The following is a 56460-nucleotide window of genomic DNA, read 5'->3' as shown; positions in this document are numbered from 1 at the left end:
AGATCGTACTCCTCCATGATCTCGCGCCTGGGCTTGCCGGCGTCGTGCAGCCCGACGATCTGCCTCTTGAACTCGTCGGTGAAGTGCCTCGGGTGCTTCGGGTCCCTCATGTCCCCCCCGTCCCTCGCGCCCCTCTTCAGATTGTCCAATCTAGTGTAGCCAATCCAACCTCGCTCGCGATGTTCTTCCGGGGCTTCGGCGGCACCGTCTCCTCGGCAGTGGTCGGGACGATGTGCGCCGCGAGCGGCCCGGGCGCACCCGGGGCGATGGGGACCGCGATCGCCGTCTCCGCCCTCGGCGCAGCGGCCTCCATCCTCCTGCCGCGCAAGGTCGATCGGAAGCGGTAGGCAGGGACACGGGCCGGGCGCGACGCAACCAGGCAGCAAAAGCCCTTATCTCTTCACGTTGTCATCATCCTTCGAGCCAGTGTCCGCAAAACGATGGCAGCATAGACCCAACGCCCCTCGGCTCCCACCCAGACGAGCAGCTGAAGGAACCCTCGGAAAAGACTCTTTGACCATCTTCTAAAAAACGGTCGATTGGCCAAGTGTTAACTTACAGCCAGCAGCCATGGGAAGGAACGGCATGGCGGGAGACAACCTGCATGAGGACGCCTTAGGCCGCGAGCGGAAGGATGCAATGCTCGGTGCCGAACGTGGCGTGTTCGAGCGCGGCGACTACAGAGCTGTAACCGGGCCCGATGCCGCGCTAGATTGACGAATTGCCAACCGTTGTTGGTTGCTCCTGCGCCGCTCACGCAGTTCCATGGTCTCGCGCCCAAGCGGCGCGGACCGCGAAAACCGACCGAAAGGAACGGCCATGAACTTCAACGACCGACTCATCGACCTCAGGAGGAAACGGGGCCTCTCGCAGGAGCAGCTAGGGTACGAACTCGGCGTCTCGAGGCAGACAGTGTCGAAATGGGAGCTCGGGCAGTCGTACCCCGACTTCCAGCGGCTCGTCCTGCTATCGGACTACTACGGGATCGGCCTGGACGAGCTCGTGCGGGGAATCGACGTGGGCGATGTGCGCGCCCTCAACGAGTCCGACAAGCAGATCTCCTCAATCTACGCGGACGTGAAGCGGGGCAAGGAGGCGGTGCTTCGGGCCTGGCGGGCTTTCCTCGTTGTCGGGGGTGTCGTCCTGGCGCTCTTCGCCCTGGTTGTGATCTATGGGGTGTCTCAGGGCAGCCTCTTCGCAGGGTAGCCGGGTCGAGGGGCGCGCATGACGACGGCGGGCGCGCTCCCGCCCGCCGCGCTCTTCTCGGCGCTTTGGAGGGCCCAGGGTCCGGCGGCAAGCCGGCCTATCGCACGGAACGCGTACGATTCTTGAAAGCGCCGAAGATTAGTGCCGCACAGACGGCTTCCGCCGCCGCAAAGACGACCACCAGCAGAAACGCCTGCTGGGTGCCCGCGGCCGTCGCGTTGGCCATGTGCGCAGGATCAATCGCCTGCGCGCTGGCGACGATCGTGGAGACGAACACCGTGCCGATCGCGCCCGCCAGCTGCTGCACCGTGTTGACGATCGCGTTTCCATCCGGGTTATGCTCGATGGGCAGGTGCGCCAGGCCGTTTGTCATGTTACCCGGCAGGTTCGCCCCCTTTCCCAACGAGTAGAGCACGAAGAAGAGAACGATGAGCGGCCCGGTAAGCGTGGGCGCGAACGCGAAGAACAGGATTGTGGACGCGAGCGTGACCACGCACCCGCCGATAATCGAAAGCCCTGCGCCAAAGCGATCGTAGACGATGCCCGAAAGCGGCGCCTGAAGGGCGCCCGCGATGCATCCGGGCACCAGCAGGCAGCCCGCGGTAAACGCATCGATGCCAAGCGACAGCTGCGCGTAGTTGGGGATGAGGAACGCAAGCCCCAGTGTGCAGAACTGCACGAGGAGGATACCCGCGACCGAAAGGGCAAACACCGGGTCGCGCAGCACGCGCACATTGAGCAGGGCACCCGGCGTGGCAAGGGAGTGCCGGCAGAACAGCGCGATCGCGGCAGCTGCCACGACGAACAGGCCGAGCACAGACGGGCTCGCCCATCCGGCTGACGAGGCGCTGTTCGCGGCAAAGATGAAGCTGGCAAACCCGACAGCGAGCATGATGAGGCCGCAGACGTCGAGCGACGGGCGCCCCGACGTCGTCGACTGCCGAATGCAGGCGGCGCCCAGGGCAAACGACGCAGCCACCAGCGGCACGAGCACCCAGAACACCGCGCGCCAGCTTAGGACGCTCACGAGAAAGCCGCCGAGCGACGGGCCGATGGCGGGCGCCGTCGAGGTGATGAAGTTGGCGATACCGATCATAAGCCCCATGTTCTTGCGCGGCACCTGCTCCAAGATGATGTTGAACATGAGGGGCAGCGCTACGCCCGTGCCCACGCCCTGCACCAAGCGTCCGGCGAGCAGCACCGGAAAGACGGGAGCCAGCGCCGCCGTCAGCGTTCCCGCCAGAAAGCAGGAGGCTCCCGCCACGAATAGCGCGCGCATGGTAAAGCGCCGACGCAGATACGAAGACATGGGGATGATGACCGACAGCACGAGCAGATAGCCCGTGGTAATCCACTGAACCGTCGCGGTATCGATGCCGAACTCCCGCATGAGAGACGGAAAGGTCACGTTCATAGAGCTCTCGACCACCACGCCCGAAAAAGACATGATGCCCGCCGCAATCACGGACGCGACGACGCGCCGCGGCAGCTTCCGGCTATCATCCACTCCTACTCCTCCGCACTTCCGCACGCCGCGGCCTTACGGCCCAAGCGCTCGTTCTGCCAGCGTGTGAGGTCGGCCTCCCCTACAACCTCAAGCAGCCGCTTGACAGTCCGAACCGTCACCTCGATGTCATGTTCGGTCACGCCCGCCTCGCCAAGAAGCAGGGCGGTGTACTCGTAGACCTCCTCGTACCAAACGCGATGCGTAGCGAGACCGTGTTCGGTCAGCTCAACCAACACCTCGCGGCCGTCCGTGGGGCTGGCAGACTTGTGCAGGTAACCATCCCGCTCGAGGTCGCACACCATGCGCGTCACGCCGGGACGCGTGGCGCCCATATCGTCCGCGATGTCGCTCACGCGCACGGCGCGGCGCCTCGATGCATCTTCCTTGGCGTAGCCGCCCAGCTCATAGAGCGTGTCGAGCACGCGCGTCCTCCCGTTGGTGAGGTCAGGCGGCAGCTGCGGCATCATGCCGTCGATGCGACGCGCGCGCCGCAGCGTATCCATCAGCATCTTGAATGAGCGCCCGTTCATTTCTGTTCCTTCCGTCTCAAAAAATAATTATCTATAGTAATTATCTTGAGTAATTATATACGGACGCACATTGGATGCGCCGACGAAGAAGTCTAGAACGGCAGACAGTTCGATCGGTTCCTATCGGTCGGCCTTGCGACGAGCGATCACTCGCCTCATGTGTTCAAACTGTCGCATGGCGAAGCCGGATTTCCCAACGAGGCCGGCGCAAGCATCCATCACAGATCGCCCTTGGCGCTCATCGCGCCACCTTCGGTCATTGGCTTAACCTTTTCCATGGCGGTTCCCGCGACCACAGAAGCGCACGCCGCTACCGTCAGTCCAAATGCACCTCACTTCGGCAGCCTTGCGCCCCCACAGCCATCGGTGAGGGAGGTTTTTGCAGTGGATTGTTTATAACCCACTTACTTCTGCTCAGTAATCAAATCGTGTATTCCCATGGCCTCTCGTCCACGTGGTGTATCGGTGTCCCCCTATTCGCCGGAATCTGGCAATTTTCGAGCACTCGAGTTGAGCTCAATATGAACTCAACGCCGATGTTCGCTCGACAGCTTCCGAGCGGCTTGCATTCCCGCCGAGGAGGACGGACGCCTCTGGCAAGACCAGATCCTGCTAGATGCGCACAACATAGCCGTCCTTGCGCGGGGCGGCCGCGCCCTCGGGCCCCGCGGCGTATCCCAGGGCGATGGCGCCCACGCCGCGCAGCGTCTCGGGCAGGCCCCACTCCCCGAGGAGCGCCTTGCCCTCCGCGCTGTCGAAGATCTCGCGCTCGCGGTGGATCCAGCAGCTGGAGAGCCCCAGGGCGTGCGCCGCGAGCATGAGGTTCTCCAGCACGCAGGAGCCGTCCTCAACGAAGGTGCCGCGCCCGCCGTCGGCGAGCACGACCACGATGACCGGGGCGCCGTAGTACGGGTCGGCGTCCCTGCCCATGACGGCGGCGTTGAGCCGACGCAGGCGCTCGCGGGTCTCGGGGTTGGTCACCGCCACGATCACCGGAGACTGGTGGCCGCCGCCGGTGGGCGCGAAGGTGCCCGCCTCGAGCACGGCGTCGAGCAGGTCGGCGGGCACGGGATCTGCCTTGTAGGCGCGCACGCTGCGGCGCGTCTTGATGAGGTCGATAAGGTCGTTCGCCATGATGTCATGTCCTTTCTCCCGCTGGTGCTGTCTATATAGAAAGGCCGCCCGTCTGCCAGGGGCAGGCGAGCGGCGAAAAGGTGACGGCATCCAGAAAAATCCGCTGAGATTTTCAAGGCTCATTATGGACCCGTTCCGCGTGATGTCAAGCGCGCTGCAAGCGATGCCGCGAGGCGGCTCGGCCGGTTCTCGCTCAAAGCCCATTCGATGCTGGAACGCCTGCGCGGCAACGTCATGAACACGATCGGGCAGCGCCTCCAGAAGCCCGTCGGCGCCATCGCAACGGCAGCGAGGGAGGGGCTCGGAATCGACCGGGAGCTCGTCGCCCTCACGAGGCGCTCCCCCGTCGTTCACGACTTCACCGCGCTCGTGCTCTGCTTCGACAGAATCGTCAACGATGCGGACGCGAGGTCGGAGAAGGCGGCCGGCCTTCACGCTCTGCGCGAGCGCTTCCTCGAGCATGCCGACTACTTTAAGAAGCAGGTGGAGCTAAGCGAGGGGATCAAGATGCTGAGCGAAGTCATGCGCTCGGGAGCCGAGGCTATCTCCTAAATTCCTCTATGAATCGCCGTTCTGATTTCCGAGAAATCGGGCGCCTGCAGGGCCCGGCGAGATTCCAGGGCCTGCGGGGCCGGGCGGGAAAGAGTAAGTCCGAGTAGTTCCGAGTAGCCCAGCAGCAACCCGGCTACCCGCTGCATGAAAACAGCAGCTCAGACGCATGACATGCCGCCACATGAAGCGGCTAACCCGGGTAAGAGTAAGCCCGAGCGGTCAGAGCAGGGCCCGACTTCCCCTCGGCCGGGCGCCTATCCGATCAGGCAAAATCCAGAGACAACCCGATAGCGGCGAGCCGGGGCCGGCGGATGCCGGTTATTCCTCGTGCGCGCAGCCTGTCACGGGCCCCGCTTTCCCCGCAAGGGCCGCGATGCTTTCCCGGCTTCTTTCGGGCTCGGCCGCCGGCGCTCAGAGCGGTGCCGGCGAAGCTCGCCCGAAACAACCGGTCGGCGGCGCCTCCCTGCCGGAGAACCAGCGGCCGCGCCTTCGCCCCTCCCAGTATCCCCATGCGTGCCTCGCCTTGGCTCTCCCGTGATTCTATTGAGCAATTTCGCCGTATGCGGCATTGTTTTCTCAGTAAGAAGAAGGTGGGCCCCGGCCTATTCAGGACACTTTTCTGGTCATGTCTGCATCGCCGTCCAGATTAATGTCCAGAATCGATCCGCCTGTCAGACAGCAACTCGACTTGAGCGGAAATTTCCGCCCGGACGGCGGCCGCAAGCTCCTCGCACCGCTTCATCTGCTCGACTAGCCTCCCATGCGCATCCCAATACGCTTCCCAGAGACCCCCATCGGCCATGGACTCGAAGTCAATCTGCATCGGAGGAAATCTCCGCTCATACTCGGCTATCCTTTCGGCTCTCTCCTCGACATCTCCCACGCCCCGCGACGCGGGCGACAGCGGCGACGGCCCGAACATCCAATTCCTCCAGGGCTTGTTCCCCTTAGACTGATTGCACTTTCCACATGCGGGGACAAGGTTGTGAATCTCCGTGATGTAGCCCGTTGGGCGCTTGCCCCGTACGATGGCGTTGAGATGGTCCCACTCCGTCGCGGGGTCACCGCAGTAGGCGCAGCGCACATCCGAGGCGTCCATGCCAAGCACCTCGAGCGCAAGGGCGATTTCCTCGTCACCCGGCATGATTGCAGGGATAATCCCGTTCACAAATGAGTTCGTGATACTCGACGTCCGGCCGGTTATCTTTACCGGTGTTGGCATCTTGAATGCATTGGAAAGAGCGCTCTTTGCCATCATCCGCCTCAAAACAAGATGGGGTTACAGCATATCTGTAACCCCAGCTAACTGCCATTATAGTACAAATACAAACGTATGTTCGCTATTCCCACTCTATGAATCGAAAGTGTGGGCATTTCCATGTCGTCTCGTATTTTATACGGAAAACGAACGTGGCGATACACGGCGATACTCAACGGCACAAAAGTGAGACAAAACTGCTCTGATAATCGAAACTCAAATGAAACTCAAGGGTGTTGAGTTTCATTTTTGTCCCAGTAGCAAAAAGGGCAGGGTAGAGCGGCCAAATCCTCCCCTTTTCAGGTGATCTGAAGCGGCATCACATGCAAGCCACCAGCGACAATTGCAAACCTATAGTTAAAAACTCTCTCCAGTTTGCTCCGGCTTGTCGCAGTTTGTTCTAGTTCGCCCAATTTATACCCAGTCTCAAAAATTGCCGAAAATCCATGTGGTCAAATTTGAGTCACGGATATCCATACAATTTTGCTCATTCTTTGGGGTCACGCTGGGTCACGGCCTAACCGGATATCCAATCGGAAAGGACGGCTGCCGTCTCGCGATTGGCGGAGTAGTGCATCCAGCGGCCGTCCTTGCGGCAGCTGACCAGCCCGGCGGCGCAGAGTTGCTTCACATGGTGGGAAATGGTGGGCTGGGTGATGTCCATCTGCTCAAGAATCTTGCACGCGCAGATATCGTCCTTGTCCTTGATGGCCTGGTAGATGCGCAGGCGCGTGGGGTCGCCCAGCGCCTTGAACGCCGCCGCGAGGCTCTCGTTGTCCATGGTTTCCTCCTGTCTGTCTGGCAGCTTCAGTATATCACGCAAATTCATATATTGACATATATCTATGTGACTCCTATATTGTCGTCATGACATAGATATATATCGATACATCAATATGAAAGGAGTCCCAATGGAATCCATCGGAACGTTCATCTTGGACCAGGTGCTGAAGATGCAGTGGCTGAGCGAACTGATCGCCGCCTTGCTGGGCGCGCTAGGCATTGACGCAGCGGGCGAGTGGGGCGGCACGCTCCACTTCTTCATCTATGACACGGTGAAGATCGTCATCCTGCTGTGCGTGCTCATCTTCGCCATCAGCTACATCCAGAGCCACTTCCCGCCCGAGCGCAGCCGCAAGATCATGGGCCGCTTCAAGGGAATCTGGGGAAATGTGGTGGGAGCACTGCTGGGAACGGTGACGCCGTTCTGCAGCTGCAGCTCGATCCCGCTGTTCATCGGGTTCACCCGCGCGGGCCTGCCCCTGGGCGTCACCTTCAGCTTCCTCATCAGCTCGCCCATGGTGGACCTGGGCAGCCTGGTGCTGATCATGAGCATCTTCGGCCCGGGCGTTGCCGTTGCCTACACGATGGTTGGCCTGCTCATCGCCATCGCCGGCGGCACCATCATCCAGCGCATGGGCATGGAGGAGCACCTGGCCGACTTCGTCCGCGGCGACGCGCCGGCCGATGTCGAGCTTCTGTCCATGACGGTGCCCGAGCGCCTGGCCTATGCCCGCAAGGAGACCTGGGGCACGTTCAAGAAGGTGTTCCCGTACATCCTGCTGGGCGTGGGAATCGGCGCCTTCATCCACAACTGGATCCCCGCCGAGTGGATCGAGCTGGTCCTGGGCGACGGCAACCCCTTCGCCGTGGTGCTGGCCACCCTCGTCGGCGCGCCTATCTACGCCGACACATTCGGCGCCATCCCCATCGCCGAGGCCCTGTACTACAAGGGCACGGGCCTGGGCACGGTGCTGGCCTTCATGATGAGCGTCACCACGCTGTCCATCCCCAGCCTGACCATGCTCTCCCGCGTCATCAAGCCGAAGCTGATGGTGACGTTCGTGGGGCTGTGCATCGTCGGCATGTGCATAAGCGGCTACGTGTTCAACTTCCTGCAGCCGCTGTTCTAACCGGTTAGGAGCCCGCACGGTGCGGGCGCGTCGAAAGGAGAAATTGTCATGGGATTGTTCGGATTCGGAAAGAAGAAGGAAGAGAAGGCCGCCGTTCCCTGCGCGTGCAATGATGGCGCTCCGCAGATGAAGGCAGAGCCCTGCGGCTGCGGAGGCGCCCGCCAGGTGAAGGTGCTGGGGACCGGCTGCTGCCACGAGCTGAACGAGAACGCCCAAGCGGCCATCGCCGAGCTGGGGCTCGAGGCGGAGCTTGAGTACATCACCGACATGGACCGCGTCATGGGCTACGGCGCCATGAGCCTGCCTGCGCTGGTCGTTGACGGCAAGGTCGTGTCCGCTGGCATGGTGCTCACGCCGGCGGAAGTCGCAGCGTACTTGAGGTAGGAGGAACCATGGAGATCAGATCGACCCGAGGCAACGCGATACTTTTCTGGAAGGTCGCAGACGGCGATACCGTGGAGGCCGGGCAAGTAGTTGCTTCCCTCGAGCAGGGCAAGGGCACGATGGAGGTCGTGGCACCGTGCGCTGGAAAGATTGGCATTGCCTGCAAGGGCGGCATGGTGTCCGAGGGCCAGCTCCTGGCGACGGTGGGCTGATGCTGAACGTCGTGAAGAGCCCCTACCGCACCGCTTACGAGAACCTCGCCTTCGAGCAGGAGCTTCTTCGCACGGGCACGCCCTTCCTTTTCACCCACCGGGACGCCCCCTGCGTCTCAGTGGGCTTCAACCAAGACATTGAAGCGGAAGTCGACGCCGCACTTGCCAAGGAGCTGGGTGTCGACATCGTCCGGAGGCAAAGCGGCGGCGGGGCGGTCTACCGCGACGAGGGGTGCGTGGCATTCTCGATGGCGGTGCCGCGTGATTTCCTTCCGCGCGCCATGGAGGTTCCCGAGCGGGCCCTGATGGCCCTGGGCGTGCCGGCCGTCCGAAACGACCGCAACGACGTCTACGTCGCCGGTCGCAAGGTATGCGGATGCGCATGGCAAGACGCTGGCGACCTGGTCGTGTTCCACGGCAGCGTGTTGTTCGATGTTGACCTGGACGCGATGGATCGCCTGCTTGCCCCCGGCAAGAGGAAGTACTGCGGCACCGCCATGAGGTCTGTTTTCGCCCGCGTGAGGAACATCAAGGATTTGGTTCCGCAGATGACAGCTGACGAGTTCCAGGGAGCACTCGAGAGAGCGCTCCTCGCCTCCGTTTCCTTGGGTGCGATGTGATTTCCGCCGGTCTCTTTCACGTGCGCCTCCGTCAGCTCCCTGACCGTGAGAAGCCTAGGGGGTGCGATCGTAATAAGAAAACCCCAGTTAAACTGGGGTTTTCTTATTACACAAAGCCTATACGGGCTACTTTCACTCTATAGTTGAAAACTTTCTCCAGTTTGTCCCAGTTTGTCGCAGTTTGTTCTAGTGAATCCTATTTACACCCAGTCTCAAAAATCGACGTTTGGGCATGCGGTCAAATTTAGGTCACGGTTTTTCGGTTAGACCACTTTGGATACTGGGACTTTTCCTATAATCTTTCTTGCTTAAATAGCAGGCGAAAGCGAAGGAGCTCCTATGGTCACCAAGGATGATGCGTGTTGGATAATCGGCCTTTCCGCAGGTGCGGGCATTGGCGTATATCTTGATGGCGGCTGGGGCGTCGATGCGCTTGTCGGGCGTGAGACCAGGGCTCATAACGACATCGACCTGTTCGTTCAGCGCGGGGATTACCAAAGGTTCGTGGATCTAATTGCTGATGAGGGGTTTTCCGAGGTGGCTGCATCTTTCACCACCGAAGATCACACGGTGTGGCAAGACGAGGCGGGGCGCATCGTCGACCTGCATTGCTTCGATTTCGCCGAGAATGGCGATATTCTGTATCAGGGAGATCGTTTTCCCGGGGAGGTCTTTTCGGGGAGGGGGCGCATCGGCGAGGTGGAGGTGTCGTGCATCGACCCCGAAAGCCAGCTGTTGTTTCACTTGGGCTATCAGCATGACGAGCACGACGTCCACGATGTCATGCTCCTATGCCGTGAGTACGGTTTCGACGTTCCCGAAGAATATCGCTAGCTGTTGCTTTTTGCATCGGGTCACGACTTCAGCGCTTGCCGCAGATGCGCTGCGCCAGACCGCCCTGGACATCACGCCACGCCGTATATGGCCCTCCGCGCACGCGAGTCCCATTTCGCCTGCTTGATCCAGTACTCGTAGAACGGATAGGGGGTCACCTTGTACTGGCGCCAGGTCTTCTCGTACGTGCCGCGGGCCGCCTGCCTCACTATGAGCTCGGCGAGCTCGTCCGCGCTCCTGCGGACCTTGAAGCACCACGTCCACTTGAACCAGGCGAGGTAGTTCTCGAGGCGTCTCGTGGAGACGCCCCGGAACCTGCCGATGAAGTGCCTCATCTGGGAGTGGAGGCTGTTCACCCTGTTGATGGCGTGCTCCTCCCTCTTGCTGGCGATGTGCTCGCCGACGCCGAGGGCGGGCAGGACGCGGCGGTACACGTGCGCACGGTCCGTCGAGATTATCGCGCCGACCGCGAGCTTGTCGGCGAGCAGCTCCCTGGCTGCCGCCTCGTCGAGGCCGCCCCTCCCCGCGATCTCGTAGAAGATGTCGCCGGCGTCGTTGATGCCGGTGAGCACGCATATCTTCTCGTGCCCGTCGGTTCCCTGCGACCTTGCGCGGGGCTTCCTGGGCACGCCGGACTCCGACCTGGAGCGGTTTCCCTTGAAGCTCTCCCTGAAGAAGCACTCGTCGAGCTCGGCCCCGCCGCCGGCCTCCACGCGGAAGGCGGGCATGCGCTTGGCCATGGCCTCGAGCAGCCTGTGGCGCATGAAGAACGCCGTCTTGAGGCACACGCCGCACTTTTCCGCCGACTCGCGCAGCGGGAGCATGTCCACGTGGCACTCCGCGAACCTCATCCAGGCCGACCTGTCGAGCTTGGTGGTGGAGAAGATGCGCATGGTGGCGTCGGTGAAGGTCCTGGCGCACCCTCGGCAGAGGAACCGCTGACGGCCGCGCCCGTCTCGCCCCCTCTTCACGTAATGCGGGGAGCCGCACCAGGGGCAGGCTCTGTCGGGATCGTCTTCCGCCCCCTCGCTTGCCGCGAGGTCGAAAAGCTCCGCGTCTATCAGCGCCTTGAGCGATCTCAGGGCCCTGCTCTTCTCGGCAGCCGTCATCTGCGGGAGGAACTGCCTCGTCAGCTGGGTGAGCACGTCTTCCATTGCAACCTCCATCTTTCCTGATGATGGAATTGTCGCAATTGGGGGTCCTGCTGCGTGTACTGTGCATAGGACACTTATCCAAAGCGGTCTAACACAACGCCATGAACGGACACCCTCACTCTCTTTTCAAATCCCATACGCTTTGGTTCTCGACGTCAATCTCAGCGGGTTCTTCTGGCGGTTCGAATCCGGAGAAGATGGTGGACAGAACCTGCAAGGTAGTCTCCATAGAAGCGCTGATTTCGCCTCCTGCGCGGATTCTGAGTAGTTGCATATAGATTTCCGCCATCGTGCCCTTCAGGGCCTTGTAGACCCTCGTAGAGGGCTTTACGACTATCTCGTGGTCCATCAGCTTGGCCATGATGAAATCTTGCTTGTCCATCCCGCTTAGCTTGGCCAGATTGGTGATCCGCTCGTATTCCTCTGGGCTCACCCTGAAGGCGATGGTCTTCGACCTCTTGCGTGCGGAGTTGGGGCAGGGCATGGCTAGCCCTCCTTGGAGCAATCAAGGGCATTGGCTATCTCGGACTGCTTGTTCGGGAAGAGGTGGGCGTATCGGTAGGTGATATCGGTGCTCTCGTGACCGACGCGATCGGCGATCGCCAACGCGGAGAAGCCCATCTCGATGAGCAGGGAAACATGGCTGTGCCTAAGGTCGTGGACCCTGATCCTCTTGACGCCGGACTCCTTGCATCCGCGCTCCATCTCGTGCGTCAGGTAATATTTCGTCACGTCGAAGATGCGGTCGTGGGGACCGAGGTCGTCCCTGAATTCTTCCAGGTACTCCTTCATCTCCTCGGCGAGGAACTTGGGCATGGCGATCCTTCGCACAGAGTTCGGGGTCTTCGGGTCGGTGATGGTGTCGATTCCCTTCAAACGCTGATACGACTTCGTGATGCTCAGCTCCGAGGTCTCGAAGATGAAGTCAGACGGGGTGAGGGCGAGCAGCTCTCCGCAGCGGATACCTGTCCAGTAGAGGATCTCGAAGGCGTAAAAGGATAGAGGCTTGTCCATGATGGCCTCCGAGAACCTCAGATACTCCTGCTTCGTCCAGAAGTTCATCTCTCCGCCTTTCTTCGAGCCCATCTTCGTTACCTTCCTGCACGGGTTGCCCGTCAGGTCGTAGTAGCGCTCGGCATGGTTGAAGATGGCATTTAGCTGGTTGTTGATGGTCCTGAGGTACGTGGCCGAGTACGGCTTCCCGTTGGCATCCTTGTGGTCGATAAGATGGTTCTGCCAGCGGACGACGTCGATGGGCTTGATCTCGGACATCCTCATCTTCCCGAAGAAGGGGATGATCTTGTCCTTGATCATGTACTCCTTGGTCAGCCAGGTGTGCTCCCTGATTCGAGGCTTGATCTCGGTGGCGTACACGTCGACGAAGTCCGCGAAGAGCATGTCCATGGTGCCGTTGTGAACCGCTAGGAAGTCCTTCTCCCACATGAGCGCCTCGAGCTCGGTGGCAAAGCCCCTCTTGACCTTATGGCGCTTCGCGCCCCTGCCATCTCGGTAGAAGCACTGGGAGTAGAACGTCCCGTTCTCGCTTCTATATACGGGCATCTTCATCACCGGCAAAGAACCTTGCCTCGAAGTGGTCGGAGCGGACGCGGCCCTTGACCACCGAGCGACCCTTCTTGATCTGCTCCTCGTTCATCTCCTGGATGATCTTGTAGGCGAACCCTTTCGACATGTTCAGCCTCTGCGCGACCTGCTCTGCGTTGAGCATGGTTGGCTTGCCCTCTTCCTGATTCATTTGTCCTCCTAACATCGTACGATTACGTACGTTATATATGAGAGAATCATAATCGTACGGTTTCGTACTGTCAAGAAATTGCGTACGTTTGCGTACGGTGCTAGAATTACGAGGTTTAGATTTTCAGGAGGGAAGATGACGACTGGCGAGAAGATCAGGTACTACCGCAAGCTGCGCGGGCTCTACCAGGGGGAGCTGGGAGAGAAGATCGGCGTCTCGGAGGGTGCGATCCGTCACTACGAGACGGATTTCAGGACTCCCAAGCAACCTCAGATCGAAGCCATCGCCGAAGCCCTCGACATCTCTCCGCTTGCCCTGAAGGACTTCGGCGTGGAGAACGCCCGAGACCTCCTGGGCCTCCTTCTGCAGTTGGAGGATGAGTTCGGCATCGTGCCTGCCGAGGACGGCTCTGGTCTTTCTATCGATGCGTCTGCCGAGAAGGCACCCAAGACGACTCAGATGCTCAAGGCCTGGGCCGCGAAGCGAAACGAGCTGGAATCCGGAGAGATCACACCGGAGGAATACGCCGACTGGAAGGCCAAGTTCTAGGAGTAAAAATTTACTGAAGCGTGAGCAGGTGGCTTTACCCCCGCAATTGGGAGTGAAACACCTGCTTTTCTTATGCCCGAAATCCACCATTCGAAGCGTGCTGAAGCCGTTGAAATCGCTTGGGGGAGTAAATTTTTACTCCCCATTGTTGACCTGCGGTTTTGCTGAAAAGCCACCATGTTTCTCCCTATTGAGTTTCAGTTGAGTTTTGGGGCGCATTTTGATCAGCTGGGACAGGCAACTGGGACAATTTACTCCCCCAACAAACCTTTTACTCCTCGTCCGTGGGGTACCGCCGCGTCCGCCCTGTACGTCAATTGGGAGTAAATCTGCATAAAACAGCAGGTCAAAAGGATAAAAAACACCCCCGATTTCCACTTGGAATCGGGGGTATCTCGTTCAATTTATTCCCCCAAGTTGCTGGGGGCTTTGCATTTCTCCCGTACGCTGCGACACTCTGCGGTACTCAGCGGACAGGAAATCGACGCCTCGAAATTGCCTTTCGTCTATTCCCACTCAATGGTCGCGGGCGGCTTGGACGTGATGTCATAGCACACGCGGTTGGCGCCGGGAACCTCGGCAACGATGCGGCCGGAAATGCGGGCCAGCACATCGTAGGGCAGCTTGGCCCAGTCGGCGGTCATGGCATCACTGGATTCGACGGCACGCAGGATGATCGGGCGCTGATAGGTGCGCTCGTCGCCCATAACGCCAACGGACTTGATGTCGGGCAGGACCGCGAAATACTGCCAGCAGCTGTGCTCGGAGTTGCGCTCGCCGGTCTGCTCAAACAGGCGCTGGTTGTAGGCATCCAGCTCCTCGCGCACGATAGCGTCGGCGTTTTTGAGGATCTCGAGCTTCTCCTTGTCGACCGCACCGATGATGCGGATGGCCAGACCCGGGCCCGGGAAAGGCTGACGGAACACGATATGACCCGGCAGGCCCAGTGCCAGACCAAGCGCGCGGACCTCGTCCTTAAAGAAGTGATCAAGCGGCTCAATGAGGTCGAAGTGTACGCCCTCGGGGAACGGGATCAGGTTGTGATGGCTCTTGATGGTGGCCGTCTTGCCGCCCGTCTTGCGAGCGCCGGACTCGATGATGTCGGGGTAGATGGTGCCCTGAGCCAGGTACTTGACCGGCTTGCCATCGGTCTCGAGCTGCTGCGCCACGGCGAAGAACTCTTTCCAGAACTGAGTGCCGATGATGCGGCGCTTCTCCTCGGGCTCGGTCACGCCGGCCAGAAGCTCGGCATAACGGTCCTCGGCGTGAACGTGGATAAAGTCGACATCGAACTGCTTGGTGAAGACCTCCTCCACCTGCTCGGGCTCGCCCTTGCGCAGCAGGCCGTGGTTGATGAACACACAGGTCATCTGCTTGCCCACGGCGCGAGCGCCCAGCGCAGCCACGACGGAGGAGTCGACGCCACCGGACAGGGCCAAAATCACGCGGTCGTTACCGACCTTCTCGCGGAACTCGGCCGTCATGGTCTCGACCAGGTTGTCCATGCTCCAGTTGGGCTCCAGACCGCAGATCTCAAACAGGAAGTTGCTCAGCAGCTGCTGACCGTACTCGGAGTGCTTGACCTCGGGGTGGAACTGGGTGGTGAAAATCTTGCGCTCGGGGCACTCCATGGCGGCAACCGGGCACACGTCGGTGCTGGCGGTAACGGTAAAGCCCTCGGGCACCTCGGACACGGCGTCGCGGTGGCTCATCCACACGGTTTGCTGCATGGGCGTGGAGTTAAAGAGCTTGGCGCCGGCAGTGCGCGTAATAGTGGCGCGGCCGTACTCGCCCACCTCGGAGTGACCGACCTTGCCGCCGAGCGTCACGGCCGTGATCTGATGGCCGTAGCAGAAGCCCAGGACGGGAAGGCCCAGGTCAAAGATGGCAGGATCGATGGACGGAGCGTCCTCGGCGTACACAGAGGCCGGGCCGCCGGAAAGGATGAGCGCAGAGGCGTTCATCTCGCGAATCTCATCGGCCGAGATGTCGCAGGGAACAATCTCGGAATACACGTTGAGGTCGCGGACGCGACGGGCAATGAGCTGACCGTACTGCGCACCAAAGTCGAGTACGAGGACCTTTGCGGAAGCCTTTTGATCCATGGTTTCCCCCTCTTGTTGGCGGGGAGCCGATGCCCACCCGCGCGAATAAACGAGAATAACTTTCATAGTGTACACGTTATATGGGGTTTCTCGTCCCTCGCAGCCATCAGCGCACGGCAAACGCACGACCTGGGCCCCTATTTGACGGCAATTGAAGTGTTACCAAACGTTACAGATGATGTAATACGTTTGAACATTGGACACCCTGTGCCACAATACTGCCGAACGACTCCGCCTCTGGGGCGGCAAATACGATAGGAACACCAACATGAAGCGCATCCTTCTCATCGCCACGGGCGGCACCATCGCATCGACCGAGGACGGCAACGGCCTCTCCCCCGCCCTAACCGGTGAGGAACTCGCCCAGAGCGTCCCCGAGATCTCGGGCCTCTGCGAGCTCGACGTCGTGCAGCCCATGAACATCGACAGCACCAATATGCGTCCGAGTGACTGGATGCGTATCCGCGACGTCATCGTCGAGGGCTATGCCGACCACGACGGATTCGTAATTCTGCACGGCACCGACACCATGAGCTACACCGCGGCGGCGCTTTCTTACCTGATTCAGGACAGCCCCAAGCCCATCGTGCTCACCGGCTCGCAAAAGCCCATGGGCAACCCCTTTACCGATGCCAAGCTCAATCTGTACCAGAGCCTGCTCTATGCGCTCGACGAGCATTCGCACGACGTCTCAATCGTGTTTGGCGGTGTGGCCATCGCCGGCACGCGCGCCCGCAAGCAGCGCACCATGAGCTTTAACGCGTTCATTAGCGTCAACTATCCGCCCATTGCCTACATCCGCAACGACCGCATCGTGCGCAACGGGCTCCACGGCACCCACCAGAATGAGAGCCCGGTTCGTTTCTACGACCGTATCGACTCGCGCGTGTTTGTCCTTAAGCTCACGCCCGGCGTGAATCCAGGCATATTGGACGCCCTGACCGATAGCTACGACGCCGTAATTCTGGAGACCTTTGGCATTGGCGGTATTCCCGAGTTTGGCGAGTCCGGCGAGTCATTCCAGGAGGCGATTTTCCGCTGGGTCGATTCGGGTCGCACCGTCGTTATGACCACACAGGTCCCCGAAGAGGGCCTCGATCTGGGTGTTTATGAGGTCGGCCGTGCCTACGCCGACCATCCGGGTATTTTGCGCGGCGACGATATGACCACCGAAACGCTCGTGGCCAAGACCATGTGGGCGCTCGGCCAGTCACGTGATGCGGCCGAAATTCAGCGCCTGTTCTACAGCCAAGTCAACCATGACCGCATCCCGATGGTGTAGCTAAAACAAAATCCGCCTCTTTGGGCCTTGTAGGGCACGTGGTACCTCTCGGAGCGTGCAAAAAGCGGAGTTTTCAGCACCCGCCCCTTCCGGAAACGTTAAAACCGCTAGCTGTAAATCGCTTTTCGGTTCGATAGGCTCGTCCCATGCGTCTATTATTCCTCATAATAATGAATTTTGTGGATAATCCAAAACAGCAAGCATCGTATTTGCGCCTTCGGTTGCTGTCAATTTATTGAGGGATGCTGAATACTCGGGTTTTTGCACGCCGCCGTCGGGGGGACCCGTTCAGCAAACGACAAATCTAGCAAAAACGCCTACTCAATGCCCTCGAGAAGCTCTGACACCGTCATGCCAAGCGCGGGCGCAAGTTTAAATAAAATCTCGAGCGTGCTGTTTGCCGTTCCGCTTTCGATTTGATCGAGATAAGGTCGGCTGATTCCAACCGCCACGCAAAAATCGACCTTGGAGATACCAAGGGCCTTGCGCGTCCGCTCGACTCGCTCGCCAAGAATCTGTTTCGCATGTTCATTCATGCAGACGAGTTTGAAATGGAGCAAAACAAAAACGTAAACTATAGTTTACGTTTTGCCCAATATACAGGAGTTTTCTATGTCGGGTTCTTCGGTCCGCATGTACCGAGCCACGCTTCGCACAAACAGCGCACCGCCCAAGCTCGTCGTCGTTGAAGCAGAATGCCTTTCGCCCGATGAGCGCACAGCATTTGCATTGCTATCAAGTCGCGTCGCCGCCGTTTTGGTCCCTTGCCCGGCGCAAGGTGAACTTGCCATCCAATGCCAAGCGCACGGCTGCTCACTCAATCAGGCTGCCGTAATCGTAACAAGCCAGTGTGGCCTGCCCCTTCTCTTGGAAGCCGGTATCGCGCTCTGCCTTCGCGGTGCCGGATACGAAAACGAGGCCGCCGCCGATGTGGTCTTTCAACCACGATCGAGCGGCGGCCTCGCAGCAGCCATCGAATATGCTTGCAGGCTCGTTGCCTAAAGGCGCAAGCTAAAAGCCCAGGCCAAAGCCTGTGCCGGTAATCGCCGAATACATAAAGTAGACGTTAATTACGTTGAGGAATACGCCCGTGATGCAGCCGTTTCGCAGGTAGCGCTCGCACACGATGCGCGCCATGGCGGCGGAGTCCTCATTGTTCTTTGCCTGGCGTCCCGCCGTAAAGTACGTCGCCACGCTCAGCAGCAGGTTGAGTACCGGCAGCGCCAGCAGCTCGTAGCTCTTGCCCCAGCGCGTCACCTCGCCGGCTGCGTTAAACTTTGTTGCCACCTCGGGACCAATGTTGGGGATTACAAACGCTGCGACCACCAGCGGAAGCACTGCAAGCACCAGCAGCGCGATGCCCATGTAGCCAGCTTTTTTTCCATATTTAAACATGCTCGCCGTCCTTACACGTTAAAGCGGAAGTGCACGACGTCGCCATCGGCCATGACATACTCTTTGCCCTCGATGCGCAGCTTGCCAGCAGCCTTGGCGCCTTGCTCGCCACCGAGCTCGATGTAGTCGTCATAGCCAATGACCTCGGCCTTAATAAAGCCGCGCTCAAAGTCGGTATGGATGACACCGGCGGCCTGCGGGGCGGTCGCGCCCTGACGCACCGTCCAGGCCTTGACCTCCATCTCGCCGGCCGTAAAGAACGACTGCAGACCGAGCAGCTTGTAGGCTGCCTGCGCGAGCACGTCCAGGCCGGGCTGCTCCAGGCCCAGGCTCTCCAGGTAGTCGGCCGCATCCTCGGGATCGAGCTCGGAAAGCTCGGCCTCGATCTTGGCGCAGATCGGCAGCGGCTTGACGCCATCGATGGGCGCCAGGTCCTCGTTGAGCATGTCCTCGTCCACGTTGGCCACATACAAGATGGGCTTCATGGTGAGTAGGAACAGGCCCTTGGCAGCGGCGCGCTCCTCGTCGGTCATCTCCATGGACGCGGCGCGCTTGCCCTCGTTGAGCCAGGCGAGCAGGCGCTTGGCTACCTCAAACTTGGGCATGAGCTCCTTGTCGCGCTTGGCCTCCTTCTCGAGCTTAGGCAGCTGCTTCTCGAGCGTGCCCATGTCGGCCAGGATAAGCTCGGTCATGATGGTGTCGGCATCGCCGGCGGGATCGACGAACTCGCCCGTGCGACCCACCTCACGCATGACGTTGGGATCCTTAAAGTAGCGCACGACCTCGCAGATAGCGTCGGTCTCGCGAATGTTTGCCAAGAACTGGTTGCCCAGGCCCTCGCCCTCGTTGGCACCCTTCACCAGGCCCGCGATGTCGACAAACTCGACCGTAGCCGGCACAATGCGGCCAGGGTTGACAATGTCGGCGAGCTTTTGCAGGCGGCTATCGGGCACATCGACGATACCCACGTTGGGGTCGATCGTGGCGAACGGGTAGTTGGCGGCAAGGCCGGTCTTTTTGGTAAGCGCGGTGAACAGCGTCGACTTGCCCACGTTGGGCAGGCCCACGATACCGATGGAAAGGGACACGACAGCTCCTTTTGGTACAGGTACTTCAAACTGCATAAGTATAGCGCCGCCACAGCATCCGGGCGAATCCGGACACCGCGGCGGCGCAAATGAAGCAGAGATTGGGGTAGCTGGCTAGTCCGCGAGCTTCTCCACCTGGTCGAGCATCTTGTCGAGCTTGGCCTTCGCCTCGGCTTTTACCTTTTGGGCCTCTTCGTGGGCTTTGGCCTTCTGAGCGGCCTTTTCCTCGGCTTCGGGGTCGACGACAACCAAGTTGGACGCATCGTGTTCGACCAGCTTGAGCGCATGTTCGGGACAAACCTTGACACAGGCGCCGCAGCCCAAGCAATATGTGGACTCCAACGCGAAGCGGCCGCTTCCCACCAAATCGCAGGCGAACGTGGGGCATACATTGACGCACTCGCCACACGACGTGCACTTGTCAAAATCGCACTCCGGCGTGCTCACCTGCATGTTCTGGGCAAGCTCGGGATGGTTCTGCAGTGTCGAAAGCACCAGCTGCCGCCCATGCGTGAGCGAACGGCGACGCTTTGCCGTCGTGGTGCCGCACATGGTGTTGAGCGTGCGCTCCAGCTGGGTAATCTGATGGCGATGGGCCTTCAACTTCTGCGTCACCGAGGCCAGCGCCGCCGTCGCCGGGTTGAGCTTGGTCACCGTCAGACCCGTCGTGCGGGCGATCTTTTCCATGTACTCCTTGCGCTCGTACTCGCGGAGCTTATGGCACTTGAGGCTCTTGGGGTCGACCTCCAGGCCCATACCCGTGCCAGACCACTCCTCAGCCTTCGCAATCGCCTCGCCCAGGATATCCTCGCCACCGGTGTTGCGGCATTTATCGCACACGCCCAGGGGCAGGTACACACTCACGTTGGGATAGTCCGCCAGTACCGAGAACCAGGTCTCGGCCGTAATATCGCCCACGCAGGCAACGACGACCTCGTTCTCGCGCGGCATGCGCTTAAGGGCACGCGTGCAGGTAACGTAGGCGGTCTCGTGGCTCGTTGCCGCCGAGACAATGTCGTCATACAGGTTTTTGGGCGCCAGGCGCGGCGAGATGATTGCCTCGGTCGGACAGGCAGCGGCGCACAGGCCGCACTTGCGGCAGGAGTCGAGAATCTCGATGGAGTCTTCCTCGACCTCGATAGCGTTGACCGGGCACACATCCATGCACGCGGAGCAGCCACTCTTTTCGTTTTTGCAGGTCAGGCACGGAATGGTGTTGCCGCGCGGACGCTCCTTGTAGTCGGCAGGATTCCACTGCGGCGCCGACGGATCGAGCGCATCGGTCACACCGCCAAGCGGGTTTTTAAGAAAGTCGAAACCCTTGCTGATCTCGATAATGTCATCAAACAGATCGTGTTCCTGCGCCATGCGCGGCCCCTCCCTGAGCAGTGCAAACAAGCAAGAGATAATGATACGCTATCGGCCCACGCCTCGGGCAAATTACACGCGGCGCATCTTTGAGAAAAATAGCCTATGGCCTATCGCCGCCTCGATTGCACAAGGTCAATCAAGCGCCAAGCTATGCCTCGCACATGAGCTGCACGAGCTTTTGTTTGGTCACCTTGGCCTGTTCGTTAGCCATATTGCGCTCGTTCTTAAAAGTTGCGTCCGCAACGCTCAGCAGGTCATCATCGGAAATCTCACCAAGGCCCAGCTCCTCGAGTGTCGTCGGCAGACCAACGCACTGGCAAAACTCGAGCACCTGATCAAGCTCGGGCGCGCGCTCCAAACGAAGCTGCACCACCAGGCCAAATGCCACGGCCTCACCGTGCATGGCCTTGCACTCGGGCAGAATCGTCAGGCCGTTGGCGATAGCATGGGCAAGCGCTAGGCCACCGCTCTCAAAGCCAACACCCGAGAGCAGAATATTGCACTCGATCAGGCGCTCAACCGCCGGCGATATACGACCCTTTTTAAGATCGCGCTTGGCAGCGACACCACACTCCATGAGCGTGTCGTAGCAGGCACGTGCCGCGACCAGGGCAAAGTGTCCCGGCGCGCCACCGTGCTCGTTGGTGCCGTGCGCCGCGGCGCACGAACGCGCCTCGAAGTACGTTGCCAGTGCGTCGCCCATGCCAGCGACCGTCATACGCAGCGGAGCTGCCGCGACCACGCCGGTATCGACCACAACCAAATCTGGATTCTTTTCGAGCATCAGATAGCGGTCGAACGACCCATCCTCGTGATACAGCACCGAAATCGCGCTGCACGGACCGTCCATCGAAGCCGCCGTGGGGCATACGCACAACGGCAACTCGGCATAAAACGCAACGGCCTTGGCGATATCGAGCATCTTGCCGCCGCCAATACCCACCACCATGTCGCAATACTCAGCCTGGGCTTCCTTGGCCATTTCGACAACGGCATCTTCCGTACACGGACCGTCATAAATCTTAAAGAACGGCTCGCTTAGATCTTCGTCCAGAAATCCATCGACGATCTGCCTGCACAGCCGATCCTCGGTGCCCTGGTCAAACAAGACATAGGCAGCGCAGCCCAACCATGACAAATATCTGCCCTGACGCGAAAGTTCGCCCGGCCCCTGAACATACCGGCCGGGACCGCCATAAACCATAGGAAGCGCCATACGAGAATCCGCCCTTCATCAAACAACGATTGGTGCAAAGCCACCTGTCCCCTTGTGGCAACTTGGCGCATTGAGGACAGGTTAGATTGCACCATAGAAAAAGGGTCCCGCGCACAGAGCGCGAGACCCTTATCAGAACAATGTGTGCCGATTAGAACGTGACCGGGGTGTCGGTGTAGACGCACTCGAGCAGCTGCTCCATCTCCTCCTGAGACGGCTGGCGCGGGTTGGAGCCCGTGCAGGCGTCGAGGATGGCGTTGGCGGCAACGTCGTGCTTCTTAGCCTCGAACTCATCGTAATCGATGATGGACTCGTCGGCCTTCACGCCCTTGGCACCGTAGTTCTTGATGCCCTGCGGAATGTCGAGCTTGTCGTTGAGGTCGCGAATCTCCTGGACCAGAGCCTCGACCAGCTCGTCCTCGGTCTCGCCGGCGAGGTGCAGGATCTCCTTGGCGATGAAGGCGTAGCGACTCTTGGCGCGAGCGTCCTTGGCGTTGAACTGGATGACCTTGCCCAGGTACATGGCGTTGGCGCAACCGTGGATGATGTGGTCGCCCTCAAAGGCGGCACCGGTCTTGTGAGCCATGGAGTGGACAATGCCCAGCAGACCCGAGGAGAAGGCGATGCCGGCGATGCACTGGGCATCGTGCATGTGCTGGCGGGCCTCATGATCGCCCTGATAGGACTTGGGCAGCCACTCGACGATCTCGCGGATAGCATGCAGGGCGTTGGCGTCGGTGTACATGGAACCAGCGGTGGAGACGTAGGCCTCGATGGCGTGAGTCAGAGCGTCCATACCGGTGTGAGCGCACAGCTTGGCGGGCATGGTGTAGGTGAGCTCGGGGTCGACGATGGCGACATCAGGGGTGATGTTGAAGTCGGCCAGCGGGTACTTGATGCCCTTGGCGTAGTCGGTGATGACGGAGAACGCGGTGACCTCGGTAGCGGTGCCGGAGGTAGAGGAGATGGCGCAGAAGTGAGCCTTCTGACGGAGCTCCGGGAAGGAGAACGGGACGACTGCCTCCTCGAAGGTCTCCTCGGGATACTCGTAGAACAGCCACATAGCCTTAGCGGCATCGATGGGCGAGCCACCGCCAATGGCGATAATCCAGTCGGGCTGGAACTCGGTCATGGCCTCGGCGCCCTTCATGACCGTCTCGACGGACGGATCGGACTCGACGCCCTCGAACAGCTTGACCTCGAAACCGGCCTCCTTGAGGTCGGCCTCGACGTCCTGCAAAAAACCGCCGCGGCGCATGGAGCCGCCGCCGGTCACGATGATGGCCTTGCTGCCCTTGAGGTTCTTCACCTCGTGGCGAGCGCCCTCACCAAAGTACAGATCGCGAGGATTGGTAAAACGTCCCATACTGTGCCTCCTAAACAAGCCCCTCTTAGACTTGCGTATATAACGGAGCACCCGATTGGCTCCGTTAGGACCGTTTTGCGCGTTGCCGGCGATGACAATGCGCGATGTCTAAACGTCTCAACGCTCAGACAAATATTATTTTACCGTTCTGGTTGGTCAGTTATTTACCGAAAGTCGACAATGATGAAACGTTTTTTCTATCCCTGAAGACCCTTATGCGGCATTCATACTCCCAAGCTGGGCAAACGTTTTATCAAGGTTGACCACATATCCAGGGCAGGACTGTGCCCCTCCAAAAGACACACCGTTCGCCGCCAAAAATCGACCGTTTGCGGCACCGTGATACCACTCGGTCGTCCAAGGTGCCGACATTTGTGCGACATCCGTCTTCGTGGTGCAAAGGTGCATGTCCAAGTGCGGCACTCCCAATGTGCCTCATGCGGGTAAACTAGAACCTTATATAGAGACATTTGAACCCTAACCGCAGCAAAGGAGGCCCCATGGCATTCGATCCCATTCAAGAAGATTGCCATCGCCTCGTTCTTGAGGCCTTGCGCCGCGACAATATCCCGCTCACCGACGGCCCTGCCGTAGAGCGTCTGATGGAACAATTCACCCGCAACCCCGCGCCGCTCATCGTGCACGACCGCGACCGCGCCGGACATCTGATTGCCAAGGTAGTCGAGGCTGTCGACTACCGCATTCCCTTTATCCCTGACGATACCCAGGCAGAGCAAGAAGAGACCGCTGCCGAAAACATGCTTCGCGAGGCAGCCGCACTCGACCCGACCAACTGGGACGCTCAGCGCATGTTGACCGCCCTCACCGCTAACTCCAACGAGGAGTACGTACAGTACTTGGTATCCAAGCGCGATGAAGTCGAGCACGACCTGGCACTCAAGATCGCCTCGGCGCAGGACCCCTACGAGCGCGAGGCCGCAGGCGACCTTACACGCCGCCCCTACCTGCGCTGGCTTGCCGCCCTTGCGTCGCGCGCCCTCATTAGCGGCCGTTACCGCCTGTCGCTCGAAACCGCAAACCGCAGCCTGGACTTTGCCCCCAACGATCCGGCCGGTGTCCGCCACACTGCGATGCTCGCCATGGCAAAACTCGAATACCCCGCCGAGGAGCTCAAACGCTTTCGCTCTTCCCACTCCGTCCCCTATCTCGCCAACACGCCGCTGCGCCGTCGTCCCAAGGACGCGGAGCGCGACTTAGACCCGTGGACGCTCATCGCGCTGATGAGCGTTGCCTGGCGCGAGCTGGACTACGAGGGCGCCGAACACTACTTGCGCATCCTTGTGCGCTCGTGCCCGCACGCAGCCGAGGCGCTTTACTTTCAAACCGAGTTTCCCGATGGCGTCTATGCCCGCGTCAACGTGGGCGTGGGCTCCACCGACGAGCTTGTCCTTGCGCTGTCCGAAGCGACGCCGGTACTGCAGGAGGGCTTGGGCGCCCCCGACAACGCCAGCTTTGCCGCCTGGGTCGCCACCAACGATATCGTGCGTTCCCAGATCGACGAGCGCATCCTGCGGGCAGCCGAGCAGGGCTTGCCGTTTAAGGGAGGAGACCTCTAATGGATCCGAGCGTCTACATCCCCGCCTACCTGGAGCGCGCCTACGTTGCGTCGCACCCCGAACTCACCGATGCAGCACGCGATCTTGTCCATAACGACGTGAGCGTCAACCCCCATAAGTATGCGCAGACCGAGCATGCCCAGGCACTGCTTTCCTATGCCGGCGTTCACCGCCACCTGCTCGACGAGCTCCATCGTATCGAGGATATGGGCAGCGATGAGGAGTTTGAGCAGACGCGCAACCGCCTGTTCGACGATATGCGCGATGAGCTGCTCAAGATCGTCCGCATCGATGCGTATGTCTTCGATGCCCATCTGCTTGCCATCATTTTGGCGGACACGCCCGTCGACGCCTGCCTGGGCGACCTGATGAAGCTCGAGGCGACCACAGCCGATTACCTACGGCAAAGCGTGCCCGGATTCGACATGGAGGCTCCGCACTACTGGACCAACAAGGTGCTTTCAGACGGCGTGACGGCGGCCGATCTCACCGTGAGCGAGCCGGCGCTTATCGGGTGGCTCCACACGCTCGAGGCCATCTCGCAGCTGTGCATGGCGAGCGCCCGCTACCGTGCTGCTGCCAACTATTCTCGCCGTGTTCTTAAGGCGGAAGGCTATCCCACCCGAGCTGCCGGCACCGTGCTACTTGCCCTCGCTCGTCTGGAAGACGAGGACGGCTTTTTTGCCCTGGCCCACCAGCTCGAGGAGCAGATGGGGGCCGATGCCCTCGAGAACTCCCCCTGGTACCTACTCGCCCGCACGATCCTGCTGTTCAAAACGAACAAGATGCGCCCGGCGACACGCGCCCTGCGTGAGTTTGCCAACCGCTGCGAGGGCGGCGCGTTCTTTTTGCTGAACCCCATGTATCAGACGCCGTACCTTCCCTGCCGGCCCGAGCCGCACGACCCCTGGGACCTTTCGCACCAGGCAGTTTGGGAGGCCGACGGCATCATCTCGGATACTCCCGACTTTGCCCCCTGGGCCAACGCTTGCGAAGACGTATCGCAGCTTGCCCAGGAATTTGCGCGCCGTTATGGCTTTTAACGGCACGATCGCCACGACCATGTCATTCACGTTAGGAACGGCTCCATGAACTTCCGCTCATCTCTCGCCTGCACCTCGAGCGATATCGCCCGCTGGGGGCTGCGCTCCATCCTTAAGCGCCAGGGCGGCGTACTCCCCGGCCGCATCGCCATGAAGATCGACCCCGAGCTGCTAAGCGACCTCGCGAGCCTTGTCGACCGCAGCGTGGTGGTCACCGGCACCAACGGTAAGACCACCACCTCCAACCTCATCGCCGACGCCGTTGCCGCCAGCGGCGCCACCGTGGTATGCAACCGCGCCGGCAACAACATGGAGCCGGGCGTGGTGGGTGCCCTGCTCGAGGGCCGCAGCGATCTTAAGCGTGCCGGCAGCGGCAAGCGCGTGGGCGTCTTTGAGTGCGACGAGCTCTACACGGTGCGCGTCTTGCCCAAGCTCAAGCCAACGTACTTTGTGCTGCTCAACCTGTTCCGCGACCAGCTGGACCGCTACGGCGAGATCGACCACACCCAGGACGTCATCGCCCACGCGTTGGAGCTTTCGCCGGCAACGACGCTCATCTATAACGCCGACGACCCGCTCTGCGCCTCGATCGCCGCACGCGTCCCCAATATGAGCATCGCCTTTGGCATCGACGGCGCCACGGGCACCGAGTCCGATCGCATTAGCGACTCGCGTTTTTGCTCGCAATGCAACGCGCCGCTGGAGTACAACTATGTGCAGTACGGCCAGCTCGGCGCCTATCATTGTCCTTCGTGCGGTTGGAGTCGCCCCGCGCTGGTCCGTCGCGTGACAGGCGTTGAGCTCGGCTGCGACGGCTACGGCTTTGACCTGGCCTTTGGACCCGAGGCAAAAGCGCCCGCAACGCACATCGCCACACGCTACAACGGCCTGTACATGGTCTACAACGTTGCCGCCGCCTTCTTTGCGGCGCGCGAGTTGGGCGTGGACGCAGCGCATCTGCAGCCCACGCTCGATGCCTACGTCCCCGCCGGCGGACGCATGGGCCGCTGGGAGATTGCCGGCCGTACCGTCGAGGCAAACCTGGCCAAAAATCCCGTGGGCTTCGATCGCCAGATCCAGTCCATTAAAACGGCAGGCGGCAGACTCTGCGCCTTCTTCCTGAATGACAACGACGCCGACGGCCACGATGTCTCGTGGATCTACGACGTCGACTTCGAGCGCATCGCCGATACCCCAGGGCTTATCGCCTTTGCCGGGGGTACGCGCGCGCACGACATGCAGGTGCGCCTGAAGTACGCCGGCATCGACGCCGCCATCATCTCGAATATCGAGCAGGCGATCGGCGCCGTGGCAGATGAGGCCGCCGATGACACCTTCTACGCCGTCGCCAATTACACGGCATTCCCGCCGCTGGTCAAAGAGCTCGACGGACTTAAAGACGCCGATGCGAGCTCGGTTGCCTCCTGCGCCGTAACACGCACCGATGGCAGCGCCGTCCCCACCGATATTGCGCCGGTCGAGCTTCCGCGCCCGCTGCGCATCGTCTATCTGTATCCCGATGCCCTCAACCTCTATGGCGACGGCGGCAACGTCATCGCCCTCGAGCGCCGCTGCGCCTGGCGCGGCATTCCCGCGCGCGTGGACGAGGTCCGCATGGGCGAGACGCTCGATCTCACCGACGCCGACATCGTCATGATGGGCGGCGGTGCCGACCGCGATCAGTTGGCTGTGGCACACGAGCTGCTCGCTCAAAAGGACAAGGTTGCGACATATGTTGAGGACGGCGGCTCGTTGCTCGCTATCTGCGGCAGCTATCAGCTGCTCGGTCGTTCGTACTATATGGGCGAGAATCGCATCGAGGGCCTAGGTGTCATCGCCGCCGAGACCGTGCGCGGCTCCGACCGCCTGATAGGCAACGTCGCCGTCAAGACCGACCTGGCACCCGAGCCCTTTGTGGGGTTCGAGAACCACGGCGGCCGCACCCTGCTCGATGCAGAGGCCACGCCGCTCGGAACATCTGTCGTCACGGGCACCGGCAACAACGGCGACGATGGCTTTGAGGGCCTCATCTACAAGGGCGTCATCGGCACGTACCTACACGGACCGGCACTGCCCAAGAACCCCGAGCTCGCCGACTGGCTCATCGCCCATGCCCTTGAGCGCCGTGGCGATGCACAGGCCGCCGCCCTGCTGCCGCTCAAGCCCCTCGACGACACCTACGAGCACGCCGCCCACGACGCCGCGATGAAGCTCCTCCCCTAACGCCCCGCCACCACAAGGGGACAGGCATCTTTGTGGTGGTTTTTCAGTTTGCCAACGATATGTGAACGGATAAAAAAGTCTGCTATACTCTTTCCCGCTGTCCCCATCGTCTAGCGGCCAAGGACGCCACCCTTTCAAGGTGGATATCGCGGGTTCGAATCCCGCTGGGGGCACCATTTGAAACGAGAAGCCCGTTACCCCCGTGGTGGCGGGCTTTTTTCTACCCCAACGCCGGGATTCGAACCCGACAGGGTGCGGAGCTGAGGAAACGCGAAGCGTTTTCCAGCGCAGCACGCAAGGAGCGAAGCGACGCAGCGAAAGCGGGCGGCGCCAGCCGCACGCGGACATCCCGCTGGGGGCACCATTTAAAACGAGAAGCCCGTTACCCCCGCGGTGGCGGGCTTTTTTCTACCCATGTGCCGGGATTCGAACCCGACAGGGTGCGGACCCCGGCAAATCGGCGGCAAAACGGACTCCAAAGCGTCCTTCGCAATCAAAAAGCCGGGGCCCGCGCGATGCGGACCCCGGCTTAATACCGTGACGATATGTTGGCTATGCCCTACACGTAGAACAGGATGTCGTCGTAGGTCGGGACCGGCCAGTAGTCGGCGGCCACGATCTCCTCCATGGCATCCACGGAGGCACGCAGCGTATCCATAGCGGGAACGACCTCGTGTGCATACACATTGGCCTGCTCCTGGCCATCGAGAGCCTCGGCCTTCTGATGCACGGCGTCGAGCGCCTTGATGGAGTCGTTGATGGCGGTGATACCGTTGCAGAGCTTGTTGAGCGTGTTCTGCTCGCACTGCATGGCGGCCTCAGCACCGGCGGCACGAATTGTCTCAAGGCCCTTAGCGACCTTGGTGGCATAGGCGGTGATGACCGGACGATAGGTACGACGTGCCTCGCGAATCATCGTGGTAGCCTCGATGTTCATGAGCTTGTTGTACTTCTCGAGCTTGCAGTCGTAGCGGCACTGGGCCTCGGCCTTGGTCAGAACGCCCGTCTCCTCAAAGAGCGCGATAGCCTTATCGGAAACAAAGGCGGGAAGAGCGTCGGCCGTGGTCTTGTTGTTGGCAAGGCCGCGTTTCTCGGCCTCGATGGGCCACTCGTCGGAGTAACCGTCGCCGGAGAACAGGATGCGCTGGTGATCGGTCAGCACCTTCTTACAGTACTCGAGCGCGGCGTCCTGGAACTTATCCTCGGGCGTACCCTCGAGTGCATCGGCGAAGGACTTGAGCGACTTGGCCACGGCGGCATCGAGCACCAGGTTGGAGTCGGAGACGTTCTGCTCGGAGCCGCAGGCACGGAACTCGAACTTGTTGCCGGTGAAGGCGAACGGAGAGGTGCGGTTGCGGTCGGTGTTGTCCTGCATCAGCTTGGGCAGGGTATCGGCGCCCAGGTCGAGCACGCCGCGCGTGGCATGGACGGAAGCCTTGCCATCGATGATCTTCTCGACGACCTCGGTAAGCTGGTCGCCCAGGAAGATGGACATAATCGCCGGAGGAGCCTCGTTGGCGCCCAGACGATGGTCGTTGCCGGCCGAGGCAACGGAGGCACGCAGGAGCTCCTGATAGTTATCGACGGCCTCGATCACCGCGGTGAGGAAGACGATGAACTGCAGGTTGTCGAGCGGGGTGTCGCCCGGATCGAGCAGATTCTCGGACTCGGTGCCAAGCGACCAGTTATTGTGCTTGCCCGAACCGTTGATGCCCTCGAAGGGCTTCTCGTGCAGCAGGCAGACCAAATCGTGGCGGGAGGCGATGAGCTTCATCTTCTCCATCATGACCAGATTCTGGTCGATGGCCTCGTTGACCTCGCCATAGACGGGGGCGAGCTCATGCTGGCAGGGAGCGACCTCGTTGTGTTTGGTCTTGGCGGGAATGCCAAGCGCCCACAGCTCATCGTCCAGGTCCTTCATATAGGCCGAGACGGTGGGGCGGATAGCGCCAAAGTAGTGCTCCTCGAGCTCCTGGCCCTTGCAGGGAGCAGCACCAAAGAGGGTGCGGCCGGTGATAACCAGGTCCCTGCGCTTGCGGTAAGCGTCCTTCTTGATCAGGAAGTACTCCTGCTCATCGCCCACGGAAGGAACGACCTTCTTGGGGGTCTTACCAAACAGCGCCAAAACGCGCTTGGACTCACGCGAGAGCGCGGTCATGGAGCGCAGCAGCGGGGTCTTCTTGTCCAGGGCCTCGCCCGTGTAGGAGCAGAAAGCCGTGGGGATGCACAGGACATCGTCCTTGATAAAGGCGGGGCTGGTGGGATCCCAAGCGGTATAGCCGCGGGCCTCGAAGGTGGCACGCAGGCCGCCGTTGGGGAAGCTGGAGGCGTCCGGCTCGCCCTGGATGAGGTTCTTTCCCGTAAACTTGGTAATGGCGGTGCCGTCGTGGTTGGGTTCGAGGAAGCTGTCGTGCTTCTCGGAAGTAATGCCCGAAAGCGGCTGGAACCAGTGCGCGTAGTGCGTCGCGCCCTTGGAGATGGCCCAAACCTTCATGGCATGGGCAACGGCGTTGGCCACATCCAGGTCGAGCGGCTCACCGTCCTCGAGGGTTGCAGCAAGGCGTTTCCAAATGTCCTTGGGGAGGTAGTCTTTCATGACTTCCTCAGAGAACACCATGGTCCCGAAGCGGTCAGTAAGTTCGGCCATACGGAACTCCCTTCGTATCGGCACCGCGTGAGAAGCGGTGTTGATTACTAACGAACGAGTCATAGCTTAGACTCGCCGTGTTTCCGCGACATTACCGTTATGTTGCCGTCGCGAAACTAATCAATGAGGTTACCGCATCGCGGCGATGTTGCCACCCTCAACAGCCAATCAACTGTATAAATTGCAGACCTCTCCGCATGGTTTAAGGGTAGTCTTTTTGGGACGGGGCTTTTTTAGCTGCCCTATTTAAAAATGGTCTCAAGCTTTGGAGGCGCCGGATTGGGTAGCTAAAAAAGCCCCGTCCCAAAAAGACTACCCTGCGTACCTGGTTGATGGGGTAAAAAAGCTCCAAATTAGCTACGCTGTTATAGGGAATGCCGATAGCGAAGCATCTTCGATTGATATTTCCAAATAGCGAGTAAAACTCCACCGTAGCGCAGCGGTACTGTAGAATCCTTACAACACATCACGCTAATGTATCTAAAGGAGCACGATATGCGCGTCGACGAGGTTTTTAAGCAGGCAGCATCCCAGGGCACCACGCCCGTTTCGTTTGAGATGTTCCCGCCCAAGGGCGAGCTTACCCTCGACACGGCTCGCGAGGTGGCTGGCAATCTGTGCAAGCTTTCGCCGAGCTTTGTCTCGGTCACCTGCTCGGCCGGCGGCTCGGGCAACGGCTCCGCCACCGCCCCCATCGCGCATATGATTACGGGCGAATTCGATACGCCCTCGGTGGCGCACCTCACCTGCGTTGGCCGCACGCATGCCGATATCGCTGCCAAGATCGACGAATACCGCTCCGCCGGCGTAGAAAATGTGCTGGCTCTGCGTGGCGATCTTCCCGCCGGCGCGAGCGAGGATGACAAACCCGCCTCGGACTACGCCTACGCCCGGGACCTCATCCCCGAGCTCGTCGACGCCGGCTTTTGCGTGGGCGCCGCAGCCTACCCCGAGGGCCACATTGCCTGTGAGAATCTCAACCTCTCGGTCGAATACCTCAAGCAAAAGCAGGACGCCGGCGCGAGCTTCTTTGTGACGCAGCTCTTTTTTGATAACGAGTGCTTCTACCGTTTTCGCGAGCTTGCCGACAAGGCCGGTATCACTGTGCCCATTACCGCGGGCATCATGCCGTTTATGGGCAAGTCGCAGATCAGCCGCATGGTCTTTATGTGCGGCGCGTCGCTGCCCTCCCCCGTCATCAAGATTCTCGCCAAGTACGAGAATGACCCCGAGAGCCTGCAGGCAGCCGGTGTAGATTATGCCGCCCGCCAGCTTTGCGACCTTAAGGAGCACGGCGCCGACGGCCTGCACCTGTACACTATGAATCGTCCTGCGATCGCCGCAACCATTATGGAGCGCCTGGGGTAATGGAAAAACCGCACATCGATACAACCGCTGTCGAAGTGCCGGCCGACCTTGCGTCGCCGGCGCTCTACCGTATCGATGATGCCCACCATCCCCGCGTCGATCGTGCCGAGATGCTGCGGTATCTGGGTTACGGCGGCCAGCAGATTGAGCCCGAGCTGTCGCAGCGTATTGAGCTTGTCGTTGAACGTTTGGAACTGGACATTGAGCCCCGTGGCGTGCGCCGCGTATTTGCCGTCGATGCCATGGGCGTGGACGAGCAGGGAGAGCCCAGCATCCGTCTGGTTGGAACCAGCGTTGAGTTGCGCGGTCGCGATATCTATCGACATCTCAAAGACGCCCGCTTTGCCGCGCTCATGGCATGCACCCTCGGCATGGATGCCGAGCGTCGCCTGCGCACCACGGGAGCCCAGCAGCCCCTAGAGGGAGCCGTGCTCGATGCCGCGTGCTCCGCCTATGTGGAAGCTGCCGTCGAGCAGATGGACCAGCAGGTCAAGGCTGCGGCCGCCGCACACGGACTCGCCGGTAACTGGCGCTTCAGTCCCGGCTACGGCGACTGCCCGCTTACGGCTCAGCGTTCAATCGTGGCTGCACTCAACGCCACGCGGCTCATCGGGCTTACCGTCACACCTACCAGCCTGCTCATGCCCACCAAGAGCGTGACCGCGGTGATCGGCCTGTTTGACGGCGAGGTCCACGACGCCCAGAGTCGCCCCACCTGCAATATCTGCCGCATGCGCGAGCACTGCCGCTTCCGCGCCGCCCACACCACCTGCTATTCCAGCCATTAGGAGCCCCCGATGTTTACTCCGCTTATCACTCATGATCTGGACGGCGCCGCGCTGGCGGCGCCCGTTGATGCCTCACGCCGCAAGGGCGCCACGTACAAGACGCGCACGATCGACGACCTTTACATTAAGGACGATCGCCTGCGCGCCGCCATCGAGGGCACGGGGCACCTGCTGTTCGACGGCGGCATGGGCACCATGCTGCAGGCGGCCGGCATGAAGGCCGGCGCCCTGCCCGAGCTGCTCAACTTTGAGGAGCCCCAGGTCATTACCGATATTCAGCGTCAGTATGTCGAGGCCGGCTGCGATGTGATCACCGCCAACACCTTTGGCGCCAACGCCCACAAGCTCGACGGTGCCGCCACCGTGGCAGATGTCTTTGCCGCCGCCGTCGCCTGCGCCCGCGCGGCCGGCGCCCACTACGTCGCCGGCGACATCGGCCCCATCGGCGCGCTGCTTCGCCCCTTGGGTACCCTCAGCTTCGACGAGGCCTATGACCTCTTTGCCGAGGAAGTGCGCGCTGGCGTCGACGCGGGTGTGGACCTCTTTATTATCGAGACCATGACCGACCTTGCCGAGATCAAGGCGGCGGTCCTTGCCTGCCGCGAGAACTCCGAGCTGCCCGTCTTTGCCACCATGACCTTTGAGGAGGACGGCCGTACCTTCCTGGGCACGAGTCCCGAGGTTGCCGCTATCACGCTCGACGCCATCGGCGCCGACGTCCTGGGCATCAACTGCAGCCAGGGACCGGCCGAGCTCCGAGGGCTCGCCGCACGCATGCTCACCGTTACCGACAAGCCCGTTATGGTGCAGGCCAACGCGGGACTCCCCCACGTGGACGACGACGGTAACACCGTCTTTGACATCCAGGCCCCCGAATACGCCAAGGCCGTCGCCGGCATGATCGCCGACGGCGTGAGCGTCGTGGGCGGTTGCTGCGGAACCACGCCGGCGCACACGGCAGCGCTGCGCACGCTTATCGACAACCACACGCCCAGTCCGCGCCGCCGCAAGCCCAGCATGTCGGTCACAAGCGCCCAGACCGTGGTGGACCTCCCCTGTGACGGCCACAAGATCGCCGTCATCGGCGAGCGCATCAATCCCACCGGCAAAAAGCGCCTGCAGCAGGCCCTACGCGACGGCGACCTGGACTACGTCGTAAGCCAGGGCATCAGCCAGCAGGAGCAAGGCGCCGACATCCTGGACGTCAACGTGGGCCTGCCCGAGATCGACGAGGTCAAGATCATCCAACAGGCCACCGAGCAGCTCCAGGGTTCCACGCTGCTGCCGTTGCAGATCGACTCCACCGACCCCGCAGCCGTCGAGGCTGCCGTGCGCCGCTACGCCGGCAAGCCCATCATCAACTCGGTCAATGGCAAGCAGCAGATCATGGATGAGATCTTTCCGCTGGTCGCCCATTACGGCACCAACGTCGTCGGCCTCACGCTCGACGAAGGCGGCATTCCCGATACCGCCGAGGCTCGCTTCGCCATCGCCGAGCGCATCGTGGCCGAGGCCGCCCGCTACGGCATCGGACCGGACCGCATCCTCATCGACTGTCTGGTCATGACCGCCTCGACCAATCAACGCCAAGCCGAGCAGATCCTGCGCGCCATGTCCCTGTGTAAGGAGCGTCTGGGCGTCAAATGCGCGCTCGGCGTGTCGAACATCAGCTTTGGTCTGCCCGCCCGCCCGCTGCTGGGCTCGGTCTTTTTGGCCGCCGCCTTCGGCGCGGGTCTGGACGCTCCCATCATGAACCCGGGCTCCAAGCGCTTTATGGATACCGTCTACAGCTATCGCGTCTTGAGCGTTGAGGACGAGGGCTCGACCGGATACATCGAGCGCTACGCCGGCTGGACCGATCCGTACAAGATCGCCGCGAACCCGGCGGCGGCTCAGACAGTATCGACCGACACTGTGCCCGCCGCTGGCACCGACGGCACCGACGGCAACGACGACCCGATTCGTCGCATGGTCGTCTCGGGCCGCAAAGGCGAGATTGCGGCCGAGACCGAGCGTCTGCTGGCAGACCACGACGCCATGGACCTCATCAACAAACACTTTATCCCCGCCCTCGACGAGGTTGGCGTCCTCTTTGACCAGGGAAAGTTCTTCTTGCCGCAGCTCATGGCCTCGGCCGAGGCCGCGCGCGTGGGTTTTGACACCATCAAGCGCCTGATGCCCGCCGGCGAGATTGCCGACAAGGGCAAAATCTGCGTGGCCACCGTCAAAGGCGACATCCACGACATCGGTAAGAACATCGTCAAGATGCTGCTCGATAACTACGGCTATACCGTCTTTGACCTAGGCCGCGACGTCGACCCGCAGGAGGTGCTCAAGACCGTACGGGAGCGCGACATCAAGCTCGTCGGCCTCTCGGCGCTTATGACCACCACGGTCGTCGCTATGGAGGAGACCATCAAACTGCTTCATGCCGAGGTGCCGGGCGTCAAGATCATCGTAGGCGGCGCCGTGCTCACCCCCGAATACGCCAAGCAGATCGGCGCGGACTACTACGCCAAGGACGCCGCCGAAAGCGCTCGTATCGCCGAAGAGGTCTTTGGGCAGTAACACAACGGAAACAACCGAGCACCAAAACGTGCCGCATGCGCCACTTGGCACGTGCGGCACGTTAGAATAGACAAGACTATGCTCGTTTTGGCAGATAGGAGTGCAAGGATGGCGATCACGCCCGCAGAAATCGCGGAAACCCGCGGCATGGTTGAGGAGCAGAACCTCGACATCAGGACCATCACCATGGGTGTTTCGCTCATGGGTTGCGGCGACGAGAACCTCGACCGCATGTGCACGAAGATCTACGACCACGTGACGCACACGGCTGAGCATCTGGTCGAGACCGCCGAGAACCTCGAGCGCGAGTACGGTATCCCCATTGTCAACAAGCGCGTTTCCGTCACCCCGGTGGCGCAGATCGCCGCGTGCTGCAAGGATGAGGACCTCACCCCCATCGCGCATGCCCTCGACCGCGCGGCCGAGACGCTCGGCATCGATTACCTGGGCGGCTTCTCCGCACTCGTCCAGAAGGGCATCGGCGACGCCGACCGCCGCGTCATCCAGTCCATCCCCCAGGCGCTCGCTACCACCAGCCGCGTCTGCTCCAGCGTCAACGTCGCCAGCCTGCGCGCCGGCATCAACATGGACGCCGTGCTCATGGCGGCTCAGACCATCATCGATGCCGCCAAGCTTACGGCAGATGAGGATTCCGTCGGTGCTTCCAAGTTTGTCTGCTTTGCCAACATGGTCGAGGACTCCCCGTTTATGGCGGGTGCCGTTCACGGCGGTGGCGAGGCCGACGCCGTCATCAACGTAGGCGTCTCGGGCCCCGGCGTTATGGCCGCAGCCCTGGAGAAGCTGCCCGATTCCGCATCGATGATGGAAGTCGCCGAAAAGATTAAGCAGACCGCCTTTAAGATCACCCGTGCCGGCGAGCTCATGAGTCGCGAGGCTGCCCGTCGCCTAGGTGTCGAGAAGGGCATTGTCGACCTGTCGCTAGCGCCTACGCCTGCCGTCGGCGACTCCGTCGCGCGCATCCTCGAGATCATCGGCGTGGGCACCTGCGGTGGCCCCGGCACGACCTGCGCGCTCGCCATGCTTAACGATGCCGTCAAGAAAGGCGGCGTCATGGCCAGCTCCAGCGTGGGCGGCCTCTCGGGCGCCTTTATCCCCGTGTCCGAGGACGCCGGCATGATCGCCGCCGTCGAGGCCGGCGCGCTTTCGCTCGAGAAGCTCGAGGCCATGACCTGCGTGTGCTCCGTTGGCCTGGACATGATCGCCATTCCCGGCGACACCCCGGTCGAGACTATCGCCGGCATTATCGCCGACGAGATGGCCATCGGCGTCATCAACAATAAGACCACGGCCGTGCGCGTGATCCCCGCCATCGGCAAGGGCGTGGGCGACTGCGTCGAGTATGGCGGCCTGTTTGGCCGTGCGCCCATCATGCCGGTGAACCCCAACGCCGGCACCGTGCTTGCCCACCGCGGTGGACGCTTCCCGGCGCCGCTGAACTCGCTCAAGAACTAGCAGGGAGTTACAGGGCGAGGAGCCCCGGTGAGGGCAAATAGATAAGGTCGCCTGCTCGGACAGTCCTGACTCGCACGGAGAGCACATTAAGTGCTCTCCGGCTCGTGCGGAACTCGCGATCGACCTTATATATTTGCCCTCACCGGGGCTCCCGCACAACGGGACCTCAGTTGGGTTCTATCCCGGTTGCAGTTGCTTCGCTCCTGCACCACTTGGCTGGTGCGGCGGCTTGGCGTTGGAACGGTTCTTTTTCTGATATATGCTTGTTGCGGCTCTTCTTTTGGGAGGGGCCGCTTTTTTGTTGTAAGGGGGATGGCCCGTGGCTGATGGTGTAATTCAATCTGAGCTTCTTTCTGCGGATTGGAATGGCGAATGGATGCGTCTACAGGCTGCTCGGCGGCGGGCTGATGATTCTTTTGAGTGGGATAAACGTGCTCGGCATTTTCGTCCACTGGAGACTGCCCCCTACGCCCGAGATTTTATAAAGCTGCTGGCGCTTGAGCCCGGCGAGTCGTTGCTCGATATGGGGTGTGGGGCTGGGTCGATTGCTATTCCGCTTGCTCAGGCTGGACATCCCGTGATTGCCGCTGATTTTTCCCCTGCTATGTTGGGCACGCTTGATGCTGGCATTGAGTACTATGGGCTCGAGGATCGCATTACACCGCTTGAGCTTGCTTGGGATGATGACTGGGATTTGGTTGGACCGGTCGCGAAAGCGGTAGATGTTGCCTTTGCGAGTCGCTCGGTTACTACGAACGACCTAAAAGGCGCGCTTGCCAAGCTCGACCGTACGGCTCGGCGGCGTTGTGCTGTCACGATGGTCGCCAACTCCAGCCCGCGCTATGACCTGCACGTGATGAATGCCATCGGCGCCTCGGTTACCCGTAGCAATGGTTTTGTGTACGCCTTTAACATCCTTATTCAGATGGGTGCACTACCGCAGGTCACGTATTTTGAATCGCCCCGTCGTGACACCTTCGATAGCCTCGAGGCCGCCGTGGCAGACCTCTCCCGTATGCTCGAGCATGGCAACGAGGATAAGATCGATCGTCTGCGCGACTATATCGCCCAACATATGATCGAGAACCCCCATGCCGGCGAGCCGGGATCCAAGGGCGTGCCGCAGGGACGTTACATGCTCGACCACATCCGCAAGGTCCGATGGGCGTTCATCGCCTGGGAGCCGGTCTCTGCGCCCCGACCGTAGCCCATCTAAAGTATGCATCGTCTACCCGCCCGGCATCCGCATTCTTTGCGAACTGGCAAACGCGCTCCACACCGCGCCGTTCCTGCGCTATCGTGGGACAGCTCACGTAGATTAAGGCCCCATCGCGGGGCGCCCCATACATAGAAAGCGAGATCCCATGGCACTGACAGGAGCCCAGGTCAAGCAGCTTCGCAGCATGGCCCATCACCTCAACCCCGCCATCATCATCGGTAAGTCCGATGTCAACGAGGGTACCGTCGAGCAGACGGTCGCCTACCTGGAAAAGCACGAGCTCGTTAAGTGCTCCGTGTTGGACGGCTCCAGCCTTTCTGCCCGCAAGGCCGCCGAGGAACTCGCCGAGCGCTGCCACGCCGACGTCGTTCAGGTTATCGGCCGCAAGTTCTCGCTGTATCGAGAGTCCTCGCGCAAGGATATCGAGAAGATCAAGCTCGTCTAAGGGCCGATCGGTTCACACAGAGCAAGCCTGCGGGCGTCCGAATGATGCGGGCGCCCGTTTTTTATCGCTCAATGAACGGTCGGTTGACCCTGCTTTCGACCAGACGCTCGTAGAGACGCTTGGTCTCGGGCTCGGGAACGCCTGCGACCTGTTCCTTAAGATGATGGATATGCCCGCTATAGAGCTCGACGATATCGCGGCGTCTCCCCGCCGCTCCGTACACGCGCATGGCGCATCGCACCATGTCCTCGCGTGCGGTCTCCTGACGTAGCCCCGCTTCTACCAGCCAGATTGCCGACTGCAGGTCGTTTTCTTCCAAGGCAGCGCTTGCTCCCACAATCATGCAGTCGATAAACTTCGACTGCATGATGCGGCGCATGCGCAAAAAGTACGTCGGATTGCAACCGTTGGGGATATACAGCGGTCCGGCATAGAGCTGTTCGATCTTAAGACACAGCTCGACCAGGTGAGGCCCACGCACTCTTGTGCGATTACCCAAAATCTCGCGGCTTATCTGCTCAAATAGCTTCACATCGGTCTTAACGTAATCCCTGTTGAGGCCAAGGCAGTCGTTTTGAATCAGGACGCACGACTTGCCATCTGGCGTGGGTCCCAAAGCGGATCGTAAGCGTGACACAGTCGAATACAAGTTGTTACGGGCGCTACTGTACTCGGCATGTGGCCACAGTTCCATAGCCAAGGTCTCGCGATCGACAAACGAATCGATACCCAACGCAAGCCGCTCGGCAAGCGTTGCCGCTTTCTTACGACGCCACATCTTGTCTGTGATGGGAAATCCGTCGCGCTCGGCACGAAACGCGCCAAACATGCGAATCTCGATATGATCGATAGCGTCGACGGGTTCGACCTCGCCGACCTGGAACAGCCGCTCGCTCTCTCCCTCCAAATCGTCGCGCAGCGAATATCGCGATAGCTCACGCACCGGGAGCTTCTTTCGAATCTTGGCAGCAGGCTCGCCCAGGCAATGCATCGCAAGGCGTGCAAACAGCCGATACGCTGGCTCCAGAATCCCAGAACGATTCATAGACATCCAGGCGGCAAGATCGCTGTCACGGCCCGCAGACGCCAAATGCAGCGCTACGACCCAAGCCTCCGCGCCGCCGACTTGTGTCCGACTTAGGTCGAGCAGCTCTGCCTCTTCTCGTACCGACACCATCGACGTATTGCGAAGGCTTGATGCACGCTCCAACAGCAACGCGTTGTCGCGCATGTATGCGATCGACTCGTCAGCAAGCTTGAGCACCTGGACCGCGCGGAACTTCGCGTTGACCGGGCGCCCCTCGGCGAGCGCCTGCCAGCCTTCGAGTAGCAGGCCAAACAGCTGGATTTGATTGTCACGCACGCGCACGGCAAAGCGATCGAGCTCATTAAACGCCGTATCGTCAGTCATTGGCAGGCCTGCAAGTAGACGCCGTGCCGCCAGCACCATACGCACCCAGACAGCCGGTGCCTTAAGCCCACGAGCATCGAGTGCCTCCCGTGTTCGAGACATCTCGTCGTCACGCTCATCGATTCCCATAAAGGACCCATCGAAGAGCTCCACCAACATCCGATCTGCCCGTATGAGAATCTCTGCAATATCGAGTTCGCAATCATATACCTTGTTCGCCTTGAGTCCCGAAAGTGCTGCGCCGTCTTTCGCCTGTTCGGTCAGCCGGCTCTTAACCTCGATATGCGCCGACAGCATATCGAGCGCAGCACAAGATGCCTCATTTTTTGGAAGAGCAGGATTGGCTGGAAGCCCAAGCTCGCAATCTCCATAACAGACGACCGTAAGCACCTGAGCGACTTTCCAAGAAACCAAATCAATCTCGCGGACCGACTGTGCGCTCGCATGTTCGACAATCGAGGCCATATACCGGGCCAGTTTAGTATTCGAAACGCTTACCGCCGCCAAATAGACACCAAGTGCCTCGGTGGGCGTCGGCTCCAACGCGGGCTTGTCGGCATCCGTCGTCCTCAGTACCGCGCGACAGACATCCCCTCCATGCCCAGTCAGAGCCAAATCGACACCATACTGTCCAGCAAGCTCAAGGACGGCGTCGCGATCCAAAAAGGCATCTGCCAAATCCATCGCAGCATCGCATCGGCCCGCCTTGAGCAGAATGCGTGCCGCGCGCATAACGAGCTCTGGACGAATTTCCGCAACCATTTTTCGTAATCTCAGGCGCGCGTTATCCTCGGTGCCCATACACGTAAAGCTTCGGTCGACCGGATCGACACCAAAAATCGGATAATCACGAACAAGATAGGACTGATCGATCATGGAGAGCCTGACACCGCATGCCTCAAGTTCCGCAATCTTGCCCTCGCCCATCAGGGCCATCACGCACGCCACGTTAAATAGGGCGCCGTTATCGATTGATGCCATATCGGCAAGTGCCGCACCGTATACGTTGACAATCTCGTTTTCGAGCAAGCTGGCAACGTCGCCCTCTCCGTACAGCCCCGTCTGCATAGCCGAAACCAACTCGGGAACACCCTGTGTGAGCTGGTAAAAATCGAGCGACGTGCTAATCGAGAACGCCGATGCCCAGGCCGAATACTCATAGGCATGCACCTTGAGCATCTGCGCATTGATCTTGACCGAGTCACCCAGCCCGCGAATCAACTGGCGATTTGAGGGGCGGCAGGTGACAAAGACCCCGATCCCCATAGTGCGCAGGCCTCGAATTCGATCGATAAGCTCCTCGGTATCTTGCTGATCGAGGTTGGGGACGTTATCAATCGCAATCAACGATCGCGGTTTGTCCTCAAGTTCATCTGTGACCACTTCGAGCTGCATAAACACCTCGCGGGCAATCGCGCGGTCAGCCTCGATGATTCGTACCAGACCGCGCGTCGGGTCGCTTTTGACTTCCTGAGTGTACTGAAGCAATATCGATGTTTTCCCAAACCCATCTGGTGCATAGAGCAACACAATGCCCGCCTTGCGGCCCTTGACAATCAACTCGCTCATCAGGCGATCACGTCGGACCATATAACCTGTGCCCAACGGCGCCAATTCGAGATCGTCCGTATCGTTCAGCCCGTTCATCATGCTCGCTCCTTACCTCGGCCACATGGACACCGTAATCGCAAGACAGCCCAAGCCATCCCGTAAATCGAACGACGCAGAGTTTTAGGTTGTCTTTCGGTTCGCATTTGGCAAGTTTTTGTTCAGCGAGCGCCGATTGAAACTTCTCCCCCAACCAACCGGTCTTTGCGCAGGTCAATGCGCTTGCCAGCATGTCCCACTCATTTGGCAGTGTAACGCAATGGGGCTTGTAATATTTTGTTGCGCAACTCGCCTACGCGCTGCTACCGTTTGCGACTCATTAGTAGCATTTTTGAATAGACTATGCTAGAGAATGCATCACGCTATACGAGGCACCACCGTCAAGCTTTTGGCAAGCTAATGTTATGCACACCATAAAGTCCGCGCTCATTCTGGTTCCGCTGGCAGATATTGCGGACGGACGCAGTATAAGGGCTCATGAGTCTATAAGCTAGCCGCCATCCCGCATATGCATAATAAAAAAGGCCCCCGCAGAACGGGAGCCTGTAACAAAGTAATAACAAATCGCTCGGATTGTACTACTCGCAGAGCGAAAGGGCAGCCTCGTCGGCAACGACGACGCAGTTGGTGTGCAGCTGCAGGATCGAAGCCGGGCACTCGGGCGTAACCGGGCCATAGCACATATCGTGCACAGCCTGAGCCTTGGCCTCGCCGTTGGCGACGACCAGGATCATGCGGGCATACATGATGGTCTGGGTACCCATGGTGTAAGCCTGGCGGGGAACGTCGTCGATGCTATCGAACAGGCGGCTGTTGGCCTGAATGGTGCTCTCGGTGAGGTCGACGCAGTGCGTACCCTTGGAGAAGTGGTCATCGGGCTCGTTGAAGCCAATATGACCGTTATTACCAATGCCGAGCAGCTGCAGATCCGGGTAACCGGCGGCAGCGACGATCTTATCGTACTCGGAGCAGGCAGCGGCGGCATCGGGGTTGGAGCCATCGGGCACGTGCGTGTTATTCAGATCGATGTTGATGTGATCGAAGAAGTTCTCGCGCATGAAGTAGTGATAGCTCTGGGGATCATCGTGCGAAAGGCCACGATACTCGTCCAGGTTATAGGTGCTGACCTCGGAGAAGTCAATATCGCCCTTCTTGTACCAATCGGCGAGCTGCTTGTAGGCGCCAATAGGAGTGGAGCCGGTAGCAAGACCGAGTACGCAATCGGGCTTAAGGATAACCTGCGCCGAGATGATATTGGCAGCCTTGCGGCTCATATCCTCGTAGTCTTTAGCTTTAATGATCTTCATTACGCATCCTTTCTCGTAGAAGAGAGGCAAGGCTCCCCTTACAAGCACTTGCCCGCGGCCTGCGTCGGCCGCAACCAACGTGTGCGGCCACCAGGGCGAGGTCGCGTAATGTATGTATCTCGTGTCTAGCCGCGTCGAGGCCCCTGCCCGTCCACGGTGACCCGAAGCCTTTTGGCCTCGGACAATTTCCATCTTGCCACGGAGGGCGCCCTCTTTCAAGGGCGCCCTCCGTAAACGTGTTTGAATTGTAGGCCAAAGGGCAAGCGAACGAGTTAGCGCTCGCGAGCGACGATGAGCTGATCCATCTCCTCGACATGCTCGCCAACGGAGCCCTTGATGCTCGAGAACTCAACAGAGTTGCACACCAAAATGGGAACCGTCACATCGTAGCCCTCGGCCTCGATTGCCTCGCGTTCAAACTCGATAAGCACATCGCCCTTATGGACGATATCGCCCACCTGTGCATGCACGGTAAAGTGTTTGCCCTCGAGCTGAACGGTATCGAGTCCAACGTGGATTAAAACATCCAAGCCATCGACCGTGTTGAGCGCAACGGCGTGTCCCGTTGGAAAAATCGCCTCGATCTTGGCATCCGCAGGTGCAATCACGCGCGTGCCCGTAGGCCGAATGGCAACGCCTTGGCCCAAAAGGCCAGTGGCAAACGTCTGGTCGTTAACCTCGGAAAGCGGAATGACATCGCCCGAGATGGGAGCATCCAGCGTAAGGACCCGACCACGCATACCAAAAGACCTTAGGACTTTAGTGAACATGCTCCCCCTTGGACATACCAATAATCAAAACCAGCTTTACAAGTTTACCACTTGGCATTGGTTTTTGACCATTAGGGAAGTTCGCGCTTGACAACCTCGACGATGTCGTCAACGACGCGCTGAGTCAGCTCGTGCGTCTCGGCCTCGGCCATCACGCGAACCAGCGGCTCGGTACCGCTCGGGCGCACCAGAATGCGGCCGCGATCGTTAAGCTCCTTCTCGGCGGCAGCGACAGCGTCCCAAATGGGCTGGCAATCGTCCAGACCGGCCTTGTTGTCGGAATGCACGTTGACGAGCACCTGCGGGTACTTCTTCATGATGCCGGCAAGGTCGGTGAGGGTGCGGCCAGTGCGCTTGAGCACGGCCAGCAGCTGCAGCGCCGTCACCAGGCCATCGCCGGTGGTGTTGTGCTCCAGGAAGATGATGTGGCCGGACTGCTCTCCACCGATAACGGCGCCGTCCGCGAGCATGCGCTCCAGCACGTAGCGGTCGCCCACGGCGGTCTGCACCATCTCAAAGCCCTGTTCCTTCATAGCGATGGAAAAGCCCAAGTTGCACATAACGGTCGAGACGATCTCGGAGTTGGCGAGCTTGCCGCGAGCGGCGAGGTCAGAGCCGCAGATGGCCAGGATGTAATCACCATCGATCTCGTTGCCCTCGCTGTCCACGAACAGCACGCGATCGGCGTCACCGTCGTGGGCCAGGCCGATGTCGGCGTGGGTGCGCAGCACGAGCTCGCGCAGGGGCTCAAGATGAGTGGAGCCGCACTCGACATTGATGTCGGTGCCACAGTAGTCGGTATTGATGGCGTGGACCGTGGCGCCCAGACGCTGAAGCGCGGCAGGCGTGGTCTGGCAGGAAGCACCGTGACCGCAGTCAACGGCAACGACCAGGCCGTCGAGCCTAAGGCCGTCGAGGGTGCTGATAGCGTGGTCGACGTATGCCTTGCGAGCATCCTTCATCTTGATGATGTGGCCCACACCGGCGCCGGTAGGCAGCGTGTCGGCAGCCATGGCCTCCTCGGACATGACCCAGGCGCTGATCTCTTCTTCAACGGCATCGGGAAGCTTCATGCCCTTGCGGCTAAAGAACTTGATGCCGTTAAACTCCGGCGGATTGTGCGAAGCGGAGATGACGATGCCGCCGTCGAGGTCGTTTTGGACGGTGAGCAGCGCCACGGCCGGCGTAGGGATAACGCCGCAGCAGTGCGGGCGACCGCCCTCGGCCATAATGCCAGCGGTCAGAGCACTCTCGAGCATGGTGCCCGAAAGACGCGTGTCACGGCCGATGCAAATGTCCGGACCAAGGAACTTGGTCGCCGCACGGCCAAGGCGAAACGCGAGGTCGCACGAGAGGTCGGCGTTGGCGACGCCACGGACGCCGTCGGTGCCAAAGATGTTCTGGGGCATAGGATCGCTCCTTCCCAAGTGGGCAAAACGCACTCGCCCACCCTAGTCGAAAAAGAAAAACGGGACCCGCCGAGCAATCGGCAGGCCCCGCTTGTACATTGTATCTCGTAAGGAGATAAAACCTTAGCGCTTGGAGAACTGGGGAGCGCGGCGGGCCTTCTTGAGGCCGTACTTCTTGCGCTCGACCACGCGAGCATCGCGCGTAAGGAAACCGGCCTTCTTGAGGTCAGCACGGTAGTCGCCAGCGTTCAGAAGAGCGCGAGCGATGCCCAGGCGCAGAGCGCCGGACTGACCGGAGATGCCGCCGCCATCGCACAGAGCGATAACGTCGAACTGACCGGCGGTATCGGTCACCTTGAAGGGAGCAAGGGCGTTCTCAACGAGCTGATGACGGCCGAAATACTGCTCGGCGTCACGCTTGTTGATGGTCACCTTGCCGGTGCCGGGGACGAGACGGACGCGGGCGACGGCGTTCTTACGACGGCCGGTACCCTGGTAGACAACGGTGTTCTCAGCCATCTTTAAGCCTCCAGCTCAATCTTCGTGGGGTTCTGGGCAGCATGCGGATGCTCGGCACCAGCGTAGACCTTAAGCTTGGTCATCTGGGCACGGCCGAGGGTGGTCTTGGGCAGCATGCCGCGAACGGCGCGCTCGATGACCTTCTCCGGGTGCTTCTCCATAGTCTGGTGGAAGCTCTCAGCCTTGAGGCCGCCGTTGTAGCCGCTGTGGCGATAATAGGTCTTCGTGTCGGCCTTGTTACCGGTAAGCTGGACCTTATCGGCGTTGATGACGACAACGAAGTCGCCGCAGTCGCTGTTGGGCGTGAACTGGGGCTTGTTCTTACCGCGCAGGATCATTGCGATCTGGGTGGCAAGACGGCCCAGGACAGCACCATCGGCGTCGACGAGAACCCAGTTGCGCTGGACCTCGCCCTGCTTGGCGTAGTGAGTCGATTTCGAAATCACTTAGACTCCTCCATGTACAGTACGTGTTGTTACAGAGATTCACGGGGCTCTGCAAGTAACCCGTCCATATTACCCCGCCCGTCGCCCGAGTCAACAGGTATTTTGGCTCTGACCAGACTTTCTGCACATGTCGTCCATCGGTAATGATGTCGCGACGCTAGCGCTCGACAAATGCCTTGATATCACTTAGCAGACGCTTTGCCTCCTGACGACCCTGAATATACAGGTCGAGAAGCTTTGCCGGATCGTGCTCGACGTGACCGACCTCGACAGGCTTTTGCGGGGCAACGACCAGCGCGCGGCCCTCGCGCTCATACTTCCACAGATGCATGCGCTGGATGTTATAGCGGTCGTGGCGCGTCTCGATAGCCTCGAGCAGATAGGGGTAGTCGGCATAGCGGGCGCGTGCGGCAGGCATAAACTCGTAGGGCTTTTTCTCGTACGAGCGGTCCTGCGTGACAATGACAACCGCGCGATCGAAGCCGGCCTCCTCCAGCACGTGCTCGATGGGGACCGAATCGGCTACGCCGCCGTCGACGTATTTGTGCCCGTCGATCTCGACCGGCGGCGTCACCAGCGGCAGCGACGTCGAGGCGCGCACGGCATCGAGGTCGAGCACGGCGCTTTTGACCGGCAGGTATGCAGCGGTTCCAAAGAGCATGTCCGTCGCGACGGCGTACATCTCGATGGGGCTCGCGTCGAATGCCTCGTTATCAAAGGGATCCAAGCGGTCCTGGACATCGTTGAAGATGAAGTCGTAACCCACGATGGAACCCGTGGACGCAAACGATGCGGCGCCCATGAAGCGGTTGTCGTTGCAGAAAGCCAGGTTGATGCGGTTGGCACGACCGATCTGGTGCGACTTGTAGTTCACGCCGTTGAGGGCGCCGGCCGATACACCGTAGACAGCCGGAATCTCGACGCCAGCCTCCATGAGGACGTCGAGCACGCCCGCGGTAAACTGCCCGCGAAAACTGCCGCCCTCCAAGACGAGCGCGACCTTGCCGGCGTTCTTTGCCTTATCTTCTGCCGTCATGTTGACCTCCTACTGTTTCGTTTTGGCCTTCTTCTACCCAGTTTTGAGATGGCGAGCGCATGGGTTTTGGAGTTGAGTAGGACGGGGCGGCTGGCGGAAAGCGCGTCCCGTTCTGGGGGGCGATTCCGGGATGGACTTTCCGCCAACAACCCATCCGGAAAATGCATCCCATTCTGAGCGTAGATTCTGGGATGCAACTTCCGCTTGAGGCGTCAACGTGAGCAGTCAATTTGGGACGGGGCTATTTTAGCTGCCCTTTGACTGTCGACGAATTATTGGGGACCGGAACTAATATCGACTGGCTTATAGGGGTAGCTAAAATAGCCCCGTCCCAAATTGACTACTCCACCTTGTAGAGGCTTTGCGCGGAGAATCCGCGTATTTGCTTCGCAAATCCGCACCGGCTTCGGCCGCCTGCCGGCGTCCTCGCCCGCGGGCTAAAAACGCTTACGCGTTTTCTTTACGCCCGCGCCCTGCATAGAGTTCGATTCTCCGCGGTATCTATAAGTAAAAAAAGCAGGTAGGTGCGTTTACCTACCTGCCTGTAGCTATTGGTGGAGGCGCGGAGAATCGAACTCCGGTCCACGAAAGCCCCCTGATTGGCATCTCCAAGCTCAGTCGCTGGTTTAGTCTCGGACGCTTTGCGCGCAGCGACACGCTCGCGGCATCCCAACCGGTTCGGTCTTAGCCCGCGCCATACCGATTACGTGCGCGGGAGCATTCCCCTAACATGACGTCGCGCCGGTGTCGGGGAAATCACCGGGTTGACGCGCCGCTATAAACTAAGCAGCGAGAGCCATAGGCTCAAAAGAAGAGTTGTTGTCAATTCAATTTGACGGTACCCCTATTTAACGAGGCGAGGAGACCTCGGCTTGCTTCCTCTCTCAGAGCTATCGTGTCGAAACCAGTCGCCCCCGAATGTTGGGAAAGTCTGGATGGTATCGGGCCTGCAAACACCCGATAACCGTCGACTTTTCAAGGAACACGCGGGGTGAACCCCGCTCGTGGATAGCTATCTTACCACGTTCTAAAGGCAGACACCTGCTCTATGCACGAGCTGTGAAGACCCTAATGTGCGCCATACTTCGCATTTTTGCCACTGAACGTGTCACGTATATTTTCGCCAAGCAAAATTGACCCGTCGAAAGGACCGTTATGGATACCAAGCAGCAACTCGTCAATGCCCTCGCAGGCCTGGGCTCAACCATTACCGAAGCCATGGATGTCATCGAAGGCTTTGTCCCCTGTGGACATCCCGCCCTCACGGTATCGAACGCCCTTGTTGCGCTGGACGCTGACGATGATGCAGCTCTCGCCCAGCAGTTTGAGACCGTCGCGGGCTTTATCGACCACGTGAGCGAGAACCGCGGCGTGGCCGCCTACCACGGCATCGAGGTCGAGCTCGCGGGTCCCAAAGCCGATCTGCTCGCAGCAATCCGCGAGGTAGGCGCCCTTATGCAGACCGCAGGCGTCAAGAACACCCAGGTCAACGAGTGGGTCTACCGCAGTCTAGCAGCACTAAACGATTCCGACGAAAAGGCCGCCGAGAAGCTCGTCGAAGCTCCCGTCATCAAGGCAGCGCTTTTGTAATTAAAGGATGCGTGGCCTTCTGAGCGCCGACGTTCCGAAGGCCACGCAAACAGTTCGCGCTAACCGATAGCCGCGCCACCACGTTCGGCCAAAGCTAGAATCGGCATCATTTGGCGCGGGGTCTTTGCTGCAAGATCGGCATGTTCGAGCAGCTTGCGATTGTTGGTCACCAAGTAATCGATCTGCGCGCGCTTGCACGCGGCGAGTACCAAGTTGTCCTCGTAATCGCGATGGAGCGCTAAGTATTTGTCGGCCAGCCAAAGGCCCGATGCATCTGCACCCACGGCCGTGGCGTTTTCGGTCACGTTCCGAACAAACGCCAACGCCGCATCGCCAATTGCACGGACAGATGCCTCGTCGAGCGCTCCCCCGCCGGCAAGAACGCTACGCTTCAGCTCGTGTTGGACAACGTACAGCACGTCCTTGGCGATATGCACCGGAAAGAACAGCAATGCCCCCGCCTCCGTCGCCTGCCCAATAAACGCACGCGCGGCAAGCGACTCGCTATGGTCGGCGCAAAACGAATCGACCCATACGTTGGCGTCCACCATGATCTTAAGAGGGCCTCCGCTCACAGGATCATCCCCTTTTGGCGATAATGCTCATCCATGGCTTCGGGATAGACTGTGTCCCAATCGCGATCGTCGGATACGGGCGACGTAGCGATGCCCAGGTCCGCGTAAAGCTGATCCGCCGCCGCCCATGATGCGACAAACGGCGAGGTGGCACCAGCACTAGGCGGCTGGTCGTCAACGGCCGACAACACCTCTTCGCACGAACCGCCACCCTGCGCAACCTTGGCCACCACCTTTTTGATGAGCTCGGGCAGTGTCCCGCCCGAAATCCGCAGCGCCTCCTCGGCACGGTTCTTGACCTGGCGATCCACGCGAACGTTCACCTGCGCCATGCCGCTAGCAGCACCCACGTCGATCTCGCGCCCTTCAATTGCTAGCCTCGATAGCAACACTATATAGAGACGCTATCAATTGGGGTCAAATACAAAAGGCCTGCATCCGGACGACACCGATGCCGTCTGGGCGCATGCCAGATAACGTGGGCAAACACGTCTCCTAACGCAGATATGCCTTCGCGTTGCTCAGGCTGTAGGCGATTGTCGAGCCGTTGTGCAGCAGCAACGATGCCTGCGGGGCAATCGCGCCGGTAATGCCCAGTACCAAGAGCGCCGACTTGGTGAGCATCACCTTAGAGTAGGAGCTCGTCAGACGATCAACGAGGCCCTGGCCCATACGGCGCAGGCGCACGATCGCAGCAAGATCCGTATCGGTCAAAGTGCGCGGAACCGATGATGGCGCGACGCCCTTCGATGGACGAAGCGATGCCGTGCGCCACGATGTACTCGACGGCAGCATGCCGCACGCGATGCCCTGCACGCAGGCATTCTTTACCGGAGCGCTGGCGAGCAGCTTGATGCCAGCCGTACCAAGCAGAAAACCGCCACCGACAAGCAGGGTGTTAAACGTCGGCTTCTTCATGTTGCTTCTCCCTTTTGCCGCATTGGACACGGCACGGTGCCTCAGCACCCGAGTGAATAAGTTTGCATGAGCACACTTTTGGAAAATCATTTAGTTTATCTAACTATTAAGGTCAAAAATGGTTAACTTTCTGGAAATCTTAGGGTGCAGACCGGCCGACTTTCGACAATCCGTCTGCCACAACGTACATCTCCGGCATCCAAGAAAGACTCTCCCCCGTCCCAGCAAATCGAGGTCTAATACTTTTCCCGAGAAGTGAACGAGCAAAATCGGACCCCTGAAGCATCCGCATTTTTTAGTAACAAAACCGCAGGGAAAATTCGGCAAAACCGCAGGAAACAGCGTCCAAATAGTGTCGATGCTTCAGAGGTCCAAATAAGGTCGTTCACTTCTCGGGAAAAGTATTAAGCTTCGCTTTCCACAGCCCAAAAATGTGACCAAGGGACCGTCCCTGCGCCACATCCACAAAAAAATGAGGGTGCCAACGGCACCCTCATTCACCAAATTCCATTTAGCCCCGCCTGACCTGAACGGCTGAGTCGCCACGGAACCCGGGAGCCCGGCAGGGCGGGCGCTTGCTCAAAATGAGTTCCCTTCAAAAACAATGGGCGCGCCAACGGCGCGCCCATTCACTCTATTTCCATTCAGCCCGACTGACCAGAACGGCCGAGTCGCCACGGAACCGAGGGGCCGGGCGCAGGGCCTTGCCTCTCAATGAGTTCCGCACGAACAGGAGGCGCCAGTGGCGCCTCCGTCGTGAGTCAGGACTGTCCGAAATTGAGAGGCAAGGCCCTGCGCCCGGCCCCTCGGTTCCCGCTTACGAGAGCGAGGTTCTCAGCAACTCGTTGAAGAGCTTTGGGTTACCCTTGCCGCGACTCGCCTTCATGCACTGGCCCACCAAAAAGCCGATGACCTTCTGGTTGCCGTCACGATACTGCTGTGCCTGCTCGGCACAGTTTGCCAGCACCTCGTCCACAATCGGCTGCAGCGCGCCGGCATCACTCACCTGACGCATACCGCGCTCGTCGACGATCTTGTTGGGGTCGTCGCCGGTCTGGGCCATGGCCTCAAAGACCTCGTGAGCCTGGTTGGAGCTGATGGCATCGGTCGCCAGCAGCTTGGCAAGCGCTGCCACCTGAGCCGGCGCGATGCCGGACTCGACGAGCGACACGCCCGCGCCCTTAAGGTAGGCGATCATCTCGTTCACCAGCAAGTTTGCAACCGTCTGGGCCTCCTTGCCAGCCATACCGGCAGCGGAGGCCTCAAAGAACTCAGCAAACTCCGGGTCGCCGGCGATTTGCTCGGCATCGGCCGCCTTAATGCCAAAATCGGCCTCAAAACGGGCGCGCTTGGTATCGGGCAGCTCGGGAATCTCACCTCGGCAGCGATCGATGAACTCGTCGTCCAGATCGAACGGCGCCAAGTCGGGGTCGGGGAACAGACGATAGTCGTCGGCCGTCTCCTTCACACGCATGACCACGGTGCGCTTGCGGCTGGGCTCCCAGTGGCGGGTCTCCTGATAGATAATGCCGCCCTCCTCGAGCACCTCGGCCTGGCGGCAAATCTCGTAGGCAAGGCCGTCGTGCAGGCTCTTAAACGAGTTGAGGTTCTTGAGCTCGGTTTTGGTACCCAGCTTGGTCTCGCCGCGACGGCGCAGCGACACGTTGCCGTCGCAGCGCATAGAACCCTTCTCCATGGAGCAGTCCGAAATGCCCAGCGTCACAAAGATGCGACGGAGCTTTTCCATAAACAGGCGAGCCTCCTCAGGCGTACGCAAGTCGGGCTCAGTCACGAGCTCAATCAAAGGCGTACCGCAGCGGTTGTAGTCGACGAGCGACTCGGCCGCGGCGGTAATGCGGCCCTCGGCGCCACCCACGTGGACCATCTTGGCGGCGTCCTCCTCCATGTGGATGCGAAGGATGCGGATGGGCACCGTGTAGGAACCGTCCTCGCGACGCTCGGGCATCTGCAGGTTGGACGCGTCATAGCTGGCCAGATGGCCGGCACGCTGATTGCCCTCGCGCATGGTCGACGTCATGGACGTGGACAGGCCCTCGGCGTTGGCCGAGGCGCTCGCCAGGCTCTGGGCCTCGGCCTCGCCAAACGCGCAATCGGGGCGCTCTGCAGCGCCGCGACCAGTCACGTCCAGGTCCAGGTGACCGTACATGGCAAAGGCAACCGGACCCTGCGTGGTCTGGAAGTTCTTGGCCATATCGGGATAGAAGTAGTGCTTGCGGTAGAACATCGAGTGGCGCTGGATCTCGCAGTTGGTGGCGAGGCCGGCCTTAACGATGCTCTCGATGGCGCGCTTGTTGGGCACCGGCAGGGCGCCGGGCAGGCCCAAGCACACCGGACACACGTTGGCGTTGGGCTCGTCATCGTGGCTGAGCTTGCAGTTGCAGAACATCTTGGTATCGAGTGCGGTGAGCTCGGTATGAATCTCCAGGCCGATCACGGCCTCCCAATCCTGCAGGACCTCGGAAAGCTCCTTCATTACAGCTCGCCTCCCTTCCCGGCAAAATCGGGTGCGACGGAAAGCGCGGGCGCACCCGTGGCGGCATCGGCAAAGCCGCGCTCCAGGGCGCGGGCAAACGTGAGCAGCTGACGGTCCTTAAACGCCGGACCCACCAGCTGGGCAGAAACGGGCAGCTGAGTATCCTCGCCCAAGCCCAGCGGCACCGAGATACCACCGTTGCCGCAAATGTTGAGCGAGATGGTGTACAGGTCGGAGAGGTACATCTGCGTGGGGTCGCTGATCTCGCCAAACTTAAAGGCCGTGCGCGGCGAGGCGGGCATGAGGATGGTGTCCACCTTGGCATACGCGGTGTCGTAGTCCTGCGTGATGAGCGTGCGGGCCTTTTGCGCAGCGTAGTAGTACTTGTCGTACACGCCCGAGCTCAGCAGGTAGGCGCCGAGCATCTGACGGCGCTTGGCCTCGGCGCCAAAGCCGTGGGCGCGCGACAGCGAGCTCTGGTCGGACAGGTTGGCGCAGCCCTCCTCCTGATAGCCGTAGCGAATACCGTCGAAGCGGGCCAGGTTGGAGAACGCCTCGGCCGGGCCGATGACGTAGTAGGCGGCGATGGCGGCATCCAGGTGCGGCAGGTCGACCTCGACCAGCTCGGCGCCCTGGTTCTGCAGCTCCTGGGCGGCGCGCTGAACAGCGGCCTTGACCTCGGACGTCAGGCCCTCGGCCTCCATAAACGCGGGGATGATACCCACGCGCTTACCCTCGATGCTGTCGTTGAGATGCTCGGTAAAATCGACGGCGCAATCCTGGCTGGTGCAGTCGTAGGGATCGTGGCCCGCGCCGGTAAGCGCGTTCATGGCCAGCGCGACATCCTCGACCGTGCGGCCGAAGGGGCCCACCTGGTCGAGCGACGAGCCAAAGGCGACCACGCCGTAACGGCTCACGGCGCCATATGTGGGCTTAAAGCCCACCACGCCGCACAGCGACGCCGGCTGGCGAATGGAGCCGCCGGTGTCCGAGCCCAGCGAGAGCGCGACCTCGCCCGCGGCGACGGCGGCAGCGGAGCCGCCCGAGGAGCCGCCGGGCACGCGCTCGGTATCCCAGGGGTTGTTGGTGCGGTGGAACGCCGAGCTCTCGGTGGAGCTGCCAAAGGCAAACTCGTCCATGTTGGCCTTGCCCATGGGCAGGCAGCCGGCATCGAGCATGCGCTGGACGCAGGTGGCGGTGTAGACGCTCTGGTAGTTCTCGAGCATGCGGGAAGCGCAGGTGGTGCGCGTGCCCACAAGGTTCATGTTGTCCTTGATGGCCAGCGGCACGCCCGCGAGCGGGGGCAGCGGCTTGCCCGCGGCACGATCGGCATCCACGCGCGCGGCGGCCTCGAGCGCAAGCTCGGGCGCCACCTGCAGGAATGCCTGGACCCCGCCCTCGCGCGCCTCGATGGCGGCAAGGGAGGCCTGGGCCACCTCGGTAGCGGTAAAGTCGCCCGCGGCAACGCCCGTGGCAATCTGGACAGCGGTAAGGGAATCGAAGCTCTGCGCCATTACTCGCTCTCCCCCTCTCCCAAAATGGACGGCACGCGGAAGTAGCGGTCGCGCGCGCTGCCGGCGTTTTCGAGCGCGACGTCGAGCGGCAGGTCGCGCTCGGGCTCGCGCAGGTCATCGCCCATCACGTTGGACAGGCTTCCGATGGGATGGAACGTGGGCTCCACGTCGGGCAAGTCATATTGCAAGACGGGCTCGAGCATCTGGACGGCATCGTTCATGTAGGACGTCATCTGGGCGAGCTCGTCATCGGTCAGTGCGATCTTTGCGTACTCGGCGATACCGCGCACGTCTTTCTCGCTGAGTGCCATAGGCGCTCCCTTCCGCATAACAGTTAAACCGCTCTAGTATACAAGGCAACGCCGGCTTGGAGCAGGCGCTTTACCCAAATGCAGCGAAAACGTAACGAGGGCAGCGGTTGGCAGGCGGCGGGCCGGCGGTTCTGCAGCGAAACCGCACCGTCCATAGCGAAAACCACCACAAAGGTGCCTGGCCCCGTTGTGGTGGCCGGATCCGCAGGATGGCATGACCCGGGGCGCAAACCGTCACAACATGCGATGTTTTACGGCTAAATCGCGATTTTCATCGAATGTTGTGATGGTTTTTACTGCTTTGCGGCACGATCCAAATGCCAGTGTCCAAACAGCAGCAGTGCCGCGGGAACCGCCGTCACGACCATACCCGCCCCGATGAGCGTCTGCTGCACGCCAAACGTCGCCGCCAGCCACGGGGCAATCGCCAGCGGCGCCACGCCGGCGAACATGTTGCCAAAGCCCATGACCGAGTTGACGCGACCGAGCTGTTCGAGCGGGGCCGTCGTTTGCACGATCGTGTTGTGGAGCGGGTTGACGACGCCCCAGGCCACGCCCAGGGCAATCTGGCCGACGAGGGCTACGCCCACGTACGGCGTCCCCACATAGAGCAAACTTCCCAGGCCCACGGACAGAAGCGCCACAAGCAGCGTCTTAAGGTTGACCAGGTGCGGCGGCAAGCGGAGCGCGACCACGGCGCCCAGCACCGCGCCCACGCCGCAGGCGGACGAGAGCCAGCCCATCCACTCGACACCGACATGCAGAACATCACGGTAGAAGAATGACTCCAGTGGATCGAAGGCGCCATAGCCAAAGTTCGAAAGGAAAATAATGCAGAACAGCAGGGCGAGGACGCTGTTGCTAAAGACTGTCTTGATGCTGGTCACGAAGGTGACGCGGGTGGATTTATTGGAGTCGGAGCTTTGAATGGCAGTACTTGCCGTTGTGCTGCTATCCACGGGAGCACTTTCGCGCGCGGCGACGCGACCTGCTTGCGGCCTAAAGCCCCAACCGGCGACGAGCGCCAGTACGGTAAAGATCATCATGAGCAAAAACACCGCGTGTGACGATGCAGCCGCCGCGACAAAGCCGCCCAGTGTGGGGCCGACGATAATGCTCACGTTGGAGAGCATGGCGATGGCGGAGTTGATGTCTTTGAGCTCGACGGGGTCGTCGGTGAGATACGCCGGATAGGACGTGGCGACGGGCTGGGCGAATCCTATCACAAAGCCCAGGAGCACCGCGCCGGCAAGGACTGTTCCGGTCGCGCTGCCACAGGCGAGGATTGCCGCGCCGGTTGCCAACGTGCCGAAGATACTCGCCCGGAAATGCCGGCACGGACCCCAAGCGTCAAGCGCCGCTCCACCCGCAAAGGATCCCAGGATCACGAAGACGTTCATAAACAGGACGGCCAGCGATGTCGCAACGACCGAAGCGCCGTCCGCATAGGTGAGTGTTCCGATAACACCGATAAAGTAGCTGGTCTGAAAGCCGGTATATATGAGAAAGCGCATTGCCACCAGGTGCTTAGCCTGCGCGGACAACGAAGGGTGAGGTTTTGAGAGAAGAGATACGAGCACGGAGACTCCTCGTTTCATACGAATACGGGCGGTGGACATTCGTCGCCGTCTGTCAAATCAATCTATCCGCATGAAACATTAGGGACGCATCAGGACCCTTCTCTCCGTTTTTCGCCCGTCATGAACTACTTGGTAGATTGTAAGGCATGTCACAAAAATCTACCAAAGCAAAAACCACCACAAAGGTGCCTG

At 60.5% G+C, this 56460-nt stretch carries 51 protein-coding genes, 1 tRNA gene, 1 other RNA gene and 1 pseudogene (1 of these 54 only partly in view); 21 read left to right on the top strand and 33 right to left on the bottom strand.

Translation table 11 applies throughout. From position 1 onward, the window contains the following. Window positions 1-110: pseudogene (locus ACQRCA_RS05945) on the bottom strand (helix-turn-helix domain-containing protein); its annotated part reaches 302 nt to the left of the window's first position; the annotation flags it as partial. A gap of 709 nt (window positions 111-819) precedes the next feature. On the opposite strand from ACQRCA_RS05945, the gene ACQRCA_RS05940 reads away from it, so the two are divergent. Next, window positions 820-1206 carry a helix-turn-helix domain-containing protein gene (locus tag ACQRCA_RS05940; protein WP_022349110.1) on the top strand — a complete coding sequence of 129 codons (387 nt, stop codon included), beginning with the start codon at window positions 820-822 and terminating at the stop codon, window positions 1204-1206. 97 nt (window positions 1207-1303) lie between these two features. Here ACQRCA_RS05940 and ACQRCA_RS05935 read toward each other — a convergent pair whose 3' ends face one another. From ACQRCA_RS05935 to ACQRCA_RS05925, 3 genes are all read right to left on the bottom strand, one after another. Beyond that, window positions 1304-2713: an MFS transporter gene (locus tag ACQRCA_RS05935; protein ID WP_075575913.1), complete on the bottom strand. Its 1410-nt coding sequence runs from the start codon at window positions 2711-2713 to the stop codon at window positions 1304-1306. Between the two features lie 2 nt (window positions 2714-2715). Further along, on the bottom strand, window positions 2716-3243 hold the full coding sequence (locus ACQRCA_RS05930; protein ID WP_022349112.1) for a MarR family winged helix-turn-helix transcriptional regulator: 528 nt from the start codon (window positions 3241-3243) through the stop codon (window positions 2716-2718). 612 nt (window positions 3244-3855) lie between these two features. Then, window positions 3856-4377 carry a nitroreductase family protein gene (locus tag ACQRCA_RS05925; protein WP_427719465.1) on the bottom strand — a complete coding sequence of 174 codons (522 nt, stop codon included), beginning with the start codon at window positions 4375-4377 and terminating at the stop codon, window positions 3856-3858. A gap of 207 nt (window positions 4378-4584) precedes the next feature. On the opposite strand from ACQRCA_RS05925, the gene ACQRCA_RS05920 reads away from it, so the two are divergent. Further along, window positions 4585-4929, top strand: a complete 345-nt coding sequence (locus ACQRCA_RS05920; protein ID WP_427719464.1) for a hypothetical protein — start codon at window positions 4585-4587, stop codon at window positions 4927-4929. 646 nt (window positions 4930-5575) lie between these two features. Here the strand turns inward: ACQRCA_RS05920 and ACQRCA_RS05915 are convergent. Together ACQRCA_RS05915 and ACQRCA_RS05910 are read right to left on the bottom strand one after the other, a co-directional pair. Next, window positions 5576-6184, bottom strand: a complete 609-nt coding sequence (locus tag ACQRCA_RS05915) for an HNH endonuclease (protein ID WP_427719462.1) — start codon at window positions 6182-6184, stop codon at window positions 5576-5578. A 520-nt stretch (window positions 6185-6704) separates the two neighbouring features. Next, a complete protein-coding gene (locus tag ACQRCA_RS05910; RefSeq protein ID WP_427719461.1) occupies window positions 6705-6968 on the bottom strand; it encodes an ArsR/SmtB family transcription factor in 264 nt (87 codons plus the stop codon). Window positions 6969-7098: 130 nt separating this feature from the next. Between ACQRCA_RS05910 and ACQRCA_RS05905 the strand changes: the two genes are divergently transcribed. From ACQRCA_RS05905 to ACQRCA_RS05885, 5 genes are all read left to right on the top strand, one after another. Further along, window positions 7099-8100 carry a permease gene (locus tag ACQRCA_RS05905; RefSeq protein WP_427719459.1) on the top strand — a complete coding sequence of 334 codons (1002 nt, stop codon included), beginning with the start codon at window positions 7099-7101 and terminating at the stop codon, window positions 8098-8100. A gap of 48 nt (window positions 8101-8148) precedes the next feature. Next, a complete protein-coding gene (locus ACQRCA_RS05900) occupies window positions 8149-8484 on the top strand; it encodes a thioredoxin family protein (RefSeq protein ID WP_427719458.1) in 336 nt (111 codons plus the stop codon). 8 nt (window positions 8485-8492) lie between these two features. Then, the gene (locus tag ACQRCA_RS05895; RefSeq protein WP_108726748.1) at window positions 8493-8696 is read left to right on the top strand and encodes an acetyl-CoA carboxylase biotin carboxyl carrier protein subunit; all 204 of its coding nucleotides are present in this window, start codon (window positions 8493-8495) and stop codon (window positions 8694-8696) included. Then, window positions 8696-9316: a lipoate--protein ligase family protein gene (locus ACQRCA_RS05890; RefSeq protein ID WP_108726747.1), complete on the top strand. Its 621-nt coding sequence runs from the start codon at window positions 8696-8698 to the stop codon at window positions 9314-9316. The genes ACQRCA_RS05895 and ACQRCA_RS05890 overlap by 1 nt, the downstream gene beginning before the upstream one ends. A 339-nt stretch (window positions 9317-9655) precedes the next feature. Further along, window positions 9656-10150: a nucleotidyltransferase domain-containing protein gene (locus ACQRCA_RS05885; RefSeq protein ID WP_039689008.1), complete on the top strand. Its 495-nt coding sequence runs from the start codon at window positions 9656-9658 to the stop codon at window positions 10148-10150. A gap of 71 nt (window positions 10151-10221) precedes the next feature. Here the strand turns inward: ACQRCA_RS05885 and ACQRCA_RS05880 are convergent, their stop codons facing one another. From ACQRCA_RS05880 to ACQRCA_RS05865, 4 genes are all read right to left on the bottom strand, one after another. Continuing rightward, the gene (locus tag ACQRCA_RS05880) at window positions 10222-11304 is read right to left on the bottom strand and encodes an IS1595 family transposase (protein WP_052241584.1); all 1083 of its coding nucleotides are present in this window, start codon (window positions 11302-11304) and stop codon (window positions 10222-10224) included. A gap of 115 nt (window positions 11305-11419) precedes the next feature. Further along, a complete protein-coding gene (locus tag ACQRCA_RS05875) occupies window positions 11420-11788 on the bottom strand; it encodes a plasmid mobilization protein (protein WP_427719454.1) in 369 nt (122 codons plus the stop codon). Between the two features lie 2 nt (window positions 11789-11790). Beyond that, complete coding sequence (locus ACQRCA_RS05870; RefSeq protein WP_427719452.1) at window positions 11791-12870, bottom strand: tyrosine-type recombinase/integrase; 1080 nt, start codon at window positions 12868-12870, stop codon at window positions 11791-11793. Beyond that, entirely contained in the window at window positions 12851-13057 is a 207-nt protein-coding gene (locus tag ACQRCA_RS05865; RefSeq protein ID WP_161145553.1) for a hypothetical protein, read from the bottom strand. The genes ACQRCA_RS05870 and ACQRCA_RS05865 overlap by 20 nt, the downstream gene beginning before the upstream one ends. Window positions 13058-13192: 135 nt before the next feature. Here ACQRCA_RS05865 and ACQRCA_RS05860 point away from each other — a divergent pair, with 135 nt between their 5' ends. After that, window positions 13193-13606: a helix-turn-helix domain-containing protein gene (locus tag ACQRCA_RS05860; RefSeq protein WP_427719450.1), complete on the top strand. Its 414-nt coding sequence runs from the start codon at window positions 13193-13195 to the stop codon at window positions 13604-13606. Window positions 13607-14112: 506 nt separating this feature from the next. Here the strand turns inward: ACQRCA_RS05860 and guaA are convergent. Continuing rightward, the gene (guaA, locus tag ACQRCA_RS05855) at window positions 14113-15711 is read right to left on the bottom strand and encodes a glutamine-hydrolyzing GMP synthase (RefSeq protein WP_427719448.1); all 1599 of its coding nucleotides are present in this window, start codon (window positions 15709-15711) and stop codon (window positions 14113-14115) included. Between the two features lie 268 nt (window positions 15712-15979). Between guaA and ACQRCA_RS05850 the strand changes: the two genes are divergently transcribed. Beyond that, entirely contained in the window at window positions 15980-16993 is a 1014-nt protein-coding gene (locus tag ACQRCA_RS05850; protein ID WP_427719446.1) for an asparaginase, read from the top strand. Window positions 16994-17310: 317 nt separating this feature from the next. On the opposite strand, the gene ACQRCA_RS05845 is transcribed toward ACQRCA_RS05850, so the two are convergent. After that, window positions 17311-17529: a helix-turn-helix domain-containing protein gene (locus ACQRCA_RS05845; RefSeq protein ID WP_427719445.1), complete on the bottom strand. Its 219-nt coding sequence runs from the start codon at window positions 17527-17529 to the stop codon at window positions 17311-17313. Window positions 17530-17605: 76 nt separating this feature from the next. Here ACQRCA_RS05845 and ACQRCA_RS05840 point away from each other — a divergent pair, with 76 nt between their 5' ends. After that, complete coding sequence (locus ACQRCA_RS05840; RefSeq protein ID WP_427719443.1) at window positions 17606-17995, top strand: hypothetical protein; 390 nt, start codon at window positions 17606-17608, stop codon at window positions 17993-17995. Window positions 17996-18004: 9 nt separating this feature from the next. Here the strand turns inward: ACQRCA_RS05840 and ACQRCA_RS05835 are convergent, their stop codons facing one another. The 5 genes from ACQRCA_RS05835 to ACQRCA_RS05815 all read right to left on the bottom strand — a co-directional run bounded on the left by ACQRCA_RS05835 (window position 18005) and on the right by ACQRCA_RS05815 (window position 23429). After that, window positions 18005-18388, bottom strand: a complete 384-nt coding sequence (locus ACQRCA_RS05835; RefSeq protein ID WP_427719441.1) for a DUF1648 domain-containing protein — start codon at window positions 18386-18388, stop codon at window positions 18005-18007. Window positions 18389-18399: 11 nt separating this feature from the next. Further along, window positions 18400-19476, bottom strand: coding sequence for a redox-regulated ATPase YchF (ychF, locus tag ACQRCA_RS05830; RefSeq protein WP_089572784.1), 1077 nt, complete (start codon window positions 19474-19476; stop codon window positions 18400-18402). A gap of 114 nt (window positions 19477-19590) precedes the next feature. After that, complete coding sequence (locus ACQRCA_RS05825; protein WP_154517950.1) at window positions 19591-20844, bottom strand: 4Fe-4S binding protein; 1254 nt, start codon at window positions 20842-20844, stop codon at window positions 19591-19593. A 151-nt stretch (window positions 20845-20995) separates the two neighbouring features. Then, a complete protein-coding gene (locus tag ACQRCA_RS05820; RefSeq protein WP_427719439.1) occupies window positions 20996-22063 on the bottom strand; it encodes a glycerol dehydrogenase in 1068 nt (355 codons plus the stop codon). Between the two features lie 151 nt (window positions 22064-22214). Beyond that, window positions 22215-23429, bottom strand: coding sequence for an iron-containing alcohol dehydrogenase (locus ACQRCA_RS05815; protein WP_117794788.1), 1215 nt, complete (start codon window positions 23427-23429; stop codon window positions 22215-22217). 500 nt (window positions 23430-23929) lie between these two features. Between ACQRCA_RS05815 and ACQRCA_RS05810 the strand changes: the two genes are divergently transcribed. The 4 genes from ACQRCA_RS05810 to ACQRCA_RS05795 all read left to right on the top strand — a co-directional run bounded on the left by ACQRCA_RS05810 (window position 23930) and on the right by ACQRCA_RS05795 (window position 28448). Beyond that, window positions 23930-25006 (top strand): hypothetical protein, encoded by a 1077-nt coding sequence (locus ACQRCA_RS05810; protein WP_427719437.1) that lies wholly within the window; start codon window positions 23930-23932, stop codon window positions 25004-25006. Then, a complete protein-coding gene (locus ACQRCA_RS05805; RefSeq protein WP_427719435.1) occupies window positions 25006-26049 on the top strand; it encodes a hypothetical protein in 1044 nt (347 codons plus the stop codon). The genes ACQRCA_RS05810 and ACQRCA_RS05805 overlap by 1 nt, the downstream gene beginning before the upstream one ends. A 45-nt stretch (window positions 26050-26094) precedes the next feature. Continuing rightward, window positions 26095-28272 (top strand): MurT ligase domain-containing protein, encoded by a 2178-nt coding sequence (locus ACQRCA_RS05800; protein WP_427719434.1) that lies wholly within the window; start codon window positions 26095-26097, stop codon window positions 28270-28272. A gap of 99 nt (window positions 28273-28371) precedes the next feature. Further along, a tRNA-Glu gene (locus ACQRCA_RS05795) sits at window positions 28372-28448 on the top strand. A 383-nt stretch (window positions 28449-28831) separates the two neighbouring features. Here the strand turns inward: ACQRCA_RS05795 and ACQRCA_RS05790 are convergent. Beyond that, complete coding sequence (locus ACQRCA_RS05790) at window positions 28832-30919, bottom strand: glutamine synthetase III (protein ID WP_154517961.1); 2088 nt, start codon at window positions 30917-30919, stop codon at window positions 28832-28834. A 495-nt stretch (window positions 30920-31414) separates the two neighbouring features. On the opposite strand from ACQRCA_RS05790, the gene ACQRCA_RS05785 reads away from it, so the two are divergent. The 6 genes from ACQRCA_RS05785 (at window position 31415) to ACQRCA_RS05760 (ending at window position 38780) form a co-directional block, all read left to right on the top strand. Then, window positions 31415-32287: a methylenetetrahydrofolate reductase gene (locus ACQRCA_RS05785; RefSeq protein ID WP_427719432.1), complete on the top strand. Its 873-nt coding sequence runs from the start codon at window positions 31415-31417 to the stop codon at window positions 32285-32287. Further along, a complete protein-coding gene (locus tag ACQRCA_RS05780) occupies window positions 32287-33075 on the top strand; it encodes a hypothetical protein (protein ID WP_427719430.1) in 789 nt (262 codons plus the stop codon). The genes ACQRCA_RS05785 and ACQRCA_RS05780 overlap by 1 nt, the downstream gene beginning before the upstream one ends. 9 nt (window positions 33076-33084) lie before the next feature. Continuing rightward, window positions 33085-35643 (top strand): homocysteine S-methyltransferase family protein, encoded by a 2559-nt coding sequence (locus tag ACQRCA_RS05775; protein ID WP_427719428.1) that lies wholly within the window; start codon window positions 33085-33087, stop codon window positions 35641-35643. 108 nt (window positions 35644-35751) lie between these two features. Beyond that, window positions 35752-37116: a PFL family protein gene (locus ACQRCA_RS05770; protein WP_427719427.1), complete on the top strand. Its 1365-nt coding sequence runs from the start codon at window positions 35752-35754 to the stop codon at window positions 37114-37116. 319 nt (window positions 37117-37435) lie between these two features. After that, entirely contained in the window at window positions 37436-38323 is an 888-nt protein-coding gene (locus ACQRCA_RS05765) for a methyltransferase domain-containing protein (protein ID WP_427719425.1), read from the top strand. Between the two features lie 157 nt (window positions 38324-38480). After that, window positions 38481-38780 (top strand): YhbY family RNA-binding protein, encoded by a 300-nt coding sequence (locus tag ACQRCA_RS05760; protein WP_427719424.1) that lies wholly within the window; start codon window positions 38481-38483, stop codon window positions 38778-38780. A gap of 61 nt (window positions 38781-38841) precedes the next feature. Here the strand turns inward: ACQRCA_RS05760 and ACQRCA_RS05755 are convergent, their stop codons facing one another. The 8 genes from ACQRCA_RS05755 to ssrA all read right to left on the bottom strand — a co-directional run bounded on the left by ACQRCA_RS05755 (window position 38842) and on the right by ssrA (window position 48202). Beyond that, window positions 38842-41838: an AfsR/SARP family transcriptional regulator gene (locus ACQRCA_RS05755; RefSeq protein WP_427719423.1), complete on the bottom strand. Its 2997-nt coding sequence runs from the start codon at window positions 41836-41838 to the stop codon at window positions 38842-38844. A 539-nt stretch (window positions 41839-42377) separates the two neighbouring features. Continuing rightward, entirely contained in the window at window positions 42378-43106 is a 729-nt protein-coding gene (gene nagB / locus ACQRCA_RS05750) for a glucosamine-6-phosphate deaminase (RefSeq protein ID WP_427719421.1), read from the bottom strand. A 272-nt stretch (window positions 43107-43378) separates the two neighbouring features. Then, on the bottom strand, window positions 43379-43846 hold the full coding sequence (locus tag ACQRCA_RS05745) for a PTS sugar transporter subunit IIA (RefSeq protein WP_427719420.1): 468 nt from the start codon (window positions 43844-43846) through the stop codon (window positions 43379-43381). Between the two features lie 101 nt (window positions 43847-43947). Continuing rightward, the gene (glmM, locus tag ACQRCA_RS05740; RefSeq protein ID WP_427719419.1) at window positions 43948-45285 is read right to left on the bottom strand and encodes a phosphoglucosamine mutase; all 1338 of its coding nucleotides are present in this window, start codon (window positions 45283-45285) and stop codon (window positions 43948-43950) included. Between the two features lie 123 nt (window positions 45286-45408). Then, window positions 45409-45804: a 30S ribosomal protein S9 gene (gene rpsI, locus ACQRCA_RS05735; protein ID WP_022094634.1), complete on the bottom strand. Its 396-nt coding sequence runs from the start codon at window positions 45802-45804 to the stop codon at window positions 45409-45411. A 2-nt stretch (window positions 45805-45806) separates the two neighbouring features. Next, window positions 45807-46250 (bottom strand): 50S ribosomal protein L13, encoded by a 444-nt coding sequence (gene rplM, locus ACQRCA_RS05730; RefSeq protein WP_427719417.1) that lies wholly within the window; start codon window positions 46248-46250, stop codon window positions 45807-45809. Between the two features lie 157 nt (window positions 46251-46407). Further along, window positions 46408-47286: a patatin-like phospholipase family protein gene (locus tag ACQRCA_RS05725; protein ID WP_427719415.1), complete on the bottom strand. Its 879-nt coding sequence runs from the start codon at window positions 47284-47286 to the stop codon at window positions 46408-46410. A 552-nt stretch (window positions 47287-47838) separates the two neighbouring features. Then, window positions 47839-48202: a transfer-messenger RNA gene (gene ssrA, locus ACQRCA_RS05720) on the bottom strand. 239 nt (window positions 48203-48441) lie between these two features. On the opposite strand from ssrA, the gene ACQRCA_RS05715 reads away from it, so the two are divergent. Next, complete coding sequence (locus ACQRCA_RS05715) at window positions 48442-48876, top strand: hypothetical protein (protein ID WP_427719414.1); 435 nt, start codon at window positions 48442-48444, stop codon at window positions 48874-48876. A 59-nt stretch (window positions 48877-48935) separates the two neighbouring features. Here the strand turns inward: ACQRCA_RS05715 and ACQRCA_RS05710 are convergent, their stop codons facing one another. The 7 genes from ACQRCA_RS05710 to ACQRCA_RS05680 all read right to left on the bottom strand — a co-directional run bounded on the left by ACQRCA_RS05710 (window position 48936) and on the right by ACQRCA_RS05680 (window position 56268). After that, window positions 48936-49451: a type II toxin-antitoxin system VapC family toxin gene (locus ACQRCA_RS05710; protein WP_427719412.1), complete on the bottom strand. Its 516-nt coding sequence runs from the start codon at window positions 49449-49451 to the stop codon at window positions 48936-48938. Next, a complete protein-coding gene (locus tag ACQRCA_RS05705) occupies window positions 49448-49801 on the bottom strand; it encodes a hypothetical protein (RefSeq protein ID WP_427719410.1) in 354 nt (117 codons plus the stop codon). The genes ACQRCA_RS05710 and ACQRCA_RS05705 overlap by 4 nt, the downstream gene beginning before the upstream one ends. Before the next feature lie 145 nt (window positions 49802-49946). Next, window positions 49947-50369: a hypothetical protein gene (locus tag ACQRCA_RS05700; RefSeq protein WP_427719409.1), complete on the bottom strand. Its 423-nt coding sequence runs from the start codon at window positions 50367-50369 to the stop codon at window positions 49947-49949. Window positions 50370-51186: 817 nt separating this feature from the next. Then, on the bottom strand, window positions 51187-52863 hold the full coding sequence (gene gatB / locus ACQRCA_RS05695) for an Asp-tRNA(Asn)/Glu-tRNA(Gln) amidotransferase subunit GatB (RefSeq protein ID WP_427719408.1): 1677 nt from the start codon (window positions 52861-52863) through the stop codon (window positions 51187-51189). Continuing rightward, a complete protein-coding gene (gene gatA / locus ACQRCA_RS05690) occupies window positions 52863-54377 on the bottom strand; it encodes an Asp-tRNA(Asn)/Glu-tRNA(Gln) amidotransferase subunit GatA (RefSeq protein ID WP_154518578.1) in 1515 nt (504 codons plus the stop codon). Before gatA ends, gatB begins: the two co-directional genes overlap by 1 nt. Next, a complete protein-coding gene (gatC, locus tag ACQRCA_RS05685) occupies window positions 54377-54688 on the bottom strand; it encodes an Asp-tRNA(Asn)/Glu-tRNA(Gln) amidotransferase subunit GatC (RefSeq protein WP_035136890.1) in 312 nt (103 codons plus the stop codon). Before gatC ends, gatA begins: the two co-directional genes overlap by 1 nt. A 293-nt stretch (window positions 54689-54981) precedes the next feature. Continuing rightward, window positions 54982-56268: an MFS transporter gene (locus ACQRCA_RS05680; RefSeq protein ID WP_427719406.1), complete on the bottom strand. Its 1287-nt coding sequence runs from the start codon at window positions 56266-56268 to the stop codon at window positions 54982-54984. Window positions 56269-56460 lie beyond the last annotated feature (192 nt).

Origin of the sequence: Collinsella sp. SGI.095 (assembly GCF_050314535.1) — a bacterium.
GTDB lineage: Bacteria > Actinomycetota > Coriobacteriia > Coriobacteriales > Coriobacteriaceae > Collinsella.
The sequence above is the reverse complement of the archived record's forward strand: the minus strand, read 5'-3'. Positions and strand labels throughout refer to the sequence as shown.

Excerpts from the sequence above, each read along its gene's own strand:
- ACQRCA_RS05940 (WP_022349110.1), top strand. The coding sequence starts at position 820 with ATGAACTTCAACGACCGACTCATCGACCTCAGGAGGAAACGGGGCCTC.
- ACQRCA_RS05930 (WP_022349112.1), bottom strand. The coding sequence starts at position 3,243 with ATGAACGGGCGCTCATTCAAGATGCTGATGGATACGCTGCGGCGCGCG.
- ACQRCA_RS05925 (WP_427719465.1), bottom strand. The coding sequence starts at position 4,377 with ATGGCGAACGACCTTATCGACCTCATCAAGACGCGCCGCAGCGTGCGC.
- ACQRCA_RS05920 (WP_427719464.1), top strand. The coding sequence starts at position 4,585 with ATGCTGGAACGCCTGCGCGGCAACGTCATGAACACGATCGGGCAGCGC.
- ACQRCA_RS05915 (WP_427719462.1), bottom strand. The coding sequence starts at position 6,184 with ATGGCAAAGAGCGCTCTTTCCAATGCATTCAAGATGCCAACACCGGTA.
- ACQRCA_RS05910 (WP_427719461.1), bottom strand. The coding sequence starts at position 6,968 with ATGGACAACGAGAGCCTCGCGGCGGCGTTCAAGGCGCTGGGCGACCCC.
- ACQRCA_RS05905 (WP_427719459.1), top strand. The coding sequence starts at position 7,099 with ATGGAATCCATCGGAACGTTCATCTTGGACCAGGTGCTGAAGATGCAG.
- ACQRCA_RS05900 (WP_427719458.1), top strand. The coding sequence starts at position 8,149 with ATGGGATTGTTCGGATTCGGAAAGAAGAAGGAAGAGAAGGCCGCCGTT.
- ACQRCA_RS05895 (WP_108726748.1), top strand. The coding sequence starts at position 8,493 with ATGGAGATCAGATCGACCCGAGGCAACGCGATACTTTTCTGGAAGGTC.
- ACQRCA_RS05890 (WP_108726747.1), top strand. The coding sequence starts at position 8,696 with ATGCTGAACGTCGTGAAGAGCCCCTACCGCACCGCTTACGAGAACCTC.
- ACQRCA_RS05885 (WP_039689008.1), top strand. The coding sequence starts at position 9,656 with ATGGTCACCAAGGATGATGCGTGTTGGATAATCGGCCTTTCCGCAGGT.
- ACQRCA_RS05880 (WP_052241584.1), bottom strand. The coding sequence starts at position 11,304 with ATGGAAGACGTGCTCACCCAGCTGACGAGGCAGTTCCTCCCGCAGATG.
- ACQRCA_RS05875 (WP_427719454.1), bottom strand. The coding sequence starts at position 11,788 with ATGCCCTGCCCCAACTCCGCACGCAAGAGGTCGAAGACCATCGCCTTC.
- ACQRCA_RS05870 (WP_427719452.1), bottom strand. The coding sequence starts at position 12,870 with ATGAAGATGCCCGTATATAGAAGCGAGAACGGGACGTTCTACTCCCAG.
- ACQRCA_RS05865 (WP_161145553.1), bottom strand. The coding sequence starts at position 13,057 with ATGAATCAGGAAGAGGGCAAGCCAACCATGCTCAACGCAGAGCAGGTC.
- ACQRCA_RS05860 (WP_427719450.1), top strand. The coding sequence starts at position 13,193 with ATGACGACTGGCGAGAAGATCAGGTACTACCGCAAGCTGCGCGGGCTC.
- guaA (WP_427719448.1), bottom strand. The coding sequence starts at position 15,711 with ATGGATCAAAAGGCTTCCGCAAAGGTCCTCGTACTCGACTTTGGTGCG.
- ACQRCA_RS05850 (WP_427719446.1), top strand. The coding sequence starts at position 15,980 with ATGAAGCGCATCCTTCTCATCGCCACGGGCGGCACCATCGCATCGACC.
- ACQRCA_RS05845 (WP_427719445.1), bottom strand. The coding sequence starts at position 17,529 with ATGAATGAACATGCGAAACAGATTCTTGGCGAGCGAGTCGAGCGGACG.
- ACQRCA_RS05840 (WP_427719443.1), top strand. The coding sequence starts at position 17,606 with ATGTCGGGTTCTTCGGTCCGCATGTACCGAGCCACGCTTCGCACAAAC.
- ACQRCA_RS05835 (WP_427719441.1), bottom strand. The coding sequence starts at position 18,388 with ATGTTTAAATATGGAAAAAAAGCTGGCTACATGGGCATCGCGCTGCTG.
- ACQRCA_RS05825 (WP_154517950.1), bottom strand. The coding sequence starts at position 20,844 with ATGGCGCAGGAACACGATCTGTTTGATGACATTATCGAGATCAGCAAG.
- ACQRCA_RS05820 (WP_427719439.1), bottom strand. The coding sequence starts at position 22,063 with ATGGCGCTTCCTATGGTTTATGGCGGTCCCGGCCGGTATGTTCAGGGG.
- ACQRCA_RS05815 (WP_117794788.1), bottom strand. The coding sequence starts at position 23,429 with ATGGGACGTTTTACCAATCCTCGCGATCTGTACTTTGGTGAGGGCGCT.
- ACQRCA_RS05810 (WP_427719437.1), top strand. The coding sequence starts at position 23,930 with ATGGCATTCGATCCCATTCAAGAAGATTGCCATCGCCTCGTTCTTGAG.
- ACQRCA_RS05805 (WP_427719435.1), top strand. The coding sequence starts at position 25,006 with ATGGATCCGAGCGTCTACATCCCCGCCTACCTGGAGCGCGCCTACGTT.
- ACQRCA_RS05800 (WP_427719434.1), top strand. The coding sequence starts at position 26,095 with ATGAACTTCCGCTCATCTCTCGCCTGCACCTCGAGCGATATCGCCCGC.
- ACQRCA_RS05790 (WP_154517961.1), bottom strand. The coding sequence starts at position 30,919 with ATGGCCGAACTTACTGACCGCTTCGGGACCATGGTGTTCTCTGAGGAA.
- ACQRCA_RS05785 (WP_427719432.1), top strand. The coding sequence starts at position 31,415 with ATGCGCGTCGACGAGGTTTTTAAGCAGGCAGCATCCCAGGGCACCACG.
- ACQRCA_RS05780 (WP_427719430.1), top strand. The coding sequence starts at position 32,287 with ATGGAAAAACCGCACATCGATACAACCGCTGTCGAAGTGCCGGCCGAC.
- ACQRCA_RS05775 (WP_427719428.1), top strand. The coding sequence starts at position 33,085 with ATGTTTACTCCGCTTATCACTCATGATCTGGACGGCGCCGCGCTGGCG.
- ACQRCA_RS05770 (WP_427719427.1), top strand. The coding sequence starts at position 35,752 with ATGGCGATCACGCCCGCAGAAATCGCGGAAACCCGCGGCATGGTTGAG.
- ACQRCA_RS05760 (WP_427719424.1), top strand. The coding sequence starts at position 38,481 with ATGGCACTGACAGGAGCCCAGGTCAAGCAGCTTCGCAGCATGGCCCAT.
- ACQRCA_RS05755 (WP_427719423.1), bottom strand. The coding sequence starts at position 41,838 with ATGAACGGGCTGAACGATACGGACGATCTCGAATTGGCGCCGTTGGGC.
- nagB (WP_427719421.1), bottom strand. The coding sequence starts at position 43,106 with ATGAAGATCATTAAAGCTAAAGACTACGAGGATATGAGCCGCAAGGCT.
- ACQRCA_RS05745 (WP_427719420.1), bottom strand. The coding sequence starts at position 43,846 with ATGCGTGGTCGGGTCCTTACGCTGGATGCTCCCATCTCGGGCGATGTC.
- glmM (WP_427719419.1), bottom strand. The coding sequence starts at position 45,285 with ATGCCCCAGAACATCTTTGGCACCGACGGCGTCCGTGGCGTCGCCAAC.
- rpsI (WP_022094634.1), bottom strand. The coding sequence starts at position 45,804 with ATGGCTGAGAACACCGTTGTCTACCAGGGTACCGGCCGTCGTAAGAAC.
- ACQRCA_RS05725 (WP_427719415.1), bottom strand. The coding sequence starts at position 47,286 with ATGACGGCAGAAGATAAGGCAAAGAACGCCGGCAAGGTCGCGCTCGTC.
- ACQRCA_RS05715 (WP_427719414.1), top strand. The coding sequence starts at position 48,442 with ATGGATACCAAGCAGCAACTCGTCAATGCCCTCGCAGGCCTGGGCTCA.
- ACQRCA_RS05700 (WP_427719409.1), bottom strand. The coding sequence starts at position 50,369 with ATGAAGAAGCCGACGTTTAACACCCTGCTTGTCGGTGGCGGTTTTCTG.
- gatB (WP_427719408.1), bottom strand. The coding sequence starts at position 52,863 with ATGAAGGAGCTTTCCGAGGTCCTGCAGGATTGGGAGGCCGTGATCGGC.
- gatA (WP_154518578.1), bottom strand. The coding sequence starts at position 54,377 with ATGGCGCAGAGCTTCGATTCCCTTACCGCTGTCCAGATTGCCACGGGC.
- gatC (WP_035136890.1), bottom strand. The coding sequence starts at position 54,688 with ATGGCACTCAGCGAGAAAGACGTGCGCGGTATCGCCGAGTACGCAAAG.